The sequence below is a fragment of the Streptomyces sp. NPDC048461 genome (assembly GCF_055587105.1).
Map to the genome: position 1 here is coordinate 226594 of NZ_JBVJGW010000003.1, position 57671 is coordinate 284264.

The following is a 57671-nucleotide window of genomic DNA, read 5'->3' on the forward strand; positions in this document are numbered from 1 at the left end:
GGCGGTGCGGGCCTCGGTGAAGTGTCCGGCCAGCGCGCGGGCGAGGACGGCCCCGCCGAGGCCGGCGGCGAGCAGGCTGAGGACCCCGCCGGGGCGCAGGGCCGCGACCGCGTTGGCCACGCCCTCGGCCGGGTCGTCCACGTACTCCAGGACGCCGTGGCAGAGGACCACGTCGTACGCGTCGCGCTCGACCACGTCGAGCAGGCCCTGGGCGTCGCCCTGGACCCCGCGCACCAGGTCGGCGACGCCGGCCTCGGCCACCCGGCGCTCCAGCCCGAACAGTGCGTTCGGGCTGGGGTCGACCACGGTGACCCGGTGGCCCAGACGGGCCACCGGGACGGCGAACTTGCCGGTGCCGCCGCCGGTGTCGAGCACGTCCAGCACGTCCCGGCCGGTCGCCTTGACCCGGCGGTCGAGCGCCTCCTTGAGGACCTCCCACACCACGGCGGTGCGGAGGGAGGCACGGGGGCGGGAAGTGTCCGACACGGCTGATGGCTCCTCGGCGCGGTAAGGGTGAGCGGTCAGTGCCCCACCCTATTGCCTTCCCCGGCTGGGCAGCTCATCCCGCGTCCGGACGCTCCGGACGCTCCGGACGCGGCTGGGGCAGGGTCTGCGGGGGCGGCTGGACGGCCAGCATCCGCTCCACCAGCCGCAGGAACATCGACACCGCACGCACGAGGTCGTCCGCGTCCCGGCCGCTCGCCGCGTCCGCTATCCCCGCCTCGGCCCGGGCCCGGCGGTCGGCGCCGGCTGCGAACAGGGCGCTCCACTCGGCCAGCTCCGGCGCTATCTCCGGCAGCACCTCCCACGCGCTGCGGATGCGGGGCCGCCGGCGCGGGTGCACCGGCTCCGGCCGCCCGCGCGCGGCGAGCACGGCCGCGGCGGTGCGCAGCGCGGCGAGGTGGGCGGTGGCGTACCGCTCGTTGGGACGGGACAGCTGCACTGCCTCCGCCAGGCCGTCGCGCGCCTTGGCGAGCAGGTCGACGGCGGCCGGTGGGGCTGACGACTTGCGCAGGACGGGGTGGACAGGGGACGGGGACGGTGTGGCCATGACGAACCTCCTGTCGTTGCGTTGCCCCCATCGTGACGGGGGCCACTGACAATCGCGTTGACCTGCGGGTACGCGAGTGACAGATCGACAACTACCCCCTGCTGCGCACCTGATGCGGAAGAAGATGCTAGTTTTTGAACTGACCGGTCAGTTCAAAATGAAGGGGGACGGCGTGGACAGCCCGCACGGCGCGTCCGTGAAAGCCGAGGACTTCGGACTCAAGGGACCCCGCGGCTGGGCCTTCCGGGGCGTCGGCGTCGACGCGGCGCCCGGCTCGCTCATCGTGGTCGAAGGCCCCTCCGGCAGCGGGCGCACCTGCCTGCTCCTCGCGCTCACCGGACGGATGAAGGCCACCGAGGGCCACGCCGAGATCGGCCGCCACCGGCTGCCGAAGAAGATGGCCGCGGTCCGCCGCATCGCCGCCCTCGGCCCCGTCCCCGGGGTCAACGACCTCGACCAGGCCCTCACCGTCGCCGAGCAGCTGCGCGAGGGCGCCCTGCTCCAGCGCCGCTACGACGGCCCGGTCCGCGCCCTGCTGCGCCCCCGGGCCGAGCGCAAGGCCCGCGCCCGGGCCCGGATCGACGACGCCCTCGCCGCCGCCGGGCTGGACCTGGCGGCGCTGCCGAAGGGCCCGCGGACCTCCGTGCGGGACCTGGAACGGCTGGAGTACGTACGGCTGTCCGTGGCCATCGCCCTGCTGTGCTCGCCGCGCCTGCTGGCCCTGGACGACCTGGACCTCAAGCTCTCGGACGCCGAGCGCGCCGAGGCCTGGACCCTGCTCCGCTCGATCGCCGCCCGCGGGACCACGGTCCTCGCGGTCTGCAGCGAGGCCCCGAACGACGCGGTCGTCCTGCGGACCGGCCCCGCGGAGCAGGAGGCGCCCGCCGAGCCGGCCGCCCCGGCCGAACCCGCCGCGGCCTCGCGGTCCCGCCGCGCCGCCGCCGACGCCAAGGTCACGTGGGGGGCGGCCGCGCAGAGCGCCGCCGCCTCCGGCGAAGACAGCGACGACGGCGAGCCGAAGGCCGCCACGGCCACCGCGAGCACCGAGGCCGGGAACGACGACAAGCACGACGACAAGCACGACGACAAGAACGACACCGAGCAGGACACCGAGCACGGCACCGAGCACGACGACACGAAGGGGGCGGACGATGCGATCGCCGAAGCTGGCCGCGCTTGAGCTCAAGCGGTTCGGGCGGGGGAAGCTGCCCCGCGCCGCCCTCGTCGCGCTGCTCCTGCTGCCCCTGCTCTACGGAGCCCTGTACCTGTGGTCCTTCTGGGACCCGTACAGCCGGCTCGACAAGGTGCCCGTGGCCCTCGTCAACTCCGACCGGGGCACCACCGTCGACGGCAAGCACCTCGACGCCGGCGACGAGATAACGAAGAAGCTCCACGACAGCAAGACCTTCGACTGGCGCGAGGTGAGCGCCGAGCAGGCGGAGAAGGGGCTGGAGGACGGGACGTACTACCTGTCCCTCACCATGCCCGCCGACTTCAGCGCGAAGATCGCCTCCAGCTCCGGCGAGGACCCCACCACCGGGGCCCTCCAGGTGCGCACCAACGACGCCAACAACTACATCGTCGGCTCGATCTCCCGCACCGTCTTCGCCGAGGTCCGCTCCGCGGCGTCCACCAACGCCTCCCGTGGCTTCCTCGACAAGATCTTCGTCTCCTTCTCCGACCTGCACGACAAGACGGCCGAGGCCGCCGACGGCGCCGACAAGCTCAAGGACGGCGCGGGCAAGGCCAAGGAGGGTGCGAAGGAGCTCGCCGACGGCCTCGACACGGCCAAGGAGAAGACCGGCGAGCTGACCGGGGGCCTGCAGAAGCTCAACACGGCCGCCGCCAAGCTGCAGACCGGCACCAAGGACGTCGCCGACGGCACCCAGAAGGTCGCCGACACGGTCAACGGCGTGTCCGAGAAGGCCAAGCCGTTCCTCAAGGACCCCAAGCAGCTCGCGGCCACCGCCGAGTTGGTCGCCGACACCGCCGGCGTGGTGAACGGCCACTTCGACAAGATCGCCGAGAAGGCACCGCTCGCCGCCACCCGCACCAAGCAGGTCGCCTCGGGCCTGGACGCGTACTACACGAAGCGCTGCCTCACCCCCGGGGTCGACCCGCTCCTCGCGTCCTGCGCCGACCTGAAGAAGGTCAAGGACGACGCGGCGCAGGCCGCCGAGCTCAGCGGCGACCTCGACACCCTGGTCAAGGGTGCCAACGGAGACCTCGGCACCCTCAAGAAGCAGCTGACCGAACTGGAGAAGCAGGCCCGTCTCGTCGTCGAGCGGGCGCCCGCCCTCTCCGGCGACATCGACGCCGCCGTCACCCAGGTGAACGCCCTCAACAAGGGCGCCCACCAGGTCGCCGCCGGCATGGCCCAGCTGCACACCGGCATCGGCTCCGCCACCACCGGCTCCGGCAAGATCGACGCCGGCGTCGGCAAGCTCGGCGACGGCGCGCACAGCCTCGACGGCGGCATCTACAAGCTCGTCGACGGCAGCGGAGAGCTCGCCGGCGGCCTGCACGACGGCGTCGGCAAGATCCCCGACTACGACGACAAGCAGCGCGACGCCCGCACCGAGGTCATGGCCGACCCGGTCCAGCTGGCCAACCAGTCCCTGCACAAGGCGCCCAACTACGGCACCGGCTTCGCCCCGTACTTCATCCCGCTGTCCCTCTGGGTCGGCGCGATGGTCGCCTACATGCTCATCGCCCCGATGAACCGGCGGGCCCTGTCCGCCGGAGCCTCTCCCTGGCGGATCGCCCTGGCCGGCTGGCTGCCCGTGGCCGGTCTCGGCGCCGCGCAGGTGGGCCTGCTGATGGCCGTGCTCCACTGGGGCCTCGGCCTGGAGATGGAGCGGCCGGCGCTCACCGTCGGCTTCCTGTTCCTGGTCACCGGCTGCTTCGCGGCGATCGTCCAGTGGCTGAACGCCAAGTTCGGCGCCGCCGGACGCATCCTGGTCCTGGCCGTCCTGATGCTCCAGCTGACCTCGGCGGGCGGCACCTACCCCGTTCAGACCAGTCCCGGCTTCTTCAACGCGATCCACCCGTACCTGCCGATGTCGTACGTCGTGGAGAGCCTGCGCCGCCTCATCACCGGCGGGGACCTCGCCCCGGTCTGGCAGGGCTGCGCGGTCCTGACGGCCTTCACCGTGGGGGCGCTGGCCCTCACCGCACTCGCAGCCCGCGGCAAGCAGGTGTGGACCATGGACCGGCTGCACCCGGAACTGAGCCTGTAGCACCGAGCCCGTGGGGGATGTGTCGACCTGTGAGAATCAGCGCCATGGAAAGCAGCAGCACCGGTACGGGCGGCACGGTCACCGGCGGCCGACGCCAGGCCACCCGGCAGAAGCTTTACGAAGCGGCCGTGACCCTCATCGCGGAGAAGGGCTTCTCGGCGACCACGGTCGAGGAGATCGCCGAGCGGGCGGGGGTCGCCAAGGGCACCGTCTACTACAACTTCGCCAGCAAGAACGACCTGTTCGAGGAGCTGCTGCGGCACGGGGTCGGCCTGCTGACCGTCTCGCTGCGGACGGCGGCGGAGGAGACCGAGGCCCGGGGCGGCACCCGGGTCGAGGCGCTCGACGCGATGATCCGGGCCGGCCTCGTCTTCATCGACCGCTACCCGGCCTTCACCCAGCTGTACGTGGCCGAGCTGTGGCGGACCAACCGGACCTGGCAGTCCACGCTCATGGTGGTCCGCCGGGAAGCCGTGGCCGTCGTCGAGACGGTGCTGCGCGAGGGCGTCGAGCGCGGTGAGCTGAGCGCCGAGATCGACGTCCCGCTGACGGCGGCCGCGATGGTCGGGATGGTGCTGGTGGCCGCCCTGGACTGGCAGTCCTTCCAGAGCGAGCGGTCGCTGGACGACGTGCACTCGGCCCTGTCCCTGCTCCTGCGGGGCCGGGTCAGCGGAAACCGCTGACCCGTCGGCCCGGAAGACCCGCGGTGCCCCCCGGTCGGCGGTGCCGTCCGGGGGCGCGGGCCCGTACAACTGGTGGGGCCCGCCGCGGCGCCTGAGTATCCGTACCCAGGTACGAGATGAGTACGTGCGCGGATGGGCCCCACCTGCGCGGACGGCAGACTGGGGGCAACGGACGGGAGACCCGGTCCGCACCGCGGACACGGGGCCGCGGAGCGGACCGGGCACCTCCTCCGTGACCGGGCGGGGGACCCGGTGACGCGGTACGCGCACGCGGTGGGGCTCGGGGGGATCGAGCCCCGCCGCGTCCGTGCGTTCACGGCCGGGAGCGGGCGCGGGCCCCGCCGCGTGCGTGCCGTCACGAGCCGCCCGGCGGTCCGGGAGCGACGCCCCCCGTACGACGGCGGGGCCGGACCGCGTCCCGCGCGATCCGGCCCCGCCCCCACTTCCGCCCCGGTCTCAGCCGCGCCCCCGCAGGGGCAGCCGCAGCCGCCCGGCCGCCAGCCGCACCGGCGCCAGCCGGGCCGCGACCGCCGAGGCCAGCGCCGCCCGGCGGGCGGACACCGCCCAGGACACCCGGGCCGCCGAGCGCGGCAGCAGCAGCGCCCGCAGCCGCCCGCCGCGGCCGGTCCCGGCCAGCAGCCCGGCCCGGGTCAGCAGCACGTCGTCCGCCAGTTCCGGGTACGGGGCCTGCGCGCCCGGCGGCGCGTACAGCTCCCGCTCCACGGCGCCCGCGACCCGGTGGGCCGCCGCGGCGGCCTCCGGCTCCAGCGCGCCCAGCTCCACGATCCGGGCCGCGGCCCGGCGCGGGGACAGCGCCCCGTCCGGCGGCACGCCCACGTCCCAGGCGGCGTCCCGCAGTTCCCGCCAGGCCGCCGGCACCTCGCCGGTGCCCAGCCGGCGGGCCCGTGCCCGGGTCCGCCACAGCAGCGGGAGCAGCGGGAGGCCCAGGACCACCACCGCGGCCGCGACCCAGCCGAGCACGGCCGGCACCGAGGTCCCGCCACCGCCCGAGGCGTCCTGCCGGAGCACCGGACCGCCGCACTCGCCGAGCCGCTTCAGCTCCGGCGGGCAGTCCTCGGACGCGGACGGCGCCGGAGCGGGCGCCGACGCGCCCGTCGAGGGCAGCGGCGCGGGCGCCGACGGCTGGGCCACCGGGGCCTGCGGCCGGGAGTAGTCCGGCACCGAGATGCCCGACCGCGGCGTGGGCTCGAACCGGGTCCAGCCCACGCCCTCGAAGTACAGCTCGGGCCAGGCGTGCGCGTCCCGCATGGTCACGTTCACGCTGCCGTCCGACTGCCGCTCGCCGGGGGTGAAGCCGACCGCGACCCGTGCCGGGATGCCGAGCGAGCGGGACATCGCCGCCATCGAGAAGGCGAAGTGGACGCAGAAGCCCTCCTTCTCGGCGAGGAAGCGGGCGACGGCCTGGGAGCCCGTCCCCGAGGCGGTCTTCGTGTTGTAGCGGAAGCCGCCGCTCACGGCGAAGTAGTCCTGCAGCTTCACGGCCCGCGTGTAGTCGTCCCGCGCGCCCTGCGTGACCTGGCGCGCCGTCTCCCCGACCACCGGCGGCAGGGTGTCCGGCAGCTTCGTGTACTCGGCCCGGACGGCCGCGTTCGGGGCGGGGGCGTTCTGCAGCTGCCGGGCCGTCGGCTTCAGCAGCAGGCTCCGAACGATGTACCCCGCGCCCTGGACGTTCTGGAACCGCTCCTTGCCCAGCTGGTCGCCGACCAGGGTCCGGCCGACCGGCTCGAAGCGCCACTTGCCGCCGATCTGGACCGACGTGGCCGGGTACGGCATCGGGAGGTAGCGCTGGCTGTAGCCCTCGGCCGCCGAGATGCTGGTCTGCACCTCCTGCGCGCCCTGGCGGACCTGGTCGCCGAGTCCGGGCGGGTTCGGCAGCCGCTCGGGCACATCGGTCAGCGCCCGCCCCGAGGCCTCCCACTTGACCCCGTCGAACTCGTCGAGCGCCAGGATCCGCAGGTACTGCTCGCCCAGCTGCGGGCTGTCCGTCCGGTACTTCAGCACCACCCGGTTGTCCTGCGCGTTCAGGCTGTTCTGCAGCGAGACCAGCGGGTTGACCGCCGAGATCGTCCCGCCCGTCCCGCCGCCGCTGCCGTCACCGCCGCCCTGCGGGCCCACCAGCCCGCTGCCGAGCGCGGGCAGCAGCGCGGGCACCACCAGGGCCACGCCCAGGGCCATCACGCCGATCCGCCGCCCGGTCCGCCCGGGAGCCGCCGCCCGCCCGCCGCCCGGACCCGCGCCGAGGCCCGAGGCGGCCGAGACCCGGCCGGGCGGGGTCCCGCCGAAGACCCGGCCCCACTGCGCCAGCCGGTCGCGGCCCTCGCTCAGCAGCATCATCAGGTACCCGCAGCCCGCCAGCAGGAAGGAGACCCACGAGGCCTCGCCCCCGCCCGACAGGCCCGCGGCCACCGAGTACAGCGCGAGCAGCGGCAGTCCGGCCGCCGCGGCGGCGCGCATGGTCACCGCCAGGAAGTCCACCAGCAGCCCGATCAGCAGCACCCCGGAGACCAGCAGCAGCCGGATGCCGTCGGTCAGCGGGGCCGGGATCGCGTACTCGCCGACGTCGAAGGCGCCCTGCCGGAACAGCGCCCCGAAGTCCGTCACCAGGTACGCCACCGGACCGGACCCGCCGGTACCGGCCCGGCCGCCGAAGAGGAGCGCGAGCAGCAGCAGCGACACCAGCAGCTGCGCGGCCACGGTCAGCGACCGCGCCAGCGGCACCCGCCGCGCCCCGGCCCCCACCACGCTCTGCACCGCCAGCAGCAGCGCCGCCTGCAGCAGCCAGGTCGCCGACTCCACCAGCGGGGCCAGCGACCACGAGGCGAGCAGCGTCGCCAGTGCCGCGAACAGGGTCAGTCTCGCGCGCCCGCTCATCCCCGACCTCCGGTGGTACCCGGGCCGGACGGAGTCCTCCCGGCCTGTCTCCACAGCTCGCCGAAGGCCGCCCCGGGCTGGACGGCCAGTGCCGTCCAGCCCGCGTCGCGCAGCCTGCGCAGCCGTTCTTCCACGGGCGGCAGCGCGTGCTCCTGCGCCGGACGGCCCGCCCAGGTGGCGGAGTCCAGCACGAAGGCGACGGCGCCCCCGGCGCGCTGGCGCATTCTGGCCGCCAGCTCCGTCTGTACGTCGTCCAGGTCGCCGAGGAAGGCGACGAGCAGCCCGTCGCCGGCGTCGCCGCCGAATCCGCCGCTGCCGCGCACCGCGTCGTGGGCCCGCGAGAGACCGGCGCCGTCGGAGTGCCCGACCACGGCGAGGGTGTCCATCATCAGTCCGGCGGCCGTCGCGGAGTCCTGCCCGCCGGAGGCGGAGAACCCGCCGCTGCCGCCCTCGCCGGGCGCCGAGTCGCCGGTGTCCGTGAGGAGCCGCACCGAGAAGCCCCGCTCCAGGAGGTGCACCAGGGTCGAGGCGGCCCCGGACACCGCCCACTCGAACGCCGAGTCGGGGCCCGCGCCCTCGAAGGCCAGGCGCCGGGTGTCCAGCAGGACGGTCGCCCGGCTGCGCTGCGGCTGCTCCTCGCGGCGCACCATCAGTTCGCCGTAGCGCGCGGTGGAGCGCCAGTGGACCCGGCGCAGGTCGTCGCCGCGCCGGTAGCTGCGGGGGATCACGTCGTCGTCGCCGGCCAGGGCCAGCGAGCGGCGGCTGCCGTCGCCGTAGCCGGACGCCTCGCCCGCCAGGCGGACGGGGGGCAGCGGCTCGGTGCGCGGGATGACGGTGAGGGTGTCGTACGCGGAGAACGAGCGGGTCAGCTCGACCAGCCCGAACGGGTCGCTCAGCCGCAGCTGGAGCGGGCCCAGCGGGTAGCGGCCGCGCAGGTCGGAGCGGACCCGGTAGGACACCTCGCGGCGCCCCCCGGGCTCGACCCGGTCCAGTACGAACCGGGGGCGCGGGCCCAGCACGTACGGCACCCGGTCCTGCAGCATGAGCAGGCCGGTGGGGAGGCGGGAGACGTTGTCCAGGCGCAGCTGGACCCGGGCCTCGGCGCCCGCGGAGACCCGCCCCGGGGTGAGCCGGCGGCTGCCGGACACCCGGTGGCGGGTCCGGTGCAGCGCCAGGACGCAGATCAGCGGCAGCACGGCCAGCAGCAGCCCGACCCGGAGCAGCTCGCCCTGTCCCAGTACGTACGCACAGGCGGCGGCGGCGATCCCGGCGGCCAGGAACGAGCGGCCGCGCGTGGTCAGCCCGGACAGCGACGCGCGCAGTCCGCCGGCGCCGCGGCCTTCCTCAGCCGGGCCACCGGCGTCCATCAGAAGCCCCGGATGCCGGCGCCGGGCGGCATCTCGCCGCGGGCGTGCGCCGCGGGTACGGGGGTCCGCTGCAGGATGTCCTGGACGACCTGCTCGGCGGTGCGCCGGTTGAGCTGGGCCTGCGCGGTGGGCAGCAGCCGGTGCGCGAGCACCGGGGAGGCCAGGGCCTGCACGTCGTCGGGCAGCACGTACTCCCGGCCGGAGAGCGCGGCGGACGCCTTCACGGCGCGCAGCAGGTGCAGGGTGGCGCGGGGGGAGGCGCCCAGGCGCAGGTCCGGGTGGCTGCGGGTGGCCGAGACCAGGTCGACGACGTAGCGCCGGACGGGCTCGGCGACGTACACCTCGCGGACGGCCTCGATCAGCTTGACGATGTCGTGCGCGTGCGCGACGGCCGTCAGGTCGTCGAGCGGGGAGAGCCCGCCGTGCACGTCGAGCATCTGGAGCTCGGCCTCGGGGCTGGGGTAGCCGACGGAGACGCGGGCCATGAAGCGGTCGCGCTGCGCCTCGGGGAGCGGGTAGGTGCCCTCCATCTCCACCGGGTTCTGGGTGGCGACGACCATGAAGGGGGTCGGCAGCGCGTACGTGGTGCCGTCGATGGTGACCTGGTGCTCCTCCATCGACTCCAGCAGCGCGGACTGGGTCTTGGGCGAGGCGCGGTTGATCTCGTCGCCGATGACGATCTGCGCGAAGATCGCGCCCGGCTTGAACTCGAACTCGCGCCGCTGCTGGTCGTAGATGCTCACGCCGGTGATGTCGGAGGGCAGCAGGTCCGGGGTGAACTGGATGCGCTGCACCGAGCAGTCGATGGACTTGGCGAGCGTCTTGGCGAGCATGGTCTTGCCGACGCCGGGGACGTCCTCGATCAGCAGGTGTCCCTCGGCGAGCAGGACGGTCAGCGCCAGGCGCACGACCTCCGGCTTGCCCTCGATCACGCTTTCGACCGACTGGCGCACGCGCTCCGCCGTGCTGGTCAGATCCGCGAGGCTCGCTCGGTCGTCATACGTCGTCACCTGGTTCTCCTCGGCCCTTTCCCCGGGCCGACCGCCCTTGGCGCATGACCGGCCCACCCCGAAACACGGACACCGGTTCCGGGGGTTCCCGGAAGGCGTCTCCCCGCATTCTTGACGGCGCCACGGCCTCGTGTCACTCAGGAGCCGGGATCGATCTCCCGCAGGAGGCCGGTGTGCACGTCGAAGACGAAGCCTCGCACATCGTCGGTGTGCGGCAGGAAGGGGTTGGTCCGCACCCGCTGCATGGACTGGCGGACGTCCTGGTCCACGTCCCGGAAGGCCTCCACGGCCCAGGCCGGGCGCTGGCCGACCTCGTCCTCCAGCTCGTGCCGGAAGTCCTCGGTCAGGCTTTCGAGGCCGCAGCCGGTGTGGTGGATGAGTATCACCGTGCGGGTCCCGAGGGCCCGCTGGCTGATGGTGAGGGAGCGGATGGTGTCGTCGGTGACCACGCCGCCCGCGTTGCGGATCGTGTGGCAGTCGCCGAGTTCCAGGCCGAGGGCGGCGTGCAGGTCGAGGCGGGCGTCCATGCAGGCCACGACGGCGACGTGCAGGACGGGGCGGGCGTCCATGCCGGGGTCGGCGAACTCCGCCGCGTACCGCCGGTTCGCCTCGACCAGTCGGTCGGTGACGCCGGCGCCGGAGACCTCGGGCGTGGGCTTGGCGGGCAGGGATGCGGATGTCGTCATGGATACGACGTTAATGGTCACGCCCGGTCCGGGCAGTTGGTGAGGACGGACAAAGAAGGTCAACCGGCCTTGGTGTGAGCTAACCCACAGGGGTGAGGCGGAGGCGCCCGTACGGGTGATTCACGGCATTTGCCGCTTCCCCCGGAGAGGGTCGCACGGCGCGCGGGGCGGTTCGTTGACCGCGGCGACCGTTGCACTAAAGTGACGCGAACCGGCCGGAGCCCGGCCCTGACCGGCCGCCCGGCCCCCGACGAACACTCCGCGTGCGCGGCGCGTACGCACGGCCCGGCCCCCTCCCGCTCACCGGCCGGCCGGGGCCGGCTTCCCCGGTGCCGCCGGACGGGTACCGCTCCCGAGCGGGTGGGGACCCGGCGGTGCGTGCGCGCGGTGCGCCGTTATCTGAGAGGGCGCTTTGACTAGCGAGTCCCGACATGTCCCGGTGATGCTCCAGCGGTGCCTGGACCTGTTGGCCCCGGCGCTGGAGAGGCCCGGGGCCGTCGTCGTCGACTGCACCCTCGGCCTCGGCGGCCACAGCGAGGCCCTGCTCACCCGCTTCCCCGAGGCGCACCTGATCGGCCTCGACCGCGACAAGGAGGCCCTGCGGCTCTCCGGCGAACGGCTCGCACCCTTCGGCGACCGGGCCACCCTCGTCCACGCGATCTACGCCGACCTCGCCGAGGTCCTGGACGGGCTGCGCATCCCCACCGTCCAGGGCGTCCTCTTCGACCTCGGCGTCTCCTCCATGCAGCTCGACGAGGCCGAGCGCGGGTTCGCGTACGCCCAGGACGCGCCGCTGGACATGCGGATGGACCAGACGACGGGCATCAGCGCCGCCGAGGTGCTCAACACCTACGCGCCGGGCGAACTGGTGCGCATCCTGCGCCAGTACGGCGAGGAGAAGCAGGCCAAGCGGATCGTGTCCGCGGTCGTCCGGGAGCGGGAGAAGGAGCCCTTCACCAACAGCGCCCGGCTGGTCGAGCTGATCCGCGACTCCCTGCCCCAGGCGGCCAAGCGCACCGGCGGCAACCCCGCCAAGCGGACCTTCCAGGCGCTGCGCATCGAGGTCAACGGCGAGCTGTCGGGCCTGGAGCGGGCGATCCCGGCGGCGGTCGACCGGATCGCGGTCGGCGGCCGGATCGCGGTGCTCTCGTACCACTCGCTGGAGGACCGCCTGGTGAAGCAGGTCTTCGCGGCGGGCGCGACCTCCACGGCCCCGCCCGGACTGCCGGTGGTCCCGGAGAAGTACCAGCCGAAGCTGAAGCTGCTGACGCGCGGCGCGGAACTGCCCACCGAGGAGGAGATCGCCGAGAACCGGCGGGCCGCCCCGGCACGCTGCCGCGGCGTCGAACGCATCCGGGAGGCGAAGCTGTGACGGCCGGGGGCGGCAAGGCGGGGAAGTTCGCCACGCTGACGCGCGGCCGGGCGGCCCGCGTCGGCAAGGCCCTCGGCGGCCGCCCCGGCGCCCGTCCCGCGGGCTCCTCCGCGGGACAGGCGGCCCGGATGCCGTTCGTCCTGCTGGTCGTGGCCCTGCTCGGCGGCGGCCTGATCAGCCTGCTGCTGCTGAACTCGGCGCTGAACGAGGGCTCCTTCCGCCTGAGCAAGCTCAAGAAGGAGACCACCGTCCTCACCGACGAGGAACAGGCGCTCCAGCGCGATGTCGACGCCTACTCCGCCCCCGACGCGCTGCAGCGCCGGGCGCAGGAGCTGGGCCTCGTCCCCGGCGGCAGCCCGGTCTTCATCAGCCCGGACGGCAAGGTCGCCGGCGCCGCCGCCCCGGCCGAGGCCCCGCCCCCGCCGTCCCCGCCGCCGTCCCCGGCACCCACCCAGGGCCAGGCCCCGGCCCCGAACCCCTCCCAGACCCCGGGCACGCCGCCCCCGGCCGGGTCCTCCTCCGCCCCGGCGTCCCCGGCGGCGTCCGCGGCGGCCGCCCCGCCCGGGCAGGCCCCGGCCGCCACCGGCGGTTCCCAGCAGCCCAGCCAGCCCCCCGGAAGGTGACGTCGTGACGCGGACCCCTGCGGGACCCACCCCCGCCCCGCCCGCCCCCGGAGCGGGGCGGAGCCCCCGCAACCCGGGCGCGGACCCGCTCCGCGGCGCTGCCCGCCGCCCCTCCGGGGGCGCGGCGTGAGCCCGCAGGAGCCGCCGCGCCGGCGGGTCCCCGGACCCGGGCGGCCGCGCCCGGGGGACCGGGCCCGCGCCGCGGGCGGCGCGCGCCCCGCATCCCGGCCCGCGACCCGGCCCGCGACCCGCCGCCCGGCGGCCGGACCGTCGAGGCCGCACACCATCCGGCTCGGCAGCCCCAGGCCCCGGCTGCGCCTGGTCGGCGTCGGGCTGACCCTGGTCATGCTCGCCTTCGTGGTCCGGCTGCTCCAGGTCCAGGCCGTGGACGCCCCGGCCTTCTCCGCCGAGGCCTCCAAGAACCGCTACACCAGCGTCAGGCTGGCCGCCGAGCGCGGTGAGATCACCGACCGCAAGGGCGTGGCCCTGGCCACCAGCGTCGACGCGTACGACATCACCGCCGACCCGAAGATGTTCACCCCGCAGGACAGCAAGGCCCCGGACGCCCCCGAGCAGGCCGCGGCCCTCCTCGCGCCCATCCTCGGCAAGGACGCCAAGGAGCTCGCCGCGCGGCTGAGGACCCCGAACACCCGCTACGTCGTGATCGCCTACCGGCAGACCCCCCAGGTCTGGAACCAGATCAAGGACCTCAAGCGGGTCTTCGCGGACAAGGCGGCCGCCGACAAGCGCAACAACGGTCCCGGCGCCAACGTCCTGGCCGGCGTGTTCAACGAGAACAGCAGCAAGCGCGTGTACCCGGGCGGCGACCTCGCCGCCGGGATACTGGGTTACGTCAACGCCGAGGGCAAGGGCGGCGGCGGCCTGGAGTCCTCCCTCGACAAGAAGCTGTCCGGCAAGGACGGCGAGGTCACCTACGCCCAGTCCGGCGGCCGCCGGGTGCCCACCGCCGGATCCAGCGAGAAGCCCGCCGTACCCGGCGAGGACATCGAGCTGACCATCGACCGCGACATCCAGTGGGCGGCCCAGAGCGCCATCGCCGAGCAGGTCCAGAAGTCCGGGGCCGACCGCGGTTACGTCATCGTCCAGGACACCGGCACCGGCGAGATCCTCGCCATGGCCAACGCCCCCGGCTTCGACCCCAACGACCTGACCCGCGCCCGCTCCACCGCCATGGGCAACGCGGCGCTCCAGGACGTGTACGAGCCCGGCTCCACCGCCAAGGTGATGTCGATGGCCGCCGTACTGGAGGAGAAGAAGGCCACGCCCGGCACCCACGTGGAGGTCCCCAACCGGCTCCACCGCGGGGACCGGCTGTTCAAGGACGACATCGACCACCCGACCTGGTACCTGACCCTCAACGGCGTCCTGGCCAAGTCCTCCAACATCGGCACCATCCTGGCCACCGGGCAGCTCGGCCCCACCCAGCCCGAGGCCAACAAGGTGCTGCACTCCTACCTCACCAAGTTCGGCATGGGACGGCCCACCGGCCTGAACTACCCCGGCGAGTCCCGCGGCATCCTCGCCGCGCCGGAGGCCTGGTCCACTTCGCAGCAGTACACGATCCCGTTCGGCCAGGGCATGTCCCTCAACGCCATGCAGGCGGCCTCCGTGTACTCGACCATCGCCAACGGCGGGGTCCGGATCGAGCCGACCCTCGTGCGCGGCACCAAGGGCCCCGACGGGCGCTTCACCCCGGCCCCGGCCCCGGAACGGAGCCAGGTGGTCAGCAAGGAGACCGCCAAGACGCTGGCCGAGATGCTCGAATCCGTGGTCGACGACCAGGACGGCACCGGCACCAAGGCCCGCATCCCCGGCTACCGGGTCGGCGGCAAGACCGGCACCTCCAACCGGGTGGATCCGGCCACCGGCCGCTACAAGGGCTACACCGCCTCCTTCGCCGGGTTCGCACCCGCCGACAACCCCCGCGTCACCGTCTACTGCGCCATCCAGAACCCCACCAAGGGCAGCTACTTCGGCGGCCAGATCTGCGGCCCCATCTACAAGAAGGTCATGGAGTTCGCCCTCAAGACCCTCCAGGTCGCCCCCACCGGAACCGCCCCCGCCGGACTACCGGTCACCTTCGAACCCGGCCCGCAGCCCGGCCCGCAGCCCAGTCCGCAGCCCGGCCGGTGACCCCCAGCCCGGCCGGCCCGCCAGAAATGCGTGAGGCACCACCAGTGACAACGATCACCCCGAAACCCGGGAACCAGCCGACCGCCGGCACCGGGGCCGGGCCCTCGCTTCGCGAGCGGCCCGCCGCGCCCGGTACGCTCACCGCCGTGTCCCACGCTGATCAGCCCAGAACCACCCAGAAGGACGCCCCGGCAGTGCCGCCGGGAGCGCCCCGGCCCGAGTCCGCCAGCCCGACGCCACTGGGCGCTCTGGCAGCGCTGCTGGGCCTGCCGGAACCGGCCGCCACACAGATCACCGGCATCACCCACGACTCCCGTGCGGTGCGCCCCGGAGACCTGTACGCGGCCCTGGCGGGCGCCCGCACCCACGGCGCCGACTTCGCCGCCCAGGCGGCCGGCCTCGGCGCCGCCGCCGTGCTGACCGACCCCGCGGGGGCGGAGCGCGCCGCCGCGACCGGACTGCCGGTCCTGATCGCCCCGGACCCGCGCGGCCGGATGGGCGAGCTGGCCGCGGCGATCTACGGGCGGCCCGGCGAGGGCCTGCTCCAGATCGGCATCACCGGCACCTCCGGCAAGACCACCACGGCGTACCTCGTCGAGGGCGGGCTCCGGGCCGCCGGCCGCAGCACCGGGCTCGTCGGCACCGTCGAGATGCGCATCGGCGACGAGCGCATCAAGTCGGAGCGGACCACCCCCGAGGCCACCGACCTGCAGGCCCTGTTCGCCGTCATGCGCGAACGCGGGGTCGAGGCCGTCGCCATGGAGGTCTCCAGCCACGCCCTGGTGCTCGGGCGCGTGGACGGCTGCGTCTTCGACGTCGCCGTCTTCAACAACCTGAGCCCGGAGCACATGGAGTTCCACTCCGACATGGAGGACTACTTCCAGGCGAAGGCGGGGCTGTTCACCGCGCGCCGCGCCCGCCTCGGCGTGGTCAACCTCGACGACGAGTACGGCCGCCGCCTCGCCAAGGAGACCGCGATCCCGGTCACCACCTTCTCCGCCACCGGTGACCCGGCCGCCGACTGGCGTGCCGAGGACGTGGTGTTCGGCCCGGCGAGCTCCACCCTGACCCTGACCGGCCCAGCCGGACAGCGCGTCCGGGCCACCGCGCCGCTGCCCGGCCCGTTCAACGTCGCCAACACCGTGGCCGCGATCGTCACCCTCGCCGCCGCCGGCATCGACCCGCAGACCGCCGCCGACGGCGTCGCCGCGGTCCCCGGCGTCCCCGGCCGGCTGGAGCGGGTGGACGCGGGGCAGCCGTACCTCGCCGTCGTCGACTACGCCCACAAGACGGACGCCGTCGAATCCGTCCTGCGCGCCCTGCGCGAGGTCACCGAGGGCCGGCTGCACATCGTGCTCGGCTGCGGCGGCGACCGCGACACCACCAAGCGCGGCCCCATGGGCGCGGCGGCCGCCCGGTACGCCGACGTCGCCGTCCTCACCTCCGACAACCCGCGCTCCGAGGACCCCCTCGCGATCCTCGCCGCGATGCTCGAAGGCGCCGTCTCCGTACCGCCCGCCGAGCGCGGCACCGTCCTGGTCGACGCCGACCGGGCCGCGGCCATCGCCGCAGCCGTGGCGCGCGCCGAGCCCGGGGACACCGTCCTGGTGGCGGGCAAGGGGCACGAGCAGGGCCAGGACACGGCGGGCACCGTCCGCCCCTTCGACGACCGCACGGTGCTCCGCGCCGCGATCGAACGCCAGGCTGCGCAGAGCAGAGCAACGAACGCCCCACAGGCCGAGGTGAACCAGTGATCGACCTCTCCCTCGCCGAGATCGCCGACATCACCGGCGGGCGGCCCCACGACATACCGGATCCGTCGGTGCGGATCAGCGGGCCCGTCGTCATCGACTCCCGCCAGGTGGAGGCCGGCAGCCTCTTCGCCGCCTTCGACGGCGAGCACGTCGACGGCCACGACTACGCGGAGCGCGCGGTCGCCGCGGGCGCGGCGGCCGTCCTCGCGGCCCGGCCCGTCGGCGTGCCCGCCGTCGTCGTGCCCGACGTCGAGAAGGCGCTCGGCGCCCTCGCCCGGGCCGTCGTCGAACGCCTCGGCACCGACGTGGTCGCCCTGACGGGCTCCGCGGGCAAGACGTCCACCAAGGACCTCATCGCCCAGGTGCTCCAGACCCACGCCCCCACCGTGTGGACGCCCGGCTCCCTCAACAACGAGATCGGCCTGCCGCTCACCGCCCTGAAGGCCACCGCGGAGACCCGGCACCTGGTGCTGGAGATGGGGGCCCGGGGGATCGGCCACATCGCGTACCTCACCGGACTGACCCCGCCGCGCATCGGGCTCGTGCTGAACGTCGGCACCGCCCACATCGGCGAGTTCGGCGGCCGCGAGCAGATCGCGCTGGCCAAGGGCGAGCTGGTCGAGGCGCTGCCGTCCGAGGCCGAGGGCGGCGTCGCCGTCCTCAACGCCGACGACCCGCTCGTACGCCCCATGTCCGCCCGCACCAAGGCCCGTACGGTGCTCTTCGGCGAGGCCGAGGACGCCGACGTCCGGGCCACCGACGTCCGCATGACGGACGCGGGACAGCCCTCCTTCACACTCCACACACCCACCGGGTGCGGCGAAGTGACCTTGCGGCTGTACGGTGAGCACCACGTGTCGAACGCGCTCGCCGCGGCCGCCGTCGCCCATGTACTGGGCATGTCCGTCGAGGAGATCGCCACCGCGCTCTCCGGGGCGGGCACCTTGTCCCGGTGGCGGATGGAGGTCACCGAGCGGGCGGACGGCGTGACGATCGTCAACGACGCCTACAACGCGAACCCGGAGTCCATGCGGGCCGCTCTGCGCGCACTTGCCGCGATGGGGGGCTCCGCGCGGGCCGCCGGGGGACGCACGTGGGCGGTGCTCGGCCCCATGGCCGAGCTCGGTGACGCATCGCTCGCCGAACACGACGCGGTGGGACGGCTTGCCGTCCGGCTCAACGTGAGCAAGCTCGTCGCAGTCGGGGGCAGGGAAGCGTCCTGGTTGCAACTGGGCGCATATAACGAGGGTTCGTGGGGTGAGGAGTCGGTGGTCGTGTCCGACGCGCAGGCGGCGGTCGACCTGTTGCGCAGTGAGCTGCGCCCGGGTGACGTCGTGCTGGTGAAGGCTTCGAGGTCGATCGGTCTGGAGCGGGTCGCGCTGGCATTGCTGGAGCGCGAGGGCGGGGTCGCCGACCGATGAGGCAGATCCTGTTCGCCGGAGTCATCGGCCTGTTCCTGACCCTCATCGGCACCCCGCTGCTGATCAAGCTGCTGGCCCGCAAGGGCTACGGCCAGTTCATCCGCGACGACGGCCCCCGCGGCCACGCCGGGAAGAAGGGCACGCCCACCATGGGCGGCATCTCCTTCATCCTGGCGACGCTCATCGCGTACGCCCTGACGAAGGTCATCACCGGCGAGCCGGTGAGCCTCTCGGGCCTGCTCGTGCTGTTCCTCATGGCGGGCATGGGCGTCGTCGGCTACCTCGACGACTACATCAAGATCGTCAAGCGGCGCTCGCTCGGCCTGCGCGCCAAGGCGAAGATGTCCGGGCAGCTGATCGTCGGCATCGCGTTCGCGGTGCTCGCGCTCCAGTTCAAGGACTCGCGCGGGCTCACCCCGGCCTCCGACAGGCTGTCGTTCGTCACGGACTTCGGCTGGTCGATCGGCCCGGTGCTGTTCGTGCTCTGGGCCCTGTTCATGATCCTGGCGATGTCCAACGGCGTGAACCTGACCGACGGTCTGGACGGCCTGGCCACCGGCGCCGCCGTGATGGTCTTCGGCGCCTACACCTTCATCGGCGTCTGGCAGTACCAGGAGTCCTGCGCCAACGCGCAGACCCTGCCGTACCCGAACGCCTGTTTCGAGGTGCGGGACCCGCTCGACCTGGCCGTCGTCGCCTCCGCCCTGATGGGCGCCTGCTTCGGCTTCCTGTGGTGGAACACCTCGCCCGCGAAGATCTTCATGGGCGACACCGGCTCGCTGGCCCTCGGCGGCGCGCTCGCCGGCCTCGCGATCTGCTCCCGCACCGAGTTCCTGATGGCGCTCCTCGGCGGTCTCTTCGTCCTCATCACCATGTCGGTCGTCATCCAGGTCGGCTCCTTCAAGCTGACCGGCAAGCGCGTCTTCCGGATGGCACCGCTGCAGCACCACTTCGAACTCAAGGGGTGGTCCGAAGTCCTTGTGGTGGTCCGCTTCTGGATCATCCAGGGCATGTGCGTGATCGTGGGTCTCGGTCTCTTCTACGCGGGATGGGCAGCGGACAAGTGACGTCCTGGCAGGGCAAGAACATCACCGTCGCCGGTCTCGGCGTGAGCGGCATCAGTGCCGCCCGCGCCCTGGCCGGCTTCGGCGCATCCGTGACCGTCGTCGACGGCGGCGACAGCGAGGGCCACCGCGCCCGCGCAGCGGAGCTGGAGGCGGCCGGGATCGCGGTGCGCCTCGCGGACGCGCAGACCCTGCCCGAGGGGACCGACCTGGTCGTCACCTCGCCCGGCTGGAAGCCCGACAGCCCGCTCTTCGCGGCGGCCGCGCAGGCCGGCGTCGACGTGGTCGGCGACGTGGAGATCGCCTGGCAGCTGCGCGGCGAGAACGCCGCGCCGTGGCTCGCCATCACCGGGACCAACGGCAAGACCACCACCACCCAGATGCTCGCGTCGATCCTCAAGGCCGCCGGCCTGCGGACCGCGGCCGTCGGCAACATCGGCACCCCGATCATCGACGTGGTGCTCCAGGAGGGCGCGTACGACGTGCTCGCCGTCGAACTCTCCAGCTACCAGCTGCACTGGGCGCCGTCCCTGCGCGCCCACTCCGCGGCCGTGCTCAACCTGGCGCCCGACCACCTCGACTGGCACGGCTCGATGGAGGCCTACGCCGCCGACAAGGGCCGCATCTACGAGGGCAACACGGTCGCCTGCGTCTACAACGTCGCCGACCGGGCCACCGAGGACCTCGTGGTGGAGGCGGACGTCGAAGAGGGCTGCCGGGCCATCGGCTTCACCCTCGGCGCCCCCGGCCCCTCCATGCTCGGCGTGGTCGACGGCATCCTCATCGACCGCGCCTTCGTCGCCGACCGGCACAAGAACGCCCAGGAACTGGCGCAGGTCGAGGACGTCAACCCGCCCGCCCCGCACAACATCGCCAACGCCCTCGCCGCGGCCGCCCTGGCCCGCGCCTTCGGCGTGGAGCCGCGCGCGGTCCGCGACGGGCTGCGCAACTTCCGCCCGGACGCCCACCGCGTCGCGTACGTGGACGAGGTCGCCTCCGTCACGTACATCGACGACTCCAAGGCCACCAACACGCACGCCGCGGAGGCCTCCCTGGCGGCCTTCGAGCCGATCGTGTGGATCGCCGGGGGGCTCGCCAAGGGCGCGACCTTCGACGAGCTCGTGGTCCGGTCCGCGAAGCGGCTGCGGGCCGTCGTGCTGATCGGCGCCGACCGGGCCCTGATCGCCGAGGCGCTGGCGCGACACGCGCCCGAGGTCCCGGTCACCGACCTCGACCGGACCGACACTGGGGCGATGCTCGCGGCGGTGCGGGAGGCGGCCCGGCTCGCCGAGCCCGGCGACACGGTCCTGCTGGCGCCCGCCTGCGCATCCATGGACATGTTCGCGAACTACAACAAGCGCGGGGACGCGTTCGCCGACGCGGTGCGCGAACTGGCCGCCGAGAGCGCCTAGGCCGAAGGCTCCGAGGCGGGTTCCCTCCGGCCGGCCGCTCGCCCCGTACGAGTGGAGGGGAAGATCACAGATGCCGGCCAAGCAGATGCTTCCGGGGCGGCGGCCGTCCGCCGCGAGGGCGCAGGGCCGCAAGCGCCCGGCGCCGGGCGCCCGGCGGCCCGCCGGGCGCGGGCCGCTGGCCCGGTTCCGGCGCACGCAGGAGCAGGTGCGCAAGGCGTGGGACCGTCCCCTCACCGCGTATTACCTGATCTTCGGCAGCTCGCTGCTCATCACCGTGCTCGGCCTCGTGATGGTCTACTCGGCCTCCATGATCAAGGCGCTGCAGCTCGGCCTCGGTGACGCGTACTTCTTCAAGAAGCAGTTCCTGGCCGCCCTGATCGGCGGCTGCCTGCTGCTCGCCGCCTCCCGGATGCCGGTCAAGCTCCACCGGGCGCTGTCCTATCCGGTGCTCGCCGGCACGCTCTTCCTGATGGCCCTGGTCCAGGTTCCCGGGATAGGGGTGTCGATCAACGGCAACCAGAACTGGATCTCCCTCGGCGGTCCGTTCATGCTGCAGCCCAGTGAGTTCGGCAAGCTGGCACTGATCCTGTGGGGCGCCGACCTGCTCGCGCGCAAGGGCGACAAGGGCCTGTTGAGCCAGTGGAAGCACCTGCTGGTGCCGCTGGTCCCGGTGGCGTTCCTGCTGCTCGGACTGATCATGCTCGGCGGGGACATGGGCACCGCGATGATCCTCGGCGCCATCCTGTTCGGCCTGCTGTGGCTCGCGGGCGCCCCGACGCGGCTGTTCGTGGGGGTGCTGGCGTTCGCGGGTGTGATCGTCGCACTTCTGATCAAGACGAGCCCGCACCGCATGGACCGGCTGTCGTGCCTCGGCGCGACAGAACCGGGCAAGAACGACCTTTGCTGGCAGGCCGTGCACGGGATCTACGCCCTCGCCTCGGGCGGCTGGTTCGGTTCCGGCCTCGGGGCCAGCGTGGAAAAATGGGGACAACTACCCGAAGCCCACACGGACTTCATCTTCGCCATCACCGGGGAGGAACTGGGTCTGGCGGGCACGCTGTCGGTACTCGCCCTGTTCGCGGCCCTAGGCTATGCGGGTATCCGCGTGGCCGGACGCACGGAGGACTCCTTCGTACGGTTTGCCGCGGGAGGCGTGACCACCTGGATCACGGCGCAAGCCGTGATCAACATCGGTGCGGTGCTCGGCCTGCTGCCGATCGCCGGAGTCCCGCTCCCGCTGTTCTCCTACGGGGGGTCGGCCTTGCTGCCGACGATGTTCGCGGTCGGACTGCTCATCGCGTTCGCGCGGGAGGAGCCGGCGGCGCGCGCGGCCCTCGCGATGCGGCAGCCGAAGAGCGGCTGGCGGCGGACCGGGGTGAGATGGAAATCGATGAGACGGCGCGTCAAGAAGCGTCCGTCCGGAGAGCGGTGAATTTCGGTGCATGTCGTACTCGCCGGTGGGGGGACCGCCGGCCACATCGAGCCGGCGCTCGCCCTCGCGGACGCCCTGCGCAGGCAGGACCCTTCAGTGGGCATCACCGCCCTCGGCACGGAGCGCGGACTGGAAACCCGCCTGGTGCCGGAACGCGGCTACGAGCTGGGCCTGATCCCCGCCGTACCGCTGCCCCGCAAGCCCACCCCGGAACTGATCACGGTCCCCGGGCGGCTGCGCGGCACCATCAAGGCCGCGGAGGAGATCCTCCTGCGCACCAAGGCCGACTGCGTCGTCGGCTTCGGCGGCTACGTGGCGCTGCCCGGCTACCTCGCGGCCAAGCGGCTCGGGGTGCCGATCATCGTCCACGAGGCCAACGCCCGGCCCGGACTGGCCAACAAGATCGGCTCCCGGTACGCGCACGCCGTCGCGGTCTCCACCCCCGACAGCAAGCTGCGCGGCGCCCGCTACGTCGGGATCCCGCTGCGCCGCACGATCTCCACCCTCGACCGGGCCGCCGTACGGCCCGAGGCGCGCGCCGCGTTCGGCCTGGACCCCAACCTGCCGACGCTGCTCGTCTCCGGCGGCTCGCAGGGCGCCCGCCGCCTCAACGAGGTGATCCAGGCGGTCGCCCCGACCCTCCAGCGCTCCGGGATCCAGATCCTGCACGCGGTGGGCCCGAAGAACGAACTGCCGCGTGTCGACAACATGCCCGGGATGCCGCCTTATGTGCCGGTACCGTACGTGGACCGGATGGACCTCGCGTACGCCGCCGCCGACATGATGCTGTGCCGCGCGGGTGCGATGACCGTCGCCGAACTGTCCGCCGTCGGGCTCCCGGCCGCCTACGTCCCGTTGCCGATCGGCAACGGCGAACAGCGGCTCAACGCCCAGCCGGTGGTCAAGGCCGGAGGCGGCCTGCTCGTGGACGACGCGGAGCTGACGCCCGAGTGGGTGCTCGGCCAGGTCCTCCCGGTGCTGTCCGACCCGCACCGCCTGTACGAGATGTCCCGCGCCGCCGGCGAGTTCGGCCGCCGGGACGCCGACGAGCTGCTGGTCGGCATGGTGTACGAGGCGATCGCGGCACACCGGGCCCGCTGAGGCGGGAACGCACAGACGCAGGAGGCACAGGAGTGGCCGGAGCGAGCACCGCACAGCGCGGCACACCGGGTTCTGGCGGGCCCTCCCGCAAGGGCCCCGGCTCTCCCGGGCGCCCCGGGCCCCCGAAGCCCCCCGCGCCGTCGCAGAGGACCGGCCCGCGGGGCCCCGGCGGACGTCTGCGCCGGGGCCCCGTACTGGCCGCCCTGGCGGCCGCGGTGCTCCTCGCCGGGGGCGTCACCTGGGTGCTCTACGGCTCCTCCTGGCTCCGCGTCGAGAAGGTCACCGCCGCCGGCACGGACGTGCTCACGCCCGAGCAGGTCCTGGCCGCGGCGGCGGTGCCGGTCGGCGCGCCCCTGGTGAGCGTGGACACCGACGAGATCGAAAACCGCGTCAGGGGCCGCCTGCCCCGTATCGATTCGGTCGATGTCGTACGGGCCTGGCCGCACGGAATCGGGCTGAAAGTGACGGAACGCAAACCGGTCCTGCTCATCAAAAAGGGCGCCGACTTCGTGGAAGTGGACGCTTCGGGTGTGCGATTCGACACGGTTCCGAAAGCACCGGAGGGCGTTCCCGTGCTGGAATTGAACGCCTCGGGGTCGCCGAGCGCCCGCCGCTTCGACGAGGAGCGGCTGCTCCACGAGGCCGTGCTCGTCGCCGGATCGCTCCCCGGACCGGTCGCCAAGGAGACCCTGCAGGTCAAGGTGGGTTCCTACGACTCGGTCCTGCTGGAGCTGACCCGGGGGCGCACCGTGGCCTGGGGGAGCGGTGAACAGAGTGACGCGAAGGGGCGTGCGTTGACCGCTTTGCTGAAAGCCGCGCCCAAGGCCGATCACTTCGACGTGAGCGTCCCCACCGCCCCTGCGGTGTCCGGGAGTTGACGTCGGGTCCAACACCGACGCACCCTGGTTGGCCAGCGATACGGGTGATCACATAGGGTGAAAAGAAAAACGGGAGGTTCGGCGTGTTCGTTGAACACGCGCTACTTGTCGACTTAGTGTCCTGTTCGGAAGAGTCCAAGGAACAGACACACCCCTAACCCTAAACTTCAGGGTGAGGGTTCGGGTCGGCGCGTTCGAACCGTCCCTATTTCGGCATCAGTCGTCGCAACGCAGGCCCGCGAGGCGGCGACACGTAACTCGAGGCGAGAGGCCTTCGACGTGGCAGCACCGCAGAACTACCTCGCAGTCATCAAGGTCATCGGTGTCGGCGGCGGTGGTGTCAATGCCATCAACCGAATGATCGAGGTCGGTCTCAAGGGCGTCGAGTTCATCGCCATCAACACGGACGCCCAGGCGCTGTTGATGAGCGACGCCGACGTCAAGCTCGACGTCGGCCGCGAACTCACCCGGGGCCTCGGCGCCGGCGCCAATCCGGCCGTCGGTCGCAAGGCGGCAGAGGACCACCGCGAGGAGATCGAGGAGGTCCTCAAGGGGGCCGACATGGTCTTCGTCACCGCCGGTGAGGGCGGCGGCACCGGCACCGGCGGCGCACCCGTCGTCGCCAACATCGCGCGCTCGCTGGGCGCCCTGACGATCGGCGTGGTCACCCGCCCGTTCACCTTCGAGGGCAGGCGCCGGGCGAACCAGGCGGAGGACGGCATCGCCGAGCTCCGCGAAGAGGTCGACACCCTCATCGTCATCCCCAACGACCGGCTGCTGTCCATCTCGGACCGCCAGGTCAGCGTGCTGGACGCCTTCAAGTCGGCGGACCAGGTCCTGCTGTCGGGCGTCCAGGGCATCACCGACCTCATCACCACCCCGGGTCTGATCAACCTCGACTTCGCCGACGTCAAGTCCGTGATGTCCGAGGCCGGCTCGGCCCTCATGGGCATCGGCTCGGCCCGCGGCGACGACCGCGCGGTGGCCGCGGCCGAGATGGCGATCTCCTCGCCGCTGCTGGAGGCGTCCATCGACGGCGCCCGCGGCGTGCTGCTCTCCATCTCCGGCGGCTCGGACCTCGGTCTCTTCGAGATCAACGAGGCCGCGCAGCTGGTGAGCGAGGCCGCGCACCCCGAGGCGAACATCATCTTCGGTGCCGTCATCGACGACGCGCTCGGCGACGAGGTGCGGGTCACCGTCATCGCGGCCGGGTTCGACGGCGGACAGCCCCCGGCCCGCCGGGACAACGTCATCGGCGCCGCGTCCACCAAGCGCGAGGAGCCGGCCCCCGCGCCGGTCCGCTCGGCGGAGCCGGTCCGTCCGGCCTTCGGCGGCCTCGGCTCGGTCACCCCGCGCGAAGAGCCCCCGGCCCCGGTCGAGCCGGCCCCGGTCGAGGTCCAGGCCCCCGCGCCGCAGGTCCCGACGGCCCGGCCGTACCAGGACAGCCCGGCCGAGGAACTGGATGTCCCGGACTTCTTGAAGTGACATCGGAGCAGCACCACGTGGGCGGCGCCCACTTCGCCTTCACCGACCGGTGGGGCGGAGTGAGCGCCGTTCCGTACGAAGAGCTCAACCTCGGCGGCGCGGTCGGAGACGACCCTGCCGCCGTTCTGGCGAACCGGGCCCGGGCGGCGGGGTCCCTGGGCATCGAGCCGGACCGGGTGGTCTGGATGAACCAGGTGCACGGGCGGGACGTCGCGGTCGTCGACGGACCGTGGGGGGCCGGTACGGACATCCCCTGCGTGGACGCGGTGGTGACCGCCCGTCGGGGGCTCGCCCTCGCCGTGCTCACCGCCGACTGCACTCCGGTCCTGCTGGCCGACCCCGTCGCCGGGGTCGTGGGGGCCGCGCACGCCGGGCGGCCCGGGCTGGTCGCCGGGGTGGTGCCCGCCGCCGTCGAGGCGATGGTGGCCCTCGGCGCCGAGCCGGGGCGGATCACCGCCCGCACCGGACCCGCCGTCTGCGGCCGTTGCTACGAGGTGCCGGCCGGGATGCGGGAGGACGTCGCCGCCGTGGTCCCGGCCGCCCGGGCCGAGACGAGCTGGGGTACGCCGGCCGTCGACGTGGTCGCCGGAGTCCACGCCCAGCTCGCGGAGGCGGGGGTGATGGAGAGTCGCCGATCCCCGGTCTGCACACTGGAGTCGCGGGACCACTTCTCGTACCGCCGCGACCGGGTGACCGGGCGGCTTGCCGGATATGTCTGGTTGGACCAATAAATGACGGACCGTGAGTCGGAGCTCGCCGAGAACCTGGCGCGGGTGCAGGAACGTATCGCGTCCGCCTGCGCGGCGGCGGGGCGCGGGCGGGACGAGGTGACCCTCATCGTGGTCACCAAGACCTACCCCGCGAGTGACGTACGGCTGCTGGCGGACCTGGGTGTCCGTCATGTGGCGGAGAATCGCGACCAGGACGCGGCCCCCAAGGCCGAGGCCTGCGCGGACCTGCCGCTCACCTGGCACTTCGTCGGCCAGTTGCAGACCAACAAAGTCCGTTCCGTGGCGGGATACGCGCACCTGGTGCAGTCGGTCGACCGGCCGAAGCTCGTGACGGCCCTGTCCGCGGCCGCCGCGAACGCGGGCCGGGAGATCGGCTGCCTCGTGCAGGTCGCCCTCGATGCCGAGTCGGGCGGACGGGGGGCCCGCGGGGGCGCCGCACCGGAGCAGCTCGCGGAGTTGGCGGACCTCGTGGCCGGTTCGCCCGGACTGCGGATCGACGGGCTGATGACCGTCGCCCCGCTGACCGGTCCGTACGCGGGACGCGAACAGGCCGCTTTCGAGCGGCTGGTGGAATTGTCATCCCGGCTGCGCGCGGACCATCCGACTGCCACGATGGTCTCGGCGGGGATGAGCGCGGACCTGGAACAGGCCGTGGCGGCCGGTGCGACACATGTACGCGTCGGCACTGCGGTACTCGGCGCGAGACCCCGGCTCGGGTAACGTCGCGAAGAAAGTCGGACCACAGCAGAAAATATGGTCATTCCCGCTGATGGGCGGGCAGACCACGTGGATCGCGGGCAGTTGGTGACATTCGTGACACGGCGGCACCTGCGACAGGGCGATCCACCACAGAGCGGAGGACTCAGAGAATGGCCGGCGCGATGCGCAAGATGGCGGTCTACCTCGGCCTCGTGGAGGACGACCGGTACGACAACCCGGGGTACGACCCCGACGACGAGTTCGAGCCCGAGCCGGAACCCGAGCGCGCCCGCGAGCGGGACCGCCGACAGCAGCCAGTTCACCAAGCGCCCGTATCGGACGAACCGGTACGAGTCGCACAGCCACCGGCGCAGCGGGAACCCATCCCAATTCCGGTTGAAAACGGACGTCCTGCGCGAATCGCCCCCGTGGCATCCATCACACCCGATCGCTCGAACCTGGAGAAGAACGCCCCCGTGATCATGCCCAAGGTCGTCTCCGAGCGGGAGCCGTACCGCATCACGACGCTGCACCCCCGGACCTACAACGAGGCCCGTACCATCGGGGAACACTTCCGTGAGGGCACTCCGGTGATCATGAATCTCACGGAGATGGACGACACGGATGCGAAGCGTCTCGTCGACTTCGCAGCCGGTCTCGTCTTCGGCCTGCACGGCAGCATTGAACGCGTGACACAGAAGGTGTTCCTGCTGTCGCCTGCTAACGTCGATGTCACGGCGGAGGACAAGGCCCGCATCGCGGAGGGCGGGTTCTTCAACCAAAGCTAGACCGATCCGTCAGATACGGGACCGGGAACAGAGCGGAAGCAGGGGAGAGGGAAGCGCGGGATGGGTGTCGCACTACAGGTCGTCTACATCGCGCTGATGTGCTTCCTCATCGTGCTGATCTTCCGGCTGGTCATGGACTACGTGTTCCAGTTCGCACGTTCATGGACACCCGGCAAGGCGATGGTGGTCGTTTTGGAGGCCACCTACACTGTCACCGATCCACCGCTCAAGCTTCTTCGGCGTTTCATCCCGCCGTTGCGTCTCGGGGGCGTGGCACTCGACCTGTCCTTCTTCGTTCTGATGATCATCGTTTACATCCTCATCAGTTTCGTGAGCACCGCTGCGAGAAGCGTGTGAACGATGTGCTCCCCCGCAGGCGCGGGGACAGTCCCGATACGGTCTTGCCGACTGCCGACGACTACGTAGAGGTGAAGAAGACATGCCGCTGACCCCCGAGGACGTGCGGAACAAGCAGTTCACGACCGTCCGCCTCCGAGAAGGCTATGACGAGGACGAGGTCGATGCCTTCCTCGACGAGGTCGAGTCCGAACTGACGCGCCTGCTGCGCGAGAACGAGGACCTGCGCGCGAAGCTGGCCGCCGCCACGCGTGCCGCCGCGCAGAACCAGCAGCAGCAGGGCATGCGGAAGCCGGAACCCCAGGACCAGCGAGGCCCCGGCGCCCCCGTGCCCGCGGCCATATCCGGCCCGCCGCAGCAGCAGCAGCAGCCCCAGATGGGCCCGCCCCAGCTGCCGGGCGGCCAGCCGCAGCTGCCGCCGGGCCCCGGCGGGAACGGACCGCAGGGTCCGGGCCCGATGGGCGGCCCCATGCAGCAGCACCCCATGGGTGGACCGCAGGGCATGGGCCAGCAGTCGCTGCAGCAGCAGCAGCAACAGCAGCAGCAGCAGTCGATGGGCGGCCAGAACCCGCTCGGCCAGCCGATGGGCCAGCAGATGCAGCCCATGGGGCAGCAGATGCAGCCGATGGGGCAGCAGATGCAGCCCATGGGCCAGCCGATGCACCAGCAGCAGCCCCCGCAGCTCCCGCAGCAGAGCCCCGGTGGCGACAGCGCCGCCCGCGTCCTGTCGCTGGCGCAGCAGACCGCCGACCAGGCGATCGCGGAGGCCCGTTCCGAGGCCAACAAGATCGTCGGCGAGGCCCGGTCGCGCGCCGAGGGTCTGGAGCGGGACGCCCGCGCCAAGGCCGACGCGCTGGAGCGGGACGCGCAGGAGAAGCACCGCGTCGCGATGGGCTCCCTGGAGTCCGCCCGCGCCACGCTGGAGCGCAAGGTCGAGGACCTGCGCGGCTTCGAGCGCGAGTACCGCACGCGTCTGAAGTCCTACCTGGAGTCCCAGCTGCGTCAGCTGGAGACCCAGGCCGACGACTCGCTGGCCCCGCCGCGCAACCCGGGTGCCCCCTCGCTGCCGCCGTCGCCGTCGCCCTCGATGGCTCCGGCCGGTGCGATGGGCCACTCCATGGGAGGCCCGTCGATGGGCGGTCCGTCCCCCATGGGCGGTCCCTCCCCGATGGGTGCCCCGTCCTACGGCGGCAACCAGCAGCAGATGTCCCCGGCGATGACCCAGCCGATGGCTCCGGTGCGGCCGGCCGCGCCGCAGCCGATGCAGGCGCCGTCTCCCATGCGGGGCTTCCTGATCGACGAGGACGACAACTAGGCGCCGCGTTCGGCGTCGGCAGTCGCTTCACGGGCCGGGCCCGGTTCCCCTTCGGGGGCACCGGGCCCGGCCCGTTTGGCGTGTGCCGGTGGCGCCGGTGCGGGGACTGGTGCCGTCGGGAGGGTGCGGGCCACCGCCCCGGGGCTCCGCCCCAGACCCCGCGCCTCAAACGCCGGCGGGGCTGAACACGGGGCGGAGTCCCCGTCCGTGGGCTCGGGCGGCGGTCGAGGCGCGCGGCGGACCGGGGCCTCGGGGGAACCCGGGAAAGGGGAGCGGCCCGTACCCCCTCGGAGGGGGTACGGGCCGCTCGGGTGGGAGGGGTTACGCCTTGCGCAGGCGGAACGTCAGGGACAGGGACTCGTCCGTGAAGGGGTCGCCGTACGCGGCGTCCGCCTCGCCCGCGGCGAAGTCCACGGCCAGGACCTCGTCCGAGATCAGGGCCGCGTGATCGGTCAGCGCCGTCACGACCTCCGCGTCCGGCGAGGACCACCGCAGGGCGATCCGGTCCGCCACGTCCAGGCCGGAGTTCTTGCGGGCCTCCTGGATCAGGCGGATCGCGTCACGGGCCAGGCCCGCGAGCCGCAGCTCGGGGGTGATCTCCAGGTCCAGGGCGACCGTCGCCCCGGAGTCGGAGGCGACCGACCAGCCCTCGCGCGGGGTCTCCGTGATGATGACCTCCTCCGGGGTGAGGGCCACCGTCTCGCCGTTCACCTCGACCTCGGCGGAGCCGGAGCGCAGGGCCAGCGACAGCGCCGCCGCGTCGGCGGCGGCCACCGCCTTCGCCACGTCCTGCACGCCCTTGCCGAAGCGCTTGCCCAGGGCCCGGAAGTTGGCCTTCGCCGTCGTGTCCACCAGGGACCCGCCGACCTCCGAGAGGGAGGCCAGGGAGGAGACGTTCAGCTCCTCCGTGATCTGGGACCGCAGCTCGGGGGACAGGGCGTCGAAGCCCGTGACCCCGACCAGCGCGCGCGACAGCGGCTGACGGGTCTTCACGCCCGACTCCGCGCGGGTGGCGCGGCCCAGCTCGACCAGGCGGCGCACCAGCTGCATGTGCCGGGAGAGCTCGGGGTCGATCTGCGCGGCGTCCGACTCCGGCCAGGAGCTGAGGTGCACCGACTCCGGCGCCTCCGGGGTGACCGGGACGATCATGTCCTGCCAGACCCGCTCCGTGATGAAGGGGGTCAGCGGGGCCATCAGGCGGGTCACCGTCTCCACCACGTCGTGGAGCGTGCGCAGCGCGGCCGCGTCACCCTGCCAGAAGCGGCGGCGCGAGCGGCGGACGTACCAGTTGGAGAGGTCGTCCACGAACGCGGACAGCAGCTTGCCGGCGCGCTGGGTGTCGTACGACTCCATCGCCTCCGTCACCTCGGCGACGAGGGTGTGCAGTTCGGACAGCAGCCACCGGTCGAGCACCGTGCGGTCGGCCGGCGCCGGGTCGGCCGCGGACGGGGCCCAGTTCGACGTACGGGCGTACAGCGCCTGGAAGGCCACCGTGTTCCAGTACGTGAGGAGGGTCTTGCGCACGACCTCCTGGATCGTGCCGTGGCCGACGCGGCGCGCCGCCCACGGGGAGCCGCCCGCCGCCATGAACCAGCGGACGGCGTCCGCGCCGTGCTGGTCCATCAGCGGGATGGGCTGGAGGATGTTGCCCAGGTGCTTGGACATCTTGCGGCCGTCCTCGGCGAGGATGTGGCCGAGGCAGACCACGTTCTCGTACGCGGACTTGTCGAAGACGAGGGTGCCGACCGCCATGAGGGTGTAGAACCACCCGCGGGTCTGGTCGATGGCCTCCGAGATGAACTGCGCCGGATAGCGCTTCTCGAAGACCTCCTTGTTCTTGTACGGGTAGCCCCACTGCGCGAACGGCATCGAACCCGAGTCGTACCAGGCGTCGATGACCTCCGGGACGCGCACGGCCTCCAGCGCGCAGCCCTCGTGGGTGCAGGTGAAGGTGACGTCGTCGATGTACGGCCGGTGCGGGTCCAGCGCCGACTGGTCGGTGCCCGTCAGCTCGGTCAGCTCGGCGCGGGAGCCGACGCAGGTGAGGTGGTTATCCTCGCAGCGCCAGATCGGCAGGGGGGTGCCCCAGTAGCGGTTGCGGGACAGCGCCCAGTCGATGTTGTTGTTGAGCCAGTCGCCGAAGCGGCCCTGCTTGACGGAGTCCGGGAACCAGTTGGTCTTCTCGTTCTCCCGCAGCATCGCGTCCTTGACGGCGGTGGTGCGGACGTACCAGGACGGCTGCGCGTAGTACAGCAGCGCCGTGTGGCAGCGCCAGCAGTGCGGGTAGCTGTGCTCGTACGCGATGTGCTTGAAGAGCAGGCCGCGCGCGTCGAGGTCGGCGGTCAGCTTCTCGTCGGCCTTCTTGAAGAAGACGCCGCCGACGAGCGGGACGTCCTCCTCGAAGGTGCCGTCGGGGCGGACCGGGTTCACGACGGGCAGCCCGTACGCGCGGCAGACCGCGAGGTCGTCGGCGCCGAAGGCGGGGGACTGGTGGACGAGACCGGTGCCGTCCTCGGTCGTGACGTACTCGGCGTTGACGACGTAGTGCGCCGGCTCCGGGAACTCGACCAGCTCGAACGGGCGCTGGTAGGTCCAGCGCTCCATCTCCTTGCCGGTGAAGGACGCGCCGGTGGCCGTCCAGCCCTCGCCGAGGGACTTCTCCAGCAGCGGCTCGGCGACGACGACCTTCTCGGTGCCGTCGGTGGCCACGACGTAGCGGACCTCCGGGTGCGCCGCGACGGCGGTGTTGGACACCAGGGTCCAGGGGGTCGTCGTCCACACCAGCAGGGCCGCCTCGCCCGCGAGCGGGCCGGAGGTCAGCGGGAAGCGGACGTAGACCGAGGGGTCGACGACCGTCTCGTAGCCCTGGGCCAGCTCGTGGTCCGAGAGGCCGGTGCCGCAGCGGGGGCACCAGGGGGCGACGCGGTGGTCCTGGGTGAGCAGGCCCTTGTTGAAGATCTCCTTCAGCGACCACCACACGGACTCGACGTACTCGGGGTCCATGGTCCGGTAGGCGTCGTCCAGGTCGACCCAGTAGCCCATGCGGGTCGTGAGCTCGGTGAACGCGTCGGTGTGGCGGGTCACGGACTCGCGGCACTTGGCGTTGAACTCGGCGATGCCGTACGCCTCGATGTCCTGCTTGCCGTTGAAGCCGAGTTCCTTCTCGACGGCGAGCTCGACGGGCAGGCCGTGACAGTCCCAGCCGGCCTTGCGGGCCACGTGGTAGCCGCGCATGGTGCGGAACCGGGGGAAGACGTCCTTGAAGACGCGGGCCTCGATGTGGTGCGCGCCGGGCATGCCGTTCGCGGTGGGCGGGCCCTCGTAGAAGACCCACTCGGGGCGGCCCTCGGACTGCTCCAGGGTCTTGGCGAAGGTCTTGCTCTCGCGCCAGAAGTCGAGGACGGCGTGTTCGAGGGCGGGCAGGTCGACCTGGGCGGGTACCGGGCGGTACTGCGGCGGTGTGGTCATGAGGCTGAACTCTTCCTCCGGCGGGATGTCACTTCCGTCCGGAGGGACGAGGGCCGTCACGGCTCCCGCGGTACCACCCTCCTTGGCCACCGGACACGTCCGACGGCCCCCTCATTGGGGTGCGAAGCCGGTTCTACTCGCCGTACGCGGGCCCGGGGGGCTGCGTACGGGCTTTCTTCCGGCGGCTCCGGGGTGATCCTTCACGTCGCGCTCGCCCCCGGGCTCTCACCGTCCCCGGGTCGCTCCTGGCTGCGTCCGACGCTACTCGTCCCCATCCATGCCTCTCGCTGGGGCCAGTGTACGGGCCGGGGGCGAGGTCGGCCGACCGGTTTTGCCGGGGCGCGCGGGGCGGCCGCCCGGGCCGGCGCCGCGGGTGCGCCGGGAGCGGGTGCCGCACGGGGGTGGTGCGGGGGCCCGGGGAGCCGGCCGCGTGACCCGGACGGGCCGACGCGCCGGTACGGGGTCCCGAGGGGCATGAGGGGCGGATTACCGGGCTTCCGGGCGGGCACAACGGTTTCAGGTCGGCCACGAAGGAGCCCGCTCCCGTTGCCGCGGGGCCGGAGTCGATTTATCGTTCCGGCACGATTCGCGAGCAATGATCACAGTATGTGAAGGGGCCGCGGCCATGGTGGCGAAGAAGACCGCCGGGAGTACAGCCAAAAGGGCCGCCGAGAAGGCTGCGGCGGCCGAGGACGCGGCTCCGGCCGGGAAGAAGACCGCGGCCCGCAAGCCCGCGGCCCGGAAGACCGCCGCCGCCACGAAGGCGACCGCGGGGAAGACGTCCGCGCCCCCGGCCACGGCCGGTGACGCGGACGCCGCCGAGGAGACGGGTGCCGTCGAGAAGCGGAAGGCCACGGCCAAGGCGGCCGCGACCGAGGGGGCGGCGCATGCCGCGAAGAAGACGGGAGTCCGCAAAGTGGTTGCCAAGAAGAGCACCGGTACGGCGAGGAAGACGGCGGAGGCCGCCACCAGCGGGCTGCCGAAGACGCGCGTCACCGAGATCACCGCGCCGGGCGAGCTCGCCGTACGGCCCGGCGAGGACCCCTGGACGCAGGGCGAGGTCGACGAGGCCCGCACCGAGCTGATGAGCGAGGTGCTGCGGCTGCGCGCCGAACTGGACGCCTCCGAGGCGGCCATCTCCGGGCTGATGCGGGACTCCGGCGACGGCGCGGGCGACGACCAGGCCGACACGGGCACCAAGAACATCACCCGGGAGTCCGAGCTGGCCCTCGCGGCGAACGCCACCTCGATGCTGGAGCAGACCGAGCGGGCCCTGGAGCGGCTGGAGGCGGGCACCTACGGCCTCTGCGAGAACTGCGGGCAGCCCATCGGCAAGGCCAGGATGCAGGCCTTCCCCCGGGCCACCCTGTGCGTGGACTGCAAGCAGAAGCAGGAACGGCGGCACTGAGCGTCACCGAGGCGCGTCCCGGCCCCCTCCCGGAGGCGTCCGCGCGGCGGGGCGGGCGCAGGGCGAGCGGGCGCCGGGAGGGCGCCGGGAGGGTGCCCTGACGTACCCTCGTGTTCGGTCAGGGTCCAGGAACCTGGCGGAGCTGTGTCGCAACCTGGTTCGAGCTAGTTCGAGGGACTCACGTGGCAGAGGCGGAGCGCATCATCGGTACGCCGGAGGTCGGGGACGACTCCCAGCCGGAGTCCGCCGCGCCCAGGGGGCATCGGCGGATCGTGGCACTGCTCGTCGTGGCGGTGCTCGCCTACGTGCTGGACCTCGGCAGCAAGCTGCTCGTCGTGGCGAAGCTGGAGCACCAGCCGCCGATCGAGATCATCGGCGACCTGCTCAAGTTCGAGGCGGTCCGCAACCCGGGCGCCGCCTTCGGCTTCGGCGAGGCCTTCACGATCATCTTCACCTGCATCGCGGCCGGTGTGATCGTCGTGATCGTGCGGCTGGCCCGCAAGCTCTACAGCCTGCCGTGGGCGATCGCGCTGGGCCTGCTGCTGGGCGGCGCCCTGGGCAACCTGACCGACCGGATCTTCCGCTCGCCGGGCGTGTTCCGCGGGGCGGTCGTCGACTTCATCGCACCGGCGCACTTCGCGGTCTTCAACCTCGCGGACTCGGCGATCGTGTGCGGAGGCATCCTGATCGTGCTGCTGTCGTTCCGGGGTCTGGACCCGGACGGCACCGTCCACAAGGACTGACCGCCGGGCCGCTCGCGGGACGGCCCGTCTGCCGAGTCCTGCATACTCGACAGGTGAGTACGATTCCCGAGATCCGAACCCTGCCCGTTCCCGATGGCCTCGAGGGCGAGCGCGTCGACGCCGCCATCGCCCGTATGTTCGGTTTCTCCCGGACGAAGGCGGCCGAACTCGCGGCCGCGGGAAAGGTGTCGGTCGACGGCAGTGTCGTCGGGAAGTCCGAGCGTGTGCACGGTGGCGCCTGGCTCGAAGTCGAGATGCCCGCCCCGCCGCGGCCCGTCGAGGTGATCGCCGAGCCCGTCCCGGGCATGGAGATCGTCCATGACGACGACGACATCGTCGTCATCATGAAGCCGGTGGGCGTCGCCGCCCACCCGAGCCCCGGCTGGACCGGCACCACCGTCATCGGCGGCCTCGCCGCCGCCGGCTACCGCATCTCCACCTCCGGTGCCGCCGAGCGCCAGGGCATCGTGCACCGGCTCGACGTCGGCACCTCCGGCCTGATGGCCGTCGCGAAGTCGGAGCGGGCCTACACCTCGCTCAAGAACCAGTTCCGCGAGCGCGTCGTCGACAAGCGCTACCACGCGCTGGTCCAGGGCCACCCGGACCCGATGAGCGGCACCATCGACGCGCCGATCGGCCGCCACCCCAGCGCCGACTACAAGTGGGCCGTGACCCAGGAGGGCAAGCCCTCCGTCACCCACTACGACCTGATCGAGGCCTTCCGGGCCGCCTCGCTGCTGGACATCAAGCTGGAGACGGGGCGCACGCACCAGATCCGCGTGCACATGGCCGCCCACCGCCACCCGTGCGTCGGCGACCTGACCTACGGCGCCGACCCGACCGTCGCCAAGCGCCTGGGGCTCACCCGGCAGTGGCTGCACGCGGTCCGGCTCGGCTTCGAGCACCCCTCGGACGGCCAGTGGGTCGAGTTCGAGAGCACCTACCCGGCCGACCTGCGCCACGCGCTGGACGTGATCCGGGCGGAGAGCGAGTGACCGCCTTCGCCGTCCGCGTCGCCGAGGGGGAGGCCGACATGGCGGCCTGCTTCGCGGTCCGGACGGCGGTGTTCGTGGTGGAGCAGTCCGTGCCGCCGTCGATCGAGTACGACGCGTACGACGCGGACGCGGTGCACCTGCTCGCCGTGGCCGCGGACGGGGAACCGCTGGGCACGGGCCGGCTGCTGCACGGAACCGCCGCGCTGGCCAAGACCGGGTCCGAGGACGTCGGCTCGCTGGGCCGGCTCGCCGTGACCGCGTCCGCGCGCGGGCTGGGCGTGGGCGTGGCGCTGGTCCGCGCGATCGAGGCGGAGGCGGCCGGGCGGGGCCTGACGGCCGTCGACCTGGGCGCGCAGACGCACGCGCTGGGCTTCTACGAGCGGCTCGGGTACGCGGCGTACGGGCCGGAGTTCCTCGACGCGGGCATCCCCCACCGCTCGATGCGGCGCCCCCTCGTGGGGAGCTGACCCGGCTTCCTCCCGGCTTCCTCCCGGCTTCCTCCCGGCTTCCTCCGGGCCTTTGGAGGCGCCGACACGGGCCGGTGGAGGCGGCCGCCGGGCACGCCGGGCGCGGCGGACTGGCAGGGTGGGGGAGTGGATCAGCTAGCTCTGCTGTTCGTGCTGTTGCTCGGGGCCGTGGTCACCGTCCCGCTCGGAGACCGGCTCGGACTGCCCTCACCCGTTCTCATGACCATCGGCGGGGTGGCCCTCGCCCTGCTGCCGGCCGTGCCGAACGTCGACGTCCCGCCCGACTACATCCTGCCGCTGGTGCTGCCGCCGCTGCTATACGCCTCCGTCCAGCGCACCTCCTGGCGGCAGTTCGCCGCCAACGTCCGGCCCATCCTGCTGCTGGCCGTGGCCCTGGTGTTCGTCACGACGGCCGCCGTCGCCGCCGTCGCGTACGCCGCCGTGCCCGCGCTGCCGATCGCCGCCGCCGTCGCGCTCGGCGCGCTCGTCGCACCGCCCGACCCGGTCGCCGCCACCGCCGTCGCCGGCTCGCTGGGCCTGCCCCGCCGCATGGTGTCGATCCTGGAGGGCGAGGGGCTCTTCAACGACGTCACCGCCATCGTGCTCTACCACGTGGCCATCGCCGCGGCTGTCAGCGGCAGCTTCTCGTGGCCCGACGCGCTCGGCGAGTTCGTGCTGTCCGCCGTCGTCGCCGTCGTCGTCGGCCTCGTCTTCGGCTGGATCACCAACCGCATGATGAGCAGGCTCGGCGACGCCACGCTGCAGATCGGCCTGACGCTGCTGGTGCCCTTCGTCTCGTACGTGGTCGCGGAGGAACTCCAGGGCTCGGGGGTGCTGGCGGTCCTGACGACGGCGCTGTTCCTGGCCGAGTACGCGTCCGACGCCGACGACGTCCTGGGGCGGCTCGCCGGGCACACCTTCTGGGAAGTCGTCGACATGCTGGTCACGGGGGTGGCGTTCGGACTGATCGGCCTGGAGCTCCACAACGTGTTCGGCACCGCCCAGGGCCGCGCCTGGGAGATGGCCGGCTGGGCGGGCATCGTGATCGCCGTGGTGATCGGCGTACGGCTGGTATGGCTGCTGCCGGCCGGCTGGGTCGCGCAGAAGCTGCACAAGCGGCGCGACTACGACGAGGAGATCCCGGTGAGCTGGCGGGAGAGCGTCGTGATGTGGTGGGCTGGAATGCGGGGCGTGGCCTCGGTGGCCCTCGCCCTCGCCATCCCGTTCGAGACCGACGCGGGCGAACCGTTCCCCGGGCGCGACGAGATCGTCTTCATCGCCTTCGCGGTGATCATGGCCACCCTCGTGGTGCAGGGGCTCACCCTGCCGTGGCTGGTGCGGCGCCTGGGGGTGGAGGCCGACTCCGACGCCGACCGCGACGCCGAGCGGGCGCTGGCGATCCGCGCGGCGAAGGCCGCCAAGCGGCGGCTGAAGGAGATCCAGGAGGTGGAGGAGCTCCCGGAGGACCTGGTGGAGACGCTGTACCGGCGGGCGTACGACGTCGGGGCCCGCATCAGCCCCGACATGGTGGACGAGGAACGCCGCGAGGCGTACGCGCAGCGGGTCGAGCGGATCAGGGACGTCCAGCGGATCCAGCGCGAGATGATGTCCGCCGCCCGGCACGAGGTGCTGGCCGCGCGCAGCGAGGCCGGATCCGACCCGGAGGTCGTGGACCGGGTGCTGCGGCACCTGGACGTGCGCAGCCTGCGGAACCCGTAGGACGCGTCCGGCCGGGGGCCCGGCGGCGGGAGCCCCGCCCGCCCCCGGGGCCCGCCCGGCCGGTCAGACCGCGTAACGGTCCGGGGCGAAGAGGGAGCCGTTCGCCGCGATCCACTCCGAGGTGCGGCGCAGCCCCTCCTCCAGGGAGACCCGCGGCCGCCAGCCCGCCCATTCGCGGGCCCGGGAGTTGTCCGACAGCAGGCGCTGCACCTCGCTGCCCGCCGGACGCAGCCGGGACGGGTCCACGACCACCTCCGCCTCCCGGCCGGACGCGGTGATCAGCGCCTCGGCCAGGGCGCCGACCGAGATCTCCTCGCCGGTCCCGAGGTTGACCACCTCACCGAGCGCCCGGTCGCACTCCGCCACGGCGAGGAAGCCCTCGGCCGTGTCGGTCACGTACGTGAAGTCGCGGGTCGGGGTGAGCGAGCCGAGCCGGATCTCCCGCGAGCCCGCGTGCAGCTGGGACAGGATCGTCGGGATGACGGCGCGCGCCGACTGCCGGGGGCCGTAGGTGTTGAACGGCCGCACCACCGTCACCGGCAGCTCGAAGGCGTGGTGGAAGGAGAGCGCCGTCATGTCCGCGCCGATCTTCGACGCGGAGTACGGCGACTGCGGCTGCAGCGGGTGGCTCTCGGAGATCGGCGCCGTCAGGGCCGTTCCGTAGACCTCGCTGGTGGAGGTGTGCACGAGGCGGCGCACGGCGTGCCGGCGGCAGGCCTCCGCCACGTTCTCCGTGCCCGTCACGTTGGTCTGGACGTACGCGCCGGGCGAGGCGTAGCTGTACGGGATCCCGATGAGCGCCGCCAGGTGGAAGACGGTGTCGCAGCCCGCCACCGCGTCGCTGACGCGGCCCGCGTCGCGCACGTCGCCCGCCCACATCTCGACGGGGCCGCCCGGATCGGCGAGGTGGCGGGCCAGGTTGCCCTTCTCGGCGTACGGCTTGTAGTGCACGAAGGCGCGCACCCGCGCGCCCCGGGACACCAGCAGGTCCACCAGCGTCGAGCCGATGAAGCCCTCGGCTCCGGTGACGAGGACGGTGCGGCCGGTCCAGCTGTTCACATGCGCTCCAGGAGGGGGGTGGGGGTGGGGACTGCGCCGGCGACGCGGAGGACCTCCGCGGCCAGCAGTTCGGCGGCCCGCGCGTGCGGGCCGGGGTCGGCCGCGCCGGCCATCGCCGCCAGCCCGGCCGGATCGGCCAGCAGCGGTCCGATGAGCCCGGCGAGGCGTTCGGCGGTGGTCTCGGAGTCGGGCAGCAGCAGCCCGGCGCCCGCGTCGGACAGCACCCGGGCGTTGTGGGTCTGGTGGTCGCCGGGGGCGTACGGGTAGGGCACCAGGACGGCGGGCACCCCGGTCGCCGCGAGCTCGGCGACCGTCGCCGAACCGGCGCGGCACACCACCAGGTCGGCGGCCGCGTAGACGAGGTCCATCCGGTCCAGGTAGGGCAGGGCCCGCGCGATCCGCCCCCCGCCGGTGGCCGCGAGGTCGGCGGCCGCGTCCGGCAGGGCCGCCGGGCCCGTCTTGACCAGCAGCTGCACGTCGTCGCGGCCCTGCCACAGCGCGGCCAGGCCCGTCGCCGCCCGGGTCAGGCGGACGGCGCCCAGGCTGCCGCCGTTGAACACCACCAGCCGCCGGCCCCCGGGAACCCCCAGGGCCCGCCGCGCCTCGGCGCGCAGTGCCTCCCGGTCCGGTGCACCGAGCCGGGCGAGCCCGGCCAGGGCCGCGGAGATCGGCATCCCGGTGGTCAGCGCCCGCGCCCCGCCCGCCAGATGGGGCCGGCTGCGGTCGAAGGCCACCGCCACGTGCGGGGTGAGGCGTGCGGCGAACTGGTTGGCGCGGCCGGGCACCGCGTTGGACTCGTGGATCACCGCCGGCACCCCGGCCAGCCGGGCCCCGAGCACGGCGGGGGCGCTCGGGTAGCCGCCCATGCCGACGACGGCGTGCGCGCCCTGGGCCCGGATCACGGAGCGGGCCTGGTGCGCGGACTTCAGCAGCGCCGCGGGCAGCAGGTACCGCTTCGCGCCCAGGGCCGGGTCGAAGGGGATCATGTCGACGGTGTGCAGGCGGTATCCGGCACCCGGGATCAGCTCGGTCTCCAGGCCCCGCTCGGTCCCGATGAACGAGACCACGGCGCCGGGGACGGCCGCGCGCAGCGCCTCGGCGAGGGCGAGTCCCGGATAGATGTGCCCGCCGGTGCCGCCCGCACCGATCACGACGGAGAGTGCCGTTGGGGTGTGTGGTGTGGTCATGGCCGCACACTCCCGGTGCGGCTTAAGAAGGTTCTAAGAGGTTCTCTCAGACAGTTTTGGCAGGCTTTGCCCCATGAGCTCCACGGGCAGTACCGGCAGCACGGGCAGCACAGGGGACGGCGGGGGCGCGGACCGGCAGCGGATCCTCGTGGTCGACGACGAACCCGAGGTGAGGGCGGCCGTCCAGGACGGGCTGGCCGTGGAGGGGTACGAGGTGCGCGGCGCGGCCGACGGCCTGGACGCGCTGTCGCAGGTCGCGGCCTGGGAGCCCGACGCCCTCGTCCTGGACGTGATGATGCCGGTGCTCGACGGGCTGGGCGTCTGCCGGCAGCTGCGCGCGATGGGCGACCGGACCCCCGTCCTGGTGCTCACCGCGCTGGACTCCGTCAGCGAGCGCGTCGACGGACTGGACGCCGGGGCCGACGACTACCTCGTCAAGCCGTTCGCGCTCGACGAGCTGGTCGCGCGGGTACGGGCGCTACTGCGGCGGGCCGCGCCCGAGCCCGCGGGAGCCGGCTGCCCGGGCTTCGCCGACCTGGTCCTGGACGTCGCGACCCGCACCGGCCGCCGGGGCGGGCGGCCGCTGGAGTTCAGCCGGACCGAGGCCGCGCTCCTGGAACTGCTGCTGCGCCACCCCGGCCAGGTGCTCCCGCGCGAGCTGATCCTGGAGCTGGTCTGGGGACGGGACTTCGGGCCGGACTCCAACTCCCTCGCGGTGTACGTCGGGTACCTGCGCCGGAAGCTGGAGGCCGGGGGCGAGCCCCGGCTGGTCCACACCGTGCACGGGGTCGGCTACCGGCTGGACCTCGCGTGAGCGGCGGCCGCCGCCGGCTCGGGGCGGCCTGGCGCCGCAGGCGGCCGCTGCGGACCCGGCTGGCCCTGGCGGTGACCGCCGCCGTGGCGTTCGTGGCGGTGGTGGTGTGCGCGGCCGCGTTCCTCGTCGTACGGTCCGCCCTCTACCAGCAGCTCGACCTGAGCCTGACGCAGTCCGCCCGGCTCGCCGCCCAGCGGGAGCCGGGGGCCGCGCCGGGCACCCTCGCCGGGGAGTGCCGGTTCCTGGCCGCTCCCGCGTGCGCCGAGGTGGTGCCCGCCGACCCGGCCAAGGACCCCCGTACGCCGGGGCTGCTGCCGGTGGAACCGGCGGCGCGGGAGGTCGCCGCGGGGCGCAGGGCCCCGTACTACACCCAGATCACCGTGTCCGGTCATCCCGCCCGGATGCTCACCACCGACTACGCCCGGGGCCGGGCGCTCCAGGTGGCGCTGCGGGCCGACACCGTCGAGGACGGCATCGAGGAGGCCGCGTGGTGGCTCGTCCTGACGGCGGCGGCCGGGGTGCTCCTCGCCGCGGTGCTGGGGTACTGGGTGTCGCGGACCGGGCTGGCCCCGGTCACCCGGCTCACCGCCACCGCCGAGCGGATCGCCGCCACCCGGGACCCGCGGCACCGGATCGAACTCCCGCCGCCGGGGCGGGAGGACGAGATCACCCGGCTGGCCGGGAGCTTCAACACGATGCTCGGGGAACTGGAGCAGTCCGTCACCGCACAGCGCCGGCTGGTCGCGGACGCCTCGCACGAGCTGCGGACCCCGCTCACGGCCCTGCGGACCAACGCGGAGCTGCTGGCCCGCGCCGACCGGCTGACCCCGGAGCAGCGGGAGCGTGCCTCGGCCGCGCTGGGGCGCCAGCTCCGGGAGGTGACCGGGCTGGTCAACGACCTGATCGAGCTGGCCCGGGACGAGGAGCCGCAGCCGCTGGTCGAGCAGGTCCGGCTGGCGCCGCTGGTGGAGCACTGCGCGCAGACGGCGCGGGCGCACTGGCCGGCGGTGCCGGTGCGCGTACGGGTGGAGGCGCCGGGGGAGGCCGCGGTCGTCCCCGGGGTGCCGGCGCGGCTGAGCCGGCTGCTGGGGAACCTGCTGGACAACGCGGCGAAGTTCAGCCCGCCGGGGCTCCCGGTGGAGGTCGAGCTGACGGCGTCGTCCGGCGGGCCGGAGGTGACGGTCCGGGACCACGGGCGGGGGATCGCGGCCGAGGACCTGCCGTACGTCTTCGACCGGTTCTACCGGGCCGGCGCCGCGCGGGCGCTGCCGGGGTCGGGGCTCGGCCTGGCGATGGCCCGGCAGATCGCGCGGGCGCACGGCGCGGAGCTGGTGGCGGAGCCGGCCCCGGGGGGCGGGGCGCTCTTCCGTCTGACCTTCTGAGACGGGGCGGGACGGGACGGGGCGAGGTGAGGCGGGGGCGGGCACGCGAGAGCCGTGCCCGCCCCCGCCCCCGTCCTCACGCGCCGGCGGCCCCCGGGGTCTCGGCCGGTGCGGCAGGGGTCGCGCCCGGGGCGGCGGCGGCCTCGGAGGTCGTGACGCGGGGCAGGGCGTACGGGTGGGAGGCGACGAGCCAGGCGATCATCTGCTCGCGGACCGCGCAACGCACGGTCCAGACGTCGTCGGCGTTCTTCGCCGTGACGACCGCGCGGACCTGCACAGTGTTCGGGGTGGTGTCGGTCACCGCCAGGCCGGCGCCGCGGCCGTCCCACTCGGGGATCTCCTTCACGAGATCCTGGAGCCGCTCCCGCATGAGGTCGACCGGCGCGCTGTGGTCGAGGTGCCAGAAGACGGTGCCGGTCATCTGGGCGCCGCCGCGCGACCAGTTCTCGTACGGCTTGCTCGTGAAGTACGAGACCGGCATCGTGATCCGGCGCTCGTCCCAGGTGCGGACGGTCAGGAAGGTCAGGGTGATCTCCTCGACCGTGCCCCACTCCTTGTCGACGACCACCGTGTCGCCGATGCGGACGGTGTCGCCGAAGGCGATCTGCAGGCCGGCGAAGAGGTTGCCCAGGGAGGACTGGGCGGCGATGCCCGCCACGATGCCGAGGACGCCGGCGGACGCCAGCATCGAGGTGCCGACGGCCTTCATCGGCGGGAAGGTCAGCAGCATGGCCGCGAGGGCGACCACGACGACCACCGCCGTGACCACCCGCTGGATCAGCGTCACCTGGGTCCGCACGCGGCGGACCCGGGCGTCGTCCTGGGCCACCGCGGCGTAGCGGGCGTACGTGGAGTCCACCGCGGCCGTCGCGATCCGCACGGTCAGCCAGGCCGCGGAGGCGATCGTCACCAGGGTGAGGATCCGTCCGATGTAGAACGCGTACTCGGGAAGGAGCCCCGCCGACCGGTAGGAACCCCGGAGCAGCGCGGTGCACAGCACGACCTGGAACGGCGCCCGGCAACGCCGCAGCAGCCCCCACAGGGGGGTCTCCGGGTGCCGTCGGTCGATGCGTCGCAGCAGCCGGTCGAGCAGCCACCCCGCGAGCAGGGTGATCAGCAGCGAGCCGCCGATGACGATCAGGGGGCGCAGCAAGGTCTCCATCTCCATGACGTGAACGTAACCGGAAGCCGTCCCCGGAAACTGGCACGATGGAGTCATGAACATCATGCTCTTCCATTCGACGTACGGGCTGCGGCCCGCGGTCCACGAGGCGGCCGACCGGCTGCGCGCGGCCGGGCACGAGGTCCAGGTCCCGGACCTCTTCGAGGGGCGCACCTTCGGAACCGTCGAGGAGGGCATGGCACACCAGGACGAGATCGGCCGCGACGAGCTGCTCAAGCGCGCGGTGCTGGCCTCGGCCCCCTTCTCCGACCGCGGCCTGGTCTACGCGGGGTTCTCCTTCGGCGGCTCGGTCGCCCAGCACCTGGCCCTGGCCGACGAGAAGGCGCGCGGGCTGCTGCTCCTGCACGGCACGGCGGACCTGGAGGCGGACGCCTCGGTCGACGAGCTGCCCGTACAGCTGCACATCGCCGACCCGGACCCGTTCGAGCCGCACGACTGGCTGACGGCCTGGTATCTGCGGATGCGGCGGGCCGGGGCCGACGTGGAGGTCCACAGCTACCCGGGCGCCGGGCACCTGTTCACCGACGCGGGCCTGGACGACTACGACGCCGAGGCCGCCGAGCAGACCTGGAAGGTCGCGATCGGCTTCCTCGACACCCTGTAGGGGGGTGCGCGGCGCCGCGCGGGGGCCCGGCCGGGCCGGGCGGGGCACCCCGGCCGGGCACCCCGCCCCCGCGCGCGTCCGACGGCCGGTCAGCGCACCGGCTGGTGCACCCGCTCCACCGTCTGGGTCCCGTTCAGGGTCCGGTACGAGCGCGACCACGCGGCCGAGGCGTCCGGCCGGCGCTTGTCGGAGACCACGTAGTAGTCCATCTGCGACCGCTCGGCCGTCACGTCGAGCACGCCGTAGCCGTGCGCGTCCATGTCGAGCCACTTCACGTGCCAGTTGGCGGCCTTGACCGCCGACTCGGCGACCAGCGAGGCGGTGTCCGCCGGGACGTGCAGGATGTCGTCGAGGTTGTCCGAGGTCACGGAGGTCACCACGAACTCGGTCGCGGCCGTCCCCGAGCCCGGGTAGGTCGCCATGTTCACCGGGACCTCGTTCGCCCAGGCCATGTGGATGTCGCCGGTCAGGAACACGGTGTTCCTGACGTTCCGGTCCTTCAGGTGACCCAGCAGCTCCTTGCGGTCGTCCGTGTAGCCGTCCCACTGGTCCACGTTGACGGCGAGGCCGCCCTCGGGCAGGCCCAGCAGCTTGGCGAGCGGCTTCAGCAGGTGCGCGGGCAGCGAGCCGAAGGCCACCGGGGAGATCATCACGGAGGTGCCGACCAGCTTCCAGGTCGCGTCCGAGCCGGCGAGGCCCGCCTTGAGCCAGTCCAGCTGGGCCCGTCCCGTGAGGGTGCGCTCCGGGTCGTCCACCGAGCCGCTGCCGACCTTGACCTGCTGGGAGCGGAAGGACCGCAGGTCGAGGAGGTGCAGGTCGGCGAGGGTGCCGAAGCGCAGCCGGCGGTAGACGGTGCCCGCGATGGAGGCGCGTACGGGCATCCACTCGAAGTACGCCTGCTTGGCGGCGGCCGCGCGGGCCGCCCACGCGCCCTCGGCGCCCGGAGTGTGGTTCTCCGCGCCGCCCGCCCAGGCGTCGTTGGCGAACTCGTGGTCGTCCCAGATCGCGACGACCGGGTGTGCCTGGTGCAGCGCCTGGAGGTCGGGGTCGGTCTTGTACTTCCCGTGCCGGGTGCGGTAGTCGGCGAGCGAGACGATCTCGTGCCGCGGCTCGTGCGGGCGGACGGTGTACTTGGCCTCCGGGTAGCCCCCCGCGGCGTACTCGTAGATGTAGTCGCCCAGGTGCAGGACCGCGTCCAGGTCGGCGCGGGCGGCCAGGTGGCGGTAGGCGGAGAAGTAGCCGGACTCCCAGTTCGCGCAGGAGACCACGCCGAAGCGGACCCCGGCGGTCGTCGTCCCGGCGGCCGCGGTGGTCAGGGTGCGACCGGCGGGGGAGACGGCGGAGCCGGCGGAGAACCGGTACCAGTACGGGGTCTGCGGGCTCAGGCCGCGCACGTCCACCTTGACGGTGTGGTCGGAGGCGGCGCTCGCGGCGACGGTGCCGGAGGCGACGATCCGGGAGAAGGCCCTGTCCGCGGCCACCTCCCAGCGCACCTGCACGGCGGGGCCGAGGCCGGAGCCGGGCACGGCCTCGGCGGTGGGGGTGACGCGGGTCCACAGCAGGACCCCGTCGGGCAGCGGGTCGCCGGAGGCGACGCCGTGGAGGAACGCGGGCGCGCTCTCGGCGGCATGGGCCGCGGAGGCGCCCAGCGAGGCGATCGGGGCGAGTGCGGCCGTGGCGGCCGCGGCCAGCACGACCGTACGGCGGCGCGGAGCGGGTACGCCCGTGGAAGAGGGCGCGGAGGAAGGGAGATGACTGGTCACGGATGATCATGTTACTGGCGGGTATGACCCTCCGTACATCCCTCGGAACGCAAAGAGCGGGCGAACTCCAGGAGTCCGCCCGCCCGTTGGCCGAAATCAGCCTGCCAGGGCCTTGTCGATCGCCGCGGTGAACGCGTCGCCCGTGGCCGGGGTCTCGATCTTCTTGCCGTCCATCTTCAGCGTCGGGGTGCCCGTCACGCCGGACTTGCCGAACGCCTCGGACATCTTCAGCGCCCACCGGTCGTAGGTGCCGTCCTCGACGGCCTTCTTGAACTCGGCGTTGCCCTTGAGCGCCGGAACCGTGTCCGCGACCTTCAGCAGGTAGTCGTCCTTGGCGAAGCTGTCGACGGTCTCCTCGGGGTGCAGTTCCTTGGAGTAGAGCGCCGCCTTGTAGTCGAGGAAGGCCTCCGGGCTGACGTTCAGCGCCGCGCCCAGGGCGCTCAGCGCGTTCTTCGAGCCCTCGCCCTTGACCGCGTTGTCGATGAACGTGGCGCCGAAGTACTGCAGCTTGTACTTGCCGGCGTCGACGTCCTTCTTGACCTGCTCGCCGACGGCCTGCTCGAACGAGGCGCACGCCGGGCAGCGGGAGTCCTCGTACAGCTCCAGGGTCTTCTTCGCCTCGGGCTTGCCGACGACGACCGTGGTGCCGTCCTCGCCCTCGGTGTTCTTCGGCTTGATCAGGTCGGCCTTCGCCGCCTTCTCCCAGTAGCCGGGCTTGGAGGACTGCACGACCGCGTAGCCGATGCCGCCGGCTATGGCGAGGACGGCGAGGACGGCGCCGCCCACGACCAGCTGGCGGCGCACCTTGTCCTTCTTCGCCTGGGCCTCGCGCTCGGCGCGGAGCCGCTCGCGGGCCGCCGCCTTGTTCGCCTGGCTGTTGCGTGAACTCATGGTGATCTCCGTGGAATGCGACGTGATGGGGGTGTCGTACCTGCGTCAGGCGCGCGCGAGCGCACCCGGCGCGGGCGGTCCCCGCCGACCCACGGAGTGGGCGGGGAACCGGGTACGGGCCCCCGCGCCCGGAAGCACCGACCGCAGCACCCGCCGCGCCGCCCCCGGGGCCGGCGCCACCGAGGCCACCGCCAGCAGCAGCGGACGGAACGCGCCGACGGCGACCGCCCGCAGGAGCTGGGCCAGCGCCCGCTCGCCGCAGTGCAGCCACCCGGCGGCCACCAGCCCGACCGACACGTGCGCCCCGAGCAGCAGCCAGGGCGTCCACGGCCCGGGCGAGGCCAGCAGCGCCGCCGGATCGGAGACGGGCCCGGCCACCTCGGTCAGCGGCCCGCCCACCGGGGAGCCGCCGCACAGCGCGTCCAGGCCCATCGCGCGCAGCGGCCCGGAGACCGGTCCGCCCGCCGGGCCGTAGCAGAGGTGCTGCCCGGCGGTGAAGACGGTGTCGGCGGCCAGCTCCAGCGGTACGAGCAGCCCGGCGATCGGCCCGAAGGCCCGCCGCCGGCCCGCCAGCGCGTACGCGATCACGAAGACGGCGGCGAAGGCCCCGGCCAGCAGCGGGGCCGGAAGCGGCACCCGGGACATCAGGACGTGCGAGCCCGCGGAGAGCAGCACGACGAACGCGCTGAACAGCGCGGCCCGCAGCCCCCGGAGTCCTGCCCCTGATATGTCCATCGTCGCGAGTGTGCCACGAGAGCCTGTGGAGCCGGGCCTTTGGGGGTGTCGTCACACTCGCTCCTGCCGTGCGGCGCCCGGCACGGCCCGCCCTCCGGGCGCACGGAACGACTGTGACGACACCCCCAGGGCCCGGCTCCCACGGCTCACGGCATCAGGCGGCCGTTGCGGAAGAGGTCCACGAAGATCTGGTGGTCGGCGCGGGCCCGGGCGCCGTACGCGTGGGCGAACTCCACGAGCAGCTCCGCGAAGCCCTCCTCGTCGGCCGCGATCGCCGCGTCGATGGCCCGCTCGGTCGAGAACGGGACCAGCGAGTGGCCGCTCTCCGCCTCGTCGGCCGCCCCGTGCATGGTCGCCGTGGCCCGGCCCAGGTCGGCGACGACGGCGGCGATCTCCTCCGGGTCGTCCAGGTCCCCCCAGTCCAGGTCCACCGCGTACGGGGAGACCTCCGCCACCAGCTGCCCGGAGCCGTCCAGCTCCGTCCAGCCCAGCCACGGGTCGGCGTGCGCCTGCAGGGCCCGCTGGGATATCACCGTGCGGTGGCCCTCGTGGTGGAAGTAGTCGCGGACGGCCCGGTCGGTGACGTGCCGGGAGACCGCCGGGGTCTGCGCCTGCTTGAGGTAGATCACGACGTCGTTCTCCAGGGCGTCGCTGTGCCCCTCCAGCAGGATGTTGTACGAGGGCAGCCCGGCCGAGCCGATGCCGACGCCCCGGCGGCCCACCACGTCCTTGACCCGGTAGGAGTCGGGCCGGACCAGGGACTCGTCGGGCAGGGTCTCCAGGTAGCCGTCGAAGGCGTCCAGGACCTTGTAGCGCGTCGCCGCGTCGAGCTCGATGGTGCCCGGGCCGGGCGCGAAGCGCCGCTCGAAGTCCCGGATCTCCGTCATCGAGTCCAGCAGCGAGAAGCGGGTGCGCGCGCGGGCCGCGCGCAGCGCGCCGAGCAGCGGGCCGTCGGCGGTGTCCAGGGTGAAGGAGGGCACCTCCTCGTACTTGGCCCCGGCGGCCAGGCGGTGGATGCGCTCCCGGTAGGCGCCGGCGTAGGTCCGCACCAGCCCGCTGATCTGCTCGTCGCTGAGCGCCTTGGTGTAGCCGATCAGCGCCACGGAGGCCGCGAACCGCTTCAGGTCCCAGGTGAAGGGGCCGACGTACGCCTCGTCGAAGTCGTTGACGTTGAAGATCAGCCGGCCGTTGGAGTCCATGTACGTGCCGAAGTTCTCGGCGTGCAGGTCGCCGTGGATCCACACCCGGCCGGTGCGCTCGTCCACGTACGGGCCGCCGCCGTGGCGGTCGCGCTCCAGGTCCGCGTAGAAGAGGCAGGCCGTGCCGCGGTAGAAGGCGAAGGCCGAGGCCGCCATCTTCCGGAATTTGACCTGGAAGGCAGCCGGGTCGGCTGCGAGGAGCTCGCCGAACGCGGTGTCGAACACGTCGAGTATCTGCTCGGCACGCTGTTCGTCGGTCGTCTCGGGAACCGCCATGGCGGATGCCTCCTGGTGGCGCGGGGTGGAGCGCGGGTGGAGCGCTGTGCTGACCATGCTGGCAGGACCGGGGTCCTGGTTCTGCAACGGATGACCGTACCCGTCGGTGCCCGTGATCTGTCACCCGGGAGACGTAGGATTCGTAGCTGCCGCCCTCTCTCCCCGCCGGAGGATCCCCACCGTGACCAAGCCGCCCTTCACGCACCTGCACGTCCACACCCAGTACTCCCTGCTGGACGGTGCCGCGCGGCTGAAGGACATGTTCAACGCGTGCAACGAGATGGGCATGTCCCACATCGCGATGTCCGACCACGGCAACCTCCACGGGGCCTACGACTTCTTCCACACCGCGAAGAAGGCCGGGATCACCCCGATCATCGGCATCGAGGCGTACGTCGCCCCCGAGTCCCGGCGCAACAAGCGCCGCATCCAGTGGGGCCAGCCGCACCAGAAGCGCGACGACGTCTCCGGCTCCGGCGGCTACACGCACAAGACGATCTGGGCGGCGAACGCCACCGGCCTGAACAACCTCTTCCGGCTGTCCTCCGACGCGTACGCCGAGGGCTGGCTCACCAAGTGGCCGCGGATGGACAAGGAGACCATCAGCCAGTGGTCCGAGGGGCTCATCGCCTCCACCGGCTGCCCCTCCGGCGAGCTCCAGACCAGGCTGCGCCTCGGCCAGTTCGACGAGGCGCTCAAGGCCGCCTCCGAGTACCAGGACATCTTCGGCAAGGAGCGGTACTTCCTGGAGCTGATGGACCACGGCATCGAGATCGAGCGCCGGGTCCGCGACGGGCTCCTGGAGATCGGCAAGAAGCTCGGCATCCCGCCGCTGGTCACGAACGACTCGCACTACACCTACGCCAGCGAGGCCGGCGCCCACGACGCCCTGCTCTGCATCCAGACCGGCAAGAACCTCTCCGACCCGGACCGCTTCCGCTTCGACGGCACCGGCTACTACCTGAAGTCCACGGACGAGATGTACGCCATCGACTCCTCGGACGCCTGGCAGGAGGGCTGCGCCAACACCCGGCTCGTCGCGGAGCAGGTCGACACCGAGGGCATGTTCCAGTTCCGGAACCTGATGCCGAAGTTCGACATCCCGGACGGCTACACCGAGGTCACCTGGTTCCGCGAGGAGACCATGCGCGGCATGGACCGCCGCTACCCGGGGGGCATTCCGGACGACCGGATGAAGCAGGCCGAGTACGAGATGGACACGATCATCTCGATGGGCTTCCCCGGCTACTTCCTCGTGGTCGCCGACTTCATCATGTGGGCGAAGAACCAGGGCATCGCGGTGGGCCCGGGCCGAGGCTCCGCGGCCGGCTCGATCGTCGCGTACGCCATGGGCATCACCGACCTCGACCCCCTCACCCACGGCCTGATCTTCGAGCGCTTCCTGAACCCCGAGCGCGTCTCCATGCCCGATGTCGACATCGACTTCGACGAGCGCAGGCGCGTCGAGGTGATCCGGTACGTGACCGAGAAGTACGGCGCCGACAAGGTCGCCATGATCGGCACCTACGGCACCATCAAGGCCAAGAACGCGATCAAGGACTCCGCCCGCGTCCTCGGCTACCCGTACGCGATGGGCGACCGCCTCACCAAGGCCATGCCCGCCGACGTCCTCGGCAAGGGCATCCCGCTCTCCGGCATCCTCGACCCGACGCACCCCCGCTACAGCGAGGCCGGCGAGATCCGCGGGATGTACGAGAACGAGCCGGACGTGAAGAAGGTCATCGACACCGCCCGCGGTGTGGAGGGACTGGTCCGGCAGATGGGCGTGCACGCCGCCGGCGTGATCATGTCCAGCGAGACGATCACCGACCACGTGCCCGTCTGGGTGCGGCACTCCGACGGCGTCACCATCACCCAGTGGGACTACCCGAGCTGCGAGTCGCTCGGCCTGCTGAAGATGGACTTCCTCGGCCTGCGCAACCTCACGATCATGGACGACGCCGTCAAGATGGTGAAGGCCAACAAGGGGATCGACATCGATCTCCTCGGCCTCCCGCTCGACGACCCCAAGACCTTCGAACTGCTCGGCCGCGGCGACACCCTCGGCGTCTTCCAGTTCGACGGCGGGCCCATGCGCTCCCTGCTGCGCCTGATGAAGCCCGACAACTTCGAGGACATCTCCGCCGTCTCGGCCCTGTACCGGCCGGGCCCGATGGGCATGAACTCGCACACGAACTACGCCCTGCGCAAGAACAAGCAGCAGGAGATCACCCCGATCCACCCGGAGCTGGAAGGCCCGCTCGAAGAGGTCCTGGCCGTCACCTACGGCCTGATCGTCTACCAGGAGCAGGTCCAGAAGGCCGCCCAGATCATCGCCGGCTACTCGCTCGGCGAGGCCGACATCCTGCGCCGCGTGATGGGCAAGAAGAAGCCCGAGGAACTGGCGAAGAACTTCGTCATCTTCGAGGGCGGCGCCAAGAAGAAGGGCTTCAGCGACCAGGCGATCAAGGCCCTCTGGGACGTCCTGGTGCCCTTCGCCGGCTACGCCTTCAACAAGGCCCACTCGGCCGCGTACGGACTCGTCTCCTACTGGACCGCCTACCTGAAGGCGAACTTCCCGGCCGAGTACATGGCCGGTCTGCTCACCTCGGTCAAGGACGACAAGGACAAGTCCGCGATCTACCTCAACGAGTGCCGTCGCATGGGCATCAAGGTCCTGCCGCCGAACGTGAACGAGTCGGAGCCGAACTTCGCCGCCCAGGGCGACGACGTGATCCTCTTCGGCCTCACCGCCGTCCGCAACGTCGGCACCAACGTCGTGGAATCGATCATCAAGAGCAGGAAGGCGAAGGGGAAGTACTCCTCCTTCCCCGACTTCCTGGACAAGGTCGAGGCCGTGGTCTGCAACAAGCGGACCGTCGAGTCGCTGATCAAGGCCGGCGCCTTCGACGAGATGGGCCACACCCGCAAGGGCCTCGTCGCCCACCACGAACCGATGATCGACAACGTGGTGGCGGTCAAGCGCAAGGAGGCCGAGGGACAGTTCGACCTCTTCGGCGCGATGGGCGACGAGAGCGCCGGCGACGAGCCGGGCTTCGGGCTCGACGTGGTCTTCTCCGACGTCGAGTGGGAGAAGTCCTACCTGCTCGCCCAGGAGCGCGAGATGCTCGGCCTCTACGTCTCCGACCACCCGCTCTTCGGCCTGGAGCACGTGCTGTCCGACAAGACGGACGCCGGCATCTCCCAGCTCACCGGCGGAGAGCACTCCGACGGCGCGGTCGTCACCATCGGCGGCATCATCTCGGGCCTCCAGCGCAAGATGACCAAGCAGGGCAACGCCTGGGCCATCGCCACCGTCGAGGACCTGGCCGGCTCCATCGAGTGCATGTTCTTCCCCGCGACCTACCAGCTCGTCTCCACCCAGCTGGTCGAGGACACCGTCGTCTTCGTCAAGGGCCGCCTCGACAAGCGCGAGGACGTCCCCCGCCTGGTCGCGATGGAGATGATGGTCCCCGACGTCTCCTCGGCCGGCACCAACGCGCCCGTCGTGCTCACCATCCCCACGGTCAAGGTCACGCCGCCGATGGTGACCCGGCTGGGCGAGATCCTGCGCCACCACCACGGCAACACCGAGGTGCGGATCAAGCTCCAGGGCCCCCGGTCGACCACCGTCCTGCGGCTCGACAAGCACCGCGTCAAGCCCGACCCGGCGCTGTTCGGCGACCTCAAGGTGCTGCTCGGACCGTCCTGCCTGGCCGGATAGGGACGCCCGCCCCGCACGCGGAAGGGCCCGCCCGGCGATGCCGGGCGGGCCCTTGCCGTCACTGCACGCGCGGGCGCGGGCCCGCAGGAGTCAGTTGTGGCCGAACTTCTTCTGCTTGCTCTTGTGCGCCATATCCATCGGACTCGGCGCCTGGGACATCGACTCCGACGACTCCGCGGAGCTCTTCGCCTGGTCCGGGGCGGACGAGCGGGTCTGCTGCTTCGACGGCTGCTTCTGGTTCTTGTTCTTGGCCATGGTGGAGCCTCCGTGAGGGTCTAGGGGCCAGGACGCCTTCACACTCACACAACGCCAGAAACCGCGCATTTTGGATCATTACTGCGCGTAGTCGGCGGTCCCTTCCGTGCGCCCGTCCGCGTCCCGCGTGAGATCCGCCACGCCGATGATCGAGTTCCGGCCGTCAACACCCTTGCGGTCGGGCAGACTCGGGGAATATCCAGAGGACCCCCACGGAAGAGGGTGGAACGCGTGGACCGCTGCGTCGTCCTGGTGGACGCCGGCTATCTGCTGGGCGCCGCCGCCAGCCTTCTCGCAGGGGAGCCCTCGCGCTCCCGCATCACCGTCGACCATGCCGCCCTCATCCAGGGCCTGCGCGAGCGGGCCGAGGCCGACACCGAGCAGCCCCTGCTGCGCATCTACTGGTTCGACGGCGCACCCGACCGGGTGCCGCAGCCCGAGCACCGGCGGCTGCGCGTCATGCCCCGCGTCACCGTCCGGCTGGGCGCCCTGACCCGGAGCGACGGACGCTGGGCCCAGAAGGGCGTCGACGCCGCCATGCACGCCGAACTCACCGAGCTGGCCCGCAACCGCGCCTGCTCCGACGTCGTCCTGGTGACCGGCGACGGCGACCTGCTGCCCGGGCTGATGTCCGCCAAGGAGCACGGGGTCGCCGTCCACCTGTGGGCCGTCCAGGCCGCCGACGGCGACTACAACCAGTCCGAGGACCTCGTCGCCGAGGCCGACGAGCGCCGCGTGCTGGACCGGGCCTGGATCACCCGCGCCGTACGGGCCAAGGACCTGGCCGGGCTGTGTTCGCCGCCGCCCGCCCCGCGCCCCGACATCGCCGCCATCCTCTCCGCCCCGCTCCCCGAGGCCGCGCTCGCCGAGGCCGCCCGCAACGGCACCGCCGCGGGCGAGGAGCAGCAGCAGGGCGGCGTACCGGTCCCCGCGCCCGCCGTCTCCGGGGGCAAGACCGTACCCACCCCCAAGGACCTCGCCGGCTCGCTGAGGGCCCCCGGCCCGCAGAGCGCCGGGCCGGCCGGGGGCCACGGCGGTCAGCCCCCGGCCGGCAGCGCCCTGCGGTGGTCCTCCGACAAGGGCTGGATCGACCGCGCCGGCCCGCTCGGGGAACCCGCCGAGACCGCCTCCCTGCCCACCCTCGCCCAGCTCACCAGCGCCGAGCAGCGCTGGGCCGACCGGGAGGAGGACATCACCACGGTCGGCGGGGACCCCTTCGAGGTCGGGCAGGTCTTCGCCCGGCGCTGGATGGAACGGCTCCCCGAGACCGTGCACCTCCAGAAACTGGCCACGATGTACCCGCGGATCCCGCACCGCATCGACGGGGAGCTGCTGCGCTACGCCGCCCGGTTCGGGCTCCTCGCGCACAAGGACGACCAGATCGACGAGCACGACCGGTACGCCATCCGCGCCGGTTTCTGGCGCGAGATCGACGTCCGCGCGGCCGCCGAGCACGTGGCCGCCGTACCGGCCGCCCCGCCCGGCGCGGGCCCCGGGGACCCCTCGGTCGCGGCGACGCCGTCGGCCCCGGCGGCCGAGTAGGGGCGGGAACCCCGTAGGCTGCTCCCTCGTGAGCACGGGCACAGCACAGGCGGAACCCCGCGGGAAGCGCGGCACGGCAGCAGCCGCGGAAGCGGCCTCCGACGTGGTCTGCGCGGTGCGTGACCTGGTCAAGACGTATCCGGCGGTGCGCGGTCGGCGCGGGGCTCCCGCCCTGCCCGAGACCCGCGCCACCGACGGCGTCTGCCTCGACGTGCGGCGCGGCGAGATCTTCGGCCTCCTCGGCCCCAACGGCGCCGGCAAGTCCACCCTGGTCCGCCAGCTCACCGGGCTGATGCGACCGGACGCGGGCACCGTGACCCTGCTCGGACACGACCTCGTGCGCCACCCCGGGCGGGCGGCCCGGCTGCTCGCCTACCTGGGGCAGGAGTCCACCGCCCTGGACGAGCTGACGGTGTCCCTGGCCGCCGAGACCACCGGCCGGCTGCGCGGGCTCGACGCCCGGGCGGCGCGGGCGGCGCGGGACTCCGTACTGGACGAGCTCGGGCTGACCGAGATCGCCGCGCGGCCCCTGAAGAAGCTCTCCGGCGGACAGCGGCGCCTGGCCTGCTTCGCCGCCGCGCTGGTGGGCGAGCGGCCCTTCCTGGTCCTCGACGAACCCACCACCGGCATGGACCCGCTCGCCCGGCGGGCCGTCTGGTCGGCCGTGGACCGGCGGCGCGAGCGGCACGGCGCGACCGTCCTGCTCGTCACGCACAACGTCATCGAGGCCGAGACCGTCCTCGACCGGGTCGCCGTCATCGACCAGGGCAAGGTCATCGCCTGCGACACCCCGTCCGGGCTGAAGGCCAAGGTCTCCGGCGAGGTCCGGCTGGAGCTGGTGTGGCGCTCCGCCGCCCCGCTGGAGGTGCCGGAGGTCGCGGCGCTCGCCCCGCTGGCCGCCGAGTCCGGGCGCCGCTGGGTGCTGCGGCTGCCGCCCGAGGAGGCACGGGCCGCGGTGGCCGCCGTCACCGGGGGGCCGGCGTTCGCCGCCCTCGACGATTTCACGTTGGCGACGCCGAGCCTGGAGGACGTCTACCTGGCGCTGGGCGGGCGGATGAAGGGTCTGGTCAAGTCGTGACTACCGCTGCCGCGGACGCCGTGGACGTCCCCGCCGGGGCCGTGTGCGCCCCCGCCGAGCTGGCGCCGAAGGCGCGGTTCTTCCCCGCGCTGGCCGCCGTGTACCGGGCGCAGCTGTCCCGGGCGCGGGTCGCGCGGATCCCGCTGCTGTTCGTGGCGACCTTCCAGTCCGTCGGCATCATGATCCTGATGCGGGGCGTGGTGGACGGCGGTTCGGAGGCGCGGGCCGTCGTGGCCGGCTCCTCCGTGCTCGTGGTCGCCTTCGTCGCGCTGAACCTGCTCGCGCAGTACTTCGGGCAGCTGCGGGCCGGCGGCGGGCTCGACCACTACGCCACCCTGCCCGTGCCGCCCGCGTCGGTGGTGCTGGGAGCGGCCGCCGCGTACGCCTCGTTCACCCTGCCCGGCACCCTGGTCACCGCGGTGTTCGGGTGCGTGCTCTTCGGACTGCCGATGGGCGGGCTGTGGATCCTGGCGGCCGTCGTGCCGCTGGCCGGGGCCGCGCTCGCCGGGCTCGGTGCGGCCCTGGGGCTGCTCGCGCCGCGCCAGGAGCTGGCCACGCTGGCCGGGCAGCTCGGCATGTCCGCGGCGTTGCTGCTGGGGGTGCTGCCGCCGGAGCGGATGCCGGAGGTGATCGTGTGGGCGCGGGACCTGCTGCCGTCCACGTACGGGGTGGAGGCGTTCGCACGCACCTTCGCGGCGGACCCCGACTGGGCCGTGGTCCTCTTCGACCTCGGCGTGTGCGCCGCCGTCGGCGTGCTGTCGCTGGCCATCGCCACCTGGGCGTACCGCCGGGCGGCGGTCCGCTGAAGCCGGTGCCGGGCTTACCTGGCACGATGTGGGGGTGACCGAAGCCGTGACCCCGCCCTCCCCCTTCGACCCGCCGCCGCCACCGCCCCGCAAGGCCGGCGGGGGAGACGCCGCCGTCACCCCGGCGGACGTCCGGGACGGCGCCGCCGTCGCCCTCGCGGTCGGTGTGGCCGGGGTGCTCCTCGGACTGCTGTGGGCGTGGCTGGCGCCGCGGGCGCAGTACGTCTCCAACGGGGAGGCCGTGTTCCTGCGGAACTCCGAGAGCGAGGCCCGGATCGGGGCGGACGGCACCTTCTTCCTGCTGGCCGCCGGCCTGGGCGTGCTGAGCGCCGTCGGCGTCTTCCTGTGGCGCCGGGCCGGCGGCGTGACGCTGGTGATCGGCCTGGCGGTCGGCTCCTGCTTCGCCGCGCTGGTGGGCTGGCGGCTGGGCCTGTGGCTGGGTCCCTCCACGGACCTGGTCACCGCCGCGCGGCAGGCCGGCAAGGGGGTCCCGTTCGACGCGCCGCTCCAGCTGCTGGCGTACGGGGTGCTGCTCGCGTGGCCGATGGCCGCGGTGCTCGTGCACCTCGGGCTGACGGCGCTGTGGTCCCCGCACGACGCCGAGCCGGCGGCGGAGTGGGTCGCCTCCCCGTACCCGCCGCCGCACGTGCACGCCGATCCGGCCGCGCCGGAGCCCCCGCGGGGCTGATCCCGCGCGACCCCTGCGGTCAGGCCCGGGCGATGGGGGCCAGGACGGCCCCCGTCAGAGCGGTCAGGTCCGCGGGGGACAGCTCGACCTCCAGGCCCCGGCGGCCCGCCGACACGCAGATCGTGGCGCGGCCGGAGGCCGAGGCGTCCAGCACCGTGCGCAGCCGCTTGC

At 72.9% G+C, this 57671-nt stretch carries 48 protein-coding genes (2 of these 48 only partly in view); 32 read left to right on the forward strand and 16 right to left on the reverse strand.

Going from position 1 to position 57671, the window contains the following annotated elements:
* Both ACZ6S8_RS06615 and ACZ6S8_RS06620 read right to left on the reverse strand, forming a co-directional pair.
* On the reverse strand, positions 1–486 hold the 5' portion of the coding sequence (locus tag ACZ6S8_RS06615; RefSeq protein WP_469453102.1) for a methyltransferase. Its footprint begins 273 nt before the window's first position; the window shows 486 of its 759 coding nt (coding positions 1–486); the start codon lies at positions 484–486; the stop codon falls past the left edge of the window.
* 73 nt (positions 487–559) lie between these two features.
* Positions 560–1051: an SAV_6107 family HEPN domain-containing protein gene (locus tag ACZ6S8_RS06620; protein ID WP_469453103.1), complete on the reverse strand. Its 492-nt coding sequence runs from the start codon at positions 1049–1051 to the stop codon at positions 560–562.
* 172 nt (positions 1052–1223) lie between these two features.
* Here ACZ6S8_RS06620 and ACZ6S8_RS06625 point away from each other — a divergent pair, with 172 nt between their 5' ends.
* Genes ACZ6S8_RS06625 through ACZ6S8_RS06635 form a run of 3 tightly spaced genes read left to right on the forward strand, consistent with a single transcriptional unit; the run spans position 1224 to position 4973 of the window.
* Positions 1224–2231, forward strand: coding sequence for an ATP-binding cassette domain-containing protein (locus tag ACZ6S8_RS06625; RefSeq protein ID WP_469453105.1), 1008 nt, complete (start codon positions 1224–1226; stop codon positions 2229–2231).
* Positions 2203–4290, forward strand: coding sequence for a YhgE/Pip family protein (locus ACZ6S8_RS06630; RefSeq protein WP_469453106.1), 2088 nt, complete (start codon positions 2203–2205; stop codon positions 4288–4290). Before ACZ6S8_RS06625 ends, ACZ6S8_RS06630 begins: the two co-directional genes overlap by 29 nt.
* 44 nt (positions 4291–4334) lie before the next feature.
* The gene (locus ACZ6S8_RS06635) at positions 4335–4973 is read left to right on the forward strand and encodes a TetR/AcrR family transcriptional regulator (RefSeq protein ID WP_383900358.1); all 639 of its coding nucleotides are present in this window, start codon (positions 4335–4337) and stop codon (positions 4971–4973) included.
* A 456-nt stretch (positions 4974–5429) separates the two neighbouring features.
* Here ACZ6S8_RS06635 and ACZ6S8_RS06640 read toward each other — a convergent pair whose 3' ends face one another.
* The 4 genes from ACZ6S8_RS06640 to ACZ6S8_RS06655 form a co-directional block, all read right to left on the reverse strand.
* A complete protein-coding gene (locus tag ACZ6S8_RS06640) occupies positions 5430–7865 on the reverse strand; it encodes a transglutaminase TgpA family protein (protein WP_469453108.1) in 2436 nt (811 codons plus the stop codon).
* Positions 7862–9232: a DUF58 domain-containing protein gene (locus ACZ6S8_RS06645; protein ID WP_469453109.1), complete on the reverse strand. Its 1371-nt coding sequence runs from the start codon at positions 9230–9232 to the stop codon at positions 7862–7864. Before ACZ6S8_RS06645 ends, ACZ6S8_RS06640 begins: the two co-directional genes overlap by 4 nt.
* Positions 9232–10242: an AAA family ATPase gene (locus ACZ6S8_RS06650; RefSeq protein WP_383927955.1), complete on the reverse strand. Its 1011-nt coding sequence runs from the start codon at positions 10240–10242 to the stop codon at positions 9232–9234. Before ACZ6S8_RS06650 ends, ACZ6S8_RS06645 begins: the two co-directional genes overlap by 1 nt.
* A gap of 137 nt (positions 10243–10379) precedes the next feature.
* Entirely contained in the window at positions 10380–10991 is a 612-nt protein-coding gene (locus ACZ6S8_RS06655) for a beta-class carbonic anhydrase (protein ID WP_469453111.1), read from the reverse strand.
* A 349-nt stretch (positions 10992–11340) separates the two neighbouring features.
* On the opposite strand from ACZ6S8_RS06655, the gene rsmH reads away from it, so the two are divergent.
* The 16 genes from rsmH (at position 11341) to ACZ6S8_RS06735 (ending at position 29514) form a co-directional block, all read left to right on the forward strand.
* Entirely contained in the window at positions 11341–12300 is a 960-nt protein-coding gene (rsmH, locus tag ACZ6S8_RS06660; protein WP_469453112.1) for a 16S rRNA (cytosine(1402)-N(4))-methyltransferase RsmH, read from the forward strand.
* Positions 12297–12923, forward strand: a complete 627-nt coding sequence (gene ftsL / locus ACZ6S8_RS06665; protein WP_469453113.1) for a cell division protein FtsL — start codon at positions 12297–12299, stop codon at positions 12921–12923. Before rsmH ends, ftsL begins: the two co-directional genes overlap by 4 nt.
* Positions 12924–13049: 126 nt before the next feature.
* Positions 13050–15077 carry a peptidoglycan D,D-transpeptidase FtsI family protein gene (locus tag ACZ6S8_RS06670; RefSeq protein WP_469453115.1) on the forward strand — a complete coding sequence of 676 codons (2028 nt, stop codon included), beginning with the start codon at positions 13050–13052 and terminating at the stop codon, positions 15075–15077.
* 44 nt (positions 15078–15121) lie between these two features.
* Entirely contained in the window at positions 15122–16831 is a 1710-nt protein-coding gene (locus ACZ6S8_RS06675) for a UDP-N-acetylmuramoyl-L-alanyl-D-glutamate--2,6-diaminopimelate ligase (RefSeq protein ID WP_469453117.1), read from the forward strand.
* Positions 16828–18252, forward strand: coding sequence for a UDP-N-acetylmuramoyl-tripeptide--D-alanyl-D-alanine ligase (locus ACZ6S8_RS06680; RefSeq protein ID WP_469453118.1), 1425 nt, complete (start codon positions 16828–16830; stop codon positions 18250–18252). The genes ACZ6S8_RS06675 and ACZ6S8_RS06680 overlap by 4 nt, the downstream gene beginning before the upstream one ends.
* On the forward strand, positions 18249–19319 hold the full coding sequence (gene mraY, locus ACZ6S8_RS06685; RefSeq protein ID WP_469453120.1) for a phospho-N-acetylmuramoyl-pentapeptide-transferase: 1071 nt from the start codon (positions 18249–18251) through the stop codon (positions 19317–19319). Before ACZ6S8_RS06680 ends, mraY begins: the two co-directional genes overlap by 4 nt.
* A complete protein-coding gene (gene murD / locus ACZ6S8_RS06690) occupies positions 19301–20728 on the forward strand; it encodes a UDP-N-acetylmuramoyl-L-alanine--D-glutamate ligase (RefSeq protein ID WP_469453122.1) in 1428 nt (475 codons plus the stop codon). Before mraY ends, murD begins: the two co-directional genes overlap by 19 nt.
* Before the next feature lie 70 nt (positions 20729–20798).
* Positions 20799–22160, forward strand: coding sequence for a putative lipid II flippase FtsW (ftsW, locus tag ACZ6S8_RS06695; protein WP_469453123.1), 1362 nt, complete (start codon positions 20799–20801; stop codon positions 22158–22160).
* Positions 22161–22166: 6 nt separating this feature from the next.
* Positions 22167–23261 carry an undecaprenyldiphospho-muramoylpentapeptide beta-N-acetylglucosaminyltransferase gene (murG, locus tag ACZ6S8_RS06700; protein ID WP_383924068.1) on the forward strand — a complete coding sequence of 365 codons (1095 nt, stop codon included), beginning with the start codon at positions 22167–22169 and terminating at the stop codon, positions 23259–23261.
* Positions 23262–23293: 32 nt separating this feature from the next.
* Positions 23294–24139, forward strand: coding sequence for a cell division protein FtsQ/DivIB (locus ACZ6S8_RS06705; RefSeq protein WP_469453125.1), 846 nt, complete (start codon positions 23294–23296; stop codon positions 24137–24139).
* A 279-nt stretch (positions 24140–24418) separates the two neighbouring features.
* Positions 24419–25624, forward strand: coding sequence for a cell division protein FtsZ (gene ftsZ, locus ACZ6S8_RS06710; RefSeq protein WP_267720922.1), 1206 nt, complete (start codon positions 24419–24421; stop codon positions 25622–25624).
* A gap of 17 nt (positions 25625–25641) precedes the next feature.
* A complete protein-coding gene (gene pgeF, locus ACZ6S8_RS06715; RefSeq protein ID WP_469453575.1) occupies positions 25642–26355 on the forward strand; it encodes a peptidoglycan editing factor PgeF in 714 nt (237 codons plus the stop codon).
* On the forward strand, positions 26356–27075 hold the full coding sequence (locus ACZ6S8_RS06720; RefSeq protein WP_469453127.1) for a YggS family pyridoxal phosphate-dependent enzyme: 720 nt from the start codon (positions 26356–26358) through the stop codon (positions 27073–27075).
* Positions 27076–27224: 149 nt separating this feature from the next.
* Positions 27225–27842, forward strand: a complete 618-nt coding sequence (locus tag ACZ6S8_RS06725) for a cell division protein SepF (RefSeq protein WP_386521952.1) — start codon at positions 27225–27227, stop codon at positions 27840–27842.
* A 60-nt stretch (positions 27843–27902) separates the two neighbouring features.
* Entirely contained in the window at positions 27903–28199 is a 297-nt protein-coding gene (locus ACZ6S8_RS06730) for a YggT family protein (protein ID WP_030155988.1), read from the forward strand.
* Positions 28200–28281: 82 nt separating this feature from the next.
* Positions 28282–29514: a DivIVA domain-containing protein gene (locus ACZ6S8_RS06735; RefSeq protein ID WP_469453129.1), complete on the forward strand. Its 1233-nt coding sequence runs from the start codon at positions 28282–28284 to the stop codon at positions 29512–29514.
* A 321-nt stretch (positions 29515–29835) separates the two neighbouring features.
* On the opposite strand, the gene ileS is transcribed toward ACZ6S8_RS06735, so the two are convergent.
* Entirely contained in the window at positions 29836–32982 is a 3147-nt protein-coding gene (gene ileS, locus ACZ6S8_RS06740; protein WP_469453130.1) for an isoleucine--tRNA ligase, read from the reverse strand.
* A 595-nt stretch (positions 32983–33577) separates the two neighbouring features.
* Here ileS and ACZ6S8_RS06745 point away from each other — a divergent pair.
* The 5 genes from ACZ6S8_RS06745 to ACZ6S8_RS06765 all read left to right on the forward strand — a co-directional run bounded on the left by ACZ6S8_RS06745 (position 33578) and on the right by ACZ6S8_RS06765 (position 38314).
* Positions 33578–34390: a TraR/DksA family transcriptional regulator gene (locus tag ACZ6S8_RS06745; RefSeq protein WP_469453132.1), complete on the forward strand. Its 813-nt coding sequence runs from the start codon at positions 33578–33580 to the stop codon at positions 34388–34390.
* 200 nt (positions 34391–34590) lie between these two features.
* On the forward strand, positions 34591–35133 hold the full coding sequence (gene lspA, locus ACZ6S8_RS06750) for a signal peptidase II (RefSeq protein ID WP_469453577.1): 543 nt from the start codon (positions 34591–34593) through the stop codon (positions 35131–35133).
* 53 nt (positions 35134–35186) lie between these two features.
* Positions 35187–36128 (forward strand): RluA family pseudouridine synthase, encoded by a 942-nt coding sequence (locus ACZ6S8_RS06755; protein WP_469453133.1) that lies wholly within the window; start codon positions 35187–35189, stop codon positions 36126–36128.
* A gap of 38 nt (positions 36129–36166) precedes the next feature.
* The gene (locus ACZ6S8_RS06760; protein WP_469453579.1) at positions 36167–36595 is read left to right on the forward strand and encodes a GNAT family N-acetyltransferase; all 429 of its coding nucleotides are present in this window, start codon (positions 36167–36169) and stop codon (positions 36593–36595) included.
* Between the two features lie 126 nt (positions 36596–36721).
* Entirely contained in the window at positions 36722–38314 is a 1593-nt protein-coding gene (locus ACZ6S8_RS06765; RefSeq protein ID WP_469453134.1) for a Na+/H+ antiporter, read from the forward strand.
* Between the two features lie 63 nt (positions 38315–38377).
* On the opposite strand, the gene ACZ6S8_RS06770 is transcribed toward ACZ6S8_RS06765, so the two are convergent.
* Together ACZ6S8_RS06770 and ACZ6S8_RS06775 are read right to left on the reverse strand one after the other, a co-directional pair.
* Positions 38378–39373 carry an SDR family NAD(P)-dependent oxidoreductase gene (locus tag ACZ6S8_RS06770; RefSeq protein WP_469453136.1) on the reverse strand — a complete coding sequence of 332 codons (996 nt, stop codon included), beginning with the start codon at positions 39371–39373 and terminating at the stop codon, positions 38378–38380.
* Entirely contained in the window at positions 39370–40560 is a 1191-nt protein-coding gene (locus ACZ6S8_RS06775) for a UDP-N-acetylglucosamine--N-acetylmuramyl-(pentapeptide) pyrophosphoryl-undecaprenol N-acetylglucosamine transferase (protein ID WP_469453138.1), read from the reverse strand. The genes ACZ6S8_RS06770 and ACZ6S8_RS06775 overlap by 4 nt, the downstream gene beginning before the upstream one ends.
* A gap of 148 nt (positions 40561–40708) precedes the next feature.
* Between ACZ6S8_RS06775 and ACZ6S8_RS06780 the strand changes: the two genes are divergently transcribed.
* Both ACZ6S8_RS06780 and ACZ6S8_RS06785 read left to right on the forward strand, forming a co-directional pair.
* Positions 40709–41374, forward strand: coding sequence for a response regulator transcription factor (locus ACZ6S8_RS06780; RefSeq protein WP_469453581.1), 666 nt, complete (start codon positions 40709–40711; stop codon positions 41372–41374).
* Positions 41371–42756, forward strand: a complete 1386-nt coding sequence (locus ACZ6S8_RS06785; RefSeq protein WP_469453141.1) for a sensor histidine kinase — start codon at positions 41371–41373, stop codon at positions 42754–42756. The genes ACZ6S8_RS06780 and ACZ6S8_RS06785 overlap by 4 nt, the downstream gene beginning before the upstream one ends.
* Before the next feature lie 76 nt (positions 42757–42832).
* On the opposite strand, the gene ACZ6S8_RS06790 is transcribed toward ACZ6S8_RS06785, so the two are convergent.
* The gene (locus ACZ6S8_RS06790) at positions 42833–43918 is read right to left on the reverse strand and encodes a mechanosensitive ion channel family protein (protein ID WP_469453583.1); all 1086 of its coding nucleotides are present in this window, start codon (positions 43916–43918) and stop codon (positions 42833–42835) included.
* 55 nt (positions 43919–43973) lie between these two features.
* Here ACZ6S8_RS06790 and ACZ6S8_RS06795 point away from each other — a divergent pair, with 55 nt between their 5' ends.
* Complete coding sequence (locus ACZ6S8_RS06795; protein WP_469453143.1) at positions 43974–44543, forward strand: dienelactone hydrolase family protein; 570 nt, start codon at positions 43974–43976, stop codon at positions 44541–44543.
* 89 nt (positions 44544–44632) lie between these two features.
* Here ACZ6S8_RS06795 and ACZ6S8_RS06800 read toward each other — a convergent pair whose 3' ends face one another.
* The 4 genes from ACZ6S8_RS06800 to ACZ6S8_RS06815 form a co-directional block, all read right to left on the reverse strand.
* A complete protein-coding gene (locus ACZ6S8_RS06800) occupies positions 44633–46306 on the reverse strand; it encodes an alkaline phosphatase D family protein (protein WP_469453145.1) in 1674 nt (557 codons plus the stop codon).
* Positions 46307–46402: 96 nt separating this feature from the next.
* Entirely contained in the window at positions 46403–47197 is a 795-nt protein-coding gene (locus ACZ6S8_RS06805) for a DsbA family protein (protein ID WP_469453147.1), read from the reverse strand.
* Between the two features lie 45 nt (positions 47198–47242).
* Complete coding sequence (locus ACZ6S8_RS06810; protein ID WP_469453149.1) at positions 47243–47932, reverse strand: hypothetical protein; 690 nt, start codon at positions 47930–47932, stop codon at positions 47243–47245.
* 146 nt (positions 47933–48078) lie between these two features.
* The gene (locus tag ACZ6S8_RS06815; protein ID WP_469453585.1) at positions 48079–49407 is read right to left on the reverse strand and encodes a DUF2252 domain-containing protein; all 1329 of its coding nucleotides are present in this window, start codon (positions 49405–49407) and stop codon (positions 48079–48081) included.
* Positions 49408–49588: 181 nt separating this feature from the next.
* Here ACZ6S8_RS06815 and dnaE point away from each other — a divergent pair, with 181 nt between their 5' ends.
* Entirely contained in the window at positions 49589–53131 is a 3543-nt protein-coding gene (gene dnaE, locus ACZ6S8_RS06820; RefSeq protein ID WP_469453150.1) for a DNA polymerase III subunit alpha, read from the forward strand.
* A 90-nt stretch (positions 53132–53221) separates the two neighbouring features.
* Here the strand turns inward: dnaE and ACZ6S8_RS06825 are convergent, their stop codons facing one another.
* Complete coding sequence (locus tag ACZ6S8_RS06825; RefSeq protein WP_469453152.1) at positions 53222–53386, reverse strand: hypothetical protein; 165 nt, start codon at positions 53384–53386, stop codon at positions 53222–53224.
* A 222-nt stretch (positions 53387–53608) separates the two neighbouring features.
* Here ACZ6S8_RS06825 and ACZ6S8_RS06830 point away from each other — a divergent pair, with 222 nt between their 5' ends.
* From ACZ6S8_RS06830 to ACZ6S8_RS06845, 4 genes are read left to right on the forward strand one after another with little or no spacing between them, the layout of a single operon-like run.
* Positions 53609–54928: an NYN domain-containing protein gene (locus tag ACZ6S8_RS06830; RefSeq protein WP_469453154.1), complete on the forward strand. Its 1320-nt coding sequence runs from the start codon at positions 53609–53611 to the stop codon at positions 54926–54928.
* 28 nt (positions 54929–54956) lie between these two features.
* A complete protein-coding gene (locus tag ACZ6S8_RS06835; RefSeq protein WP_469453156.1) occupies positions 54957–56006 on the forward strand; it encodes an ABC transporter ATP-binding protein in 1050 nt (349 codons plus the stop codon).
* Positions 56003–56812, forward strand: coding sequence for an ABC transporter permease (locus ACZ6S8_RS06840; protein ID WP_469453158.1), 810 nt, complete (start codon positions 56003–56005; stop codon positions 56810–56812). Before ACZ6S8_RS06835 ends, ACZ6S8_RS06840 begins: the two co-directional genes overlap by 4 nt.
* Positions 56813–56846: 34 nt before the next feature.
* Positions 56847–57500 (forward strand): hypothetical protein, encoded by a 654-nt coding sequence (locus ACZ6S8_RS06845; RefSeq protein ID WP_469453160.1) that lies wholly within the window; start codon positions 56847–56849, stop codon positions 57498–57500.
* A 19-nt stretch (positions 57501–57519) separates the two neighbouring features.
* Here ACZ6S8_RS06845 and ybaK read toward each other — a convergent pair whose 3' ends face one another.
* Positions 57520–57671, reverse strand: the final stretch of a protein-coding gene (gene ybaK / locus ACZ6S8_RS06850) for a Cys-tRNA(Pro) deacylase (protein WP_469453162.1). 343 nt of this gene lie beyond the right edge of the window; the window shows 152 of its 495 coding nt (coding positions 344–495); the start codon falls outside the window, past its right edge — the gene reads right to left on this strand; it ends in the stop codon at positions 57520–57522.

Excerpts from the sequence above, each read along its gene's own strand:
- ACZ6S8_RS06620 (WP_469453103.1), bottom strand. The coding sequence starts at position 1,051 with ATGGCCACACCGTCCCCGTCCCCTGTCCACCCCGTCCTGCGCAAGTCG.
- ACZ6S8_RS06630 (WP_469453106.1), top strand. The coding sequence starts at position 2,203 with ATGCGATCGCCGAAGCTGGCCGCGCTTGAGCTCAAGCGGTTCGGGCGG.
- ACZ6S8_RS06635 (WP_383900358.1), top strand. The coding sequence starts at position 4,335 with ATGGAAAGCAGCAGCACCGGTACGGGCGGCACGGTCACCGGCGGCCGA.
- ACZ6S8_RS06640 (WP_469453108.1), bottom strand. The coding sequence starts at position 7,865 with ATGAGCGGGCGCGCGAGACTGACCCTGTTCGCGGCACTGGCGACGCTG.
- ACZ6S8_RS06645 (WP_469453109.1), bottom strand. The coding sequence starts at position 9,232 with ATGGACGCCGGTGGCCCGGCTGAGGAAGGCCGCGGCGCCGGCGGACTG.
- mraY (WP_469453120.1), top strand. The coding sequence starts at position 18,249 with ATGAGGCAGATCCTGTTCGCCGGAGTCATCGGCCTGTTCCTGACCCTC.
- murD (WP_469453122.1), top strand. The coding sequence starts at position 19,301 with ATGGGCAGCGGACAAGTGACGTCCTGGCAGGGCAAGAACATCACCGTC.
- ftsW (WP_469453123.1), top strand. The coding sequence starts at position 20,799 with ATGCCGGCCAAGCAGATGCTTCCGGGGCGGCGGCCGTCCGCCGCGAGG.
- ACZ6S8_RS06720 (WP_469453127.1), top strand. The coding sequence starts at position 26,356 with ATGACGGACCGTGAGTCGGAGCTCGCCGAGAACCTGGCGCGGGTGCAG.
- ACZ6S8_RS06725 (WP_386521952.1), top strand. The coding sequence starts at position 27,225 with ATGGCCGGCGCGATGCGCAAGATGGCGGTCTACCTCGGCCTCGTGGAG.
- ACZ6S8_RS06730 (WP_030155988.1), top strand. The coding sequence starts at position 27,903 with ATGGGTGTCGCACTACAGGTCGTCTACATCGCGCTGATGTGCTTCCTC.
- ACZ6S8_RS06735 (WP_469453129.1), top strand. The coding sequence starts at position 28,282 with ATGCCGCTGACCCCCGAGGACGTGCGGAACAAGCAGTTCACGACCGTC.
- ileS (WP_469453130.1), bottom strand. The coding sequence starts at position 32,982 with ATGACCACACCGCCGCAGTACCGCCCGGTACCCGCCCAGGTCGACCTG.
- ACZ6S8_RS06745 (WP_469453132.1), top strand. The coding sequence starts at position 33,578 with ATGATCACAGTATGTGAAGGGGCCGCGGCCATGGTGGCGAAGAAGACC.
- ACZ6S8_RS06760 (WP_469453579.1), top strand. The coding sequence starts at position 36,167 with ATGGCGGCCTGCTTCGCGGTCCGGACGGCGGTGTTCGTGGTGGAGCAG.
- ACZ6S8_RS06775 (WP_469453138.1), bottom strand. The coding sequence starts at position 40,560 with ATGACCACACCACACACCCCAACGGCACTCTCCGTCGTGATCGGTGCG.
- ACZ6S8_RS06790 (WP_469453583.1), bottom strand. The coding sequence starts at position 43,918 with ATGGAGACCTTGCTGCGCCCCCTGATCGTCATCGGCGGCTCGCTGCTG.
- ACZ6S8_RS06795 (WP_469453143.1), top strand. The coding sequence starts at position 43,974 with ATGAACATCATGCTCTTCCATTCGACGTACGGGCTGCGGCCCGCGGTC.
- ACZ6S8_RS06805 (WP_469453147.1), bottom strand. The coding sequence starts at position 47,197 with ATGAGTTCACGCAACAGCCAGGCGAACAAGGCGGCGGCCCGCGAGCGG.
- ACZ6S8_RS06810 (WP_469453149.1), bottom strand. The coding sequence starts at position 47,932 with ATGGACATATCAGGGGCAGGACTCCGGGGGCTGCGGGCCGCGCTGTTC.
- ACZ6S8_RS06815 (WP_469453585.1), bottom strand. The coding sequence starts at position 49,407 with ATGGCGGTTCCCGAGACGACCGACGAACAGCGTGCCGAGCAGATACTC.
- ACZ6S8_RS06825 (WP_469453152.1), bottom strand. The coding sequence starts at position 53,386 with ATGGCCAAGAACAAGAACCAGAAGCAGCCGTCGAAGCAGCAGACCCGC.